Raw genomic sequence first — 45,345 nt, forward strand, 5'->3', positions numbered from 1 at the left:
GGCATCGGCGCCGGCGGCGGGGACCGAGACGGCGACCGGCGCCGGCGGCTGGACCGGCCGCGCCCCGCCCCGTCGATGCGGGCCCGGCCATGGCTCGGGCGAGGCGGTGCTCATGCCGGTTCGAACAGCCTGACGCTATTGGCCAGCAACACCGCCTGGGTGCGGCGGCGGGCGTTGATCTTGGACATGATCGCGGTGATGTGGGTCTTGACCGTGGCCTCGGCAATGGACAGCTCGTAGCTGATCTCCTTGTTGGCCTTGCCCTGGCAGATCAGCCGCAGGATCTTCATCTGCTGCGGCGTCAGGCTGGCGAAGCGGCGGGCCAGCTCGGCGCGGGCGGCATCCTCCTCTCCGGCGCTTTCGGGCTGGTAGCTGTCGGGGGTCACCCGCTCCCCCTCCCACATGCGGCGCAGGCTGTCGACCAGCGCCTCGCGGCCCAGGGACTTGCTGATATAGCCCTGCGCCCCGGCCGCCATCGCCGCCGAGATCATGGCGTTTTCCAGGTCGGCCGAGATCATGGTGATCGGCACGTCCGGGATCTGCCGGCGCAGCGTCACCAGCCCCTCGGCCCCGCGGGCATCGGGCAGGTTCAGGTCCAGGATCACCGCATCCGGCGCGCCCTGGGCACGGATCTGTTCCTGCGCAGCCGCCAGGCTGCGGGCGGTGCGGACGTTCTTCAGCCCGAAGCTGATCTTCAGCGTCAGGGCCAGCGCGTCGCACATCAGCGGATGGTCGTCCACGATCAGGATCTCGCGGACCCGGTCGGCGGAAAGCCTTGGCGATGCGGCGCGGTCTTGCGACTGCGTTTCGGCTGAGGCCATCGTTCTCCTCCCAAAGAAACGATAGGGGCCGGGGCTATGGCGCCCGCCGGCCTGTTGTTCCATCTTAAGACCGCCGCCCGTCGGCGCAAGCCTGTTGGACCGCAAACCCCGTTTCGGGTTACGACTTCCGATGTATTGGCCTGGATCGGGACCCGTGTCACTTTCAACCCGTCGAGGGGGAAGACCACCATGCAACTGAACCGGAGAATCACCCTGATGGCCGGGGCGGCCGCCCTGGCCGGGCTGGCGCTGCCCGCGCGCGCGCAATCCCCGGTCATCCGCATCGGCACGCTGGAGAACGGCACCGTCAACTGGGAGATCGAGACGATCCGCAAGCGCGGCTTCGACACCGCCAACGGCTTCGCGCTGCAGCCGCTGATCCTGGCCGGCAACCCCGCCACCCAGGTCGCCATGCAGGGGGCCGAGGTCGATACCATCGTCTCGGACTTCCTCTGGGTGGCGCAGCAGCGCGCGCGCGGCACCGGCTTCCGCTTCCTGCCCTATTCCACCGCCGTGGGCGGCGTGATGGTGCGCGGCGACAGCCCGGCGCAATCGCTGGCCGACCTGAAGGGCAAGAAGATCGGCATCGCCGGCGGGCCGGTGGACAAGAGCTGGCTGATCCTGCGCGCCTGGTCGCGCGAGACGCTGGGCGAGGACCTGGCCCAGGTGACGCAGCAGGTCTTCGGCGCACCGCCGATGATCCTGAACGCCGCCGAGACCGGCGAGGTCGATGCCGCGATCAACTTCTGGCATTTCCAGGCCAAGATGAAGGCGCGCGGCATGCGCGAGATCATGTCGGTCGCCACGGCGGCGGCCGATCTGGGCCTGGATCCCTCGACCCCGCTGCTGGGCTATGTGTTGCGCGACGACTGGATCGCGGCCAACCCGCAGCTTGCCGCCGGCCTCGCCCGCGCCTCCCGCGCCGCCAAGGACCTGCTGGCCCGCGATGATGCCGCCTGGGACGATCTGCGCCCGCTGATGGAGGCCGCCGACGAGGCCGAGTTCCAGGCACTGAAGGCCGGCTGGCGCGCCGGCATTCCCGCCCCGGGGCCGGTCGATGCGGCGAATGCGCAGAAGATGTTCGCCACCATGGCCGAGCTGGGCGGCGAGGAATTGACCGGCGGCGTCGCCACCCTGCCCGAGGGCCTGTTCTGGTGGCCGGAGTAGCCCCGACTTGACCGGAACGCCCAAGCCCCCCTCGCCCCGTCCCGGCCTGGTGCCGGGGGTGCTGTCGCTCCTGGCCATGCTGCTGTTGTGGACCCTGGCCTCGCAGCTCACCGACCGGCCGCAGACCCTGCCGGCGCCCTGGGACGTCGCGGCGCGCATCGGCCGGCTGGCCGCGACCGGCGAGCTGTGGCTCAACGCCGGCATGACGCTGTTCCGCGTCACCGCCAGCTTCGCGCTGGCCATGGCCGCGGGCATGGCGCTGGGGCTGTGGATGGGGCGCTGGCGCGGGGCGGACCAATGGCTCAATCCCGGGCTCATCATCCTGCTGAACGTGCCGGCGCTGGTGGTGATCGTGCTGTGCTATATCTGGATCGGCCTGAACGAGACCGCCGCCATCCTGGCCGTGGCGCTGAACAAGATCCCGGTGGTCACGGTGATGATCCGCGAGGGCACGCGGGCGCTGCGGCCCGATCTGGACGACATGGCCCGCGCCTTCCGCATGGCGCCGCTGGCGCGGCTGCGCCATGTCGTGCTGCCGCAACTGGCGCCGCATATCGCCGCCGCGGCCCGGGCCGGCATCTCGCTGATCTGGAAGATCGTGCTGGTGGTCGAGTTCCTCGGCCGCTCGAACGGTGTCGGCTTCAAGATCCACCTGCTGTTTTCCAGCTTCGACGTGACCGGGGTGCTGGCCTGGGCGCTGGCCTTCGTCGCCGTCATGCTGGCCATCGACCTGTTCCTGCTGCGGCCGTGGGAGGCCCGCGCCAATCGCTGGAGGCAGGATGCGGCTTGAGCTGGAAGCCAAGTCCTTCGGCGCTCGGCCGGTGCTGGGGGCTTTGTCGCTGGCAGTTTCGCGGGGCGAGCGGCTGGCGATCCTCGGCCCCTCGGGCATCGGGAAATCGACGCTGCTGCGCATCCTGGCCGGGCTGGACCGGGCCTATCGCGGCCGGCTCGACGGGGCCGACCGCCTGGCCGTGGTGTTCCAGGAGCCGGTGCTGCTGCCCTGGCGCGACGCGGTGGCGAACATCGCCATCCCGACCGGCTGCGACGCAGCCACCGCGCGGGACTGGCTGGCGCAGGTCGGGCTGGCCGGGCACGAGGCGAAGTTCCCGCGCCAGCTGTCGCTGGGCCAGCAGCGGCGGCTGGCGCTGGCCCGCGCCTTCGCCGCGGCACCCGACATCCTGCTGATGGACGAACCTTTCGCCTCGCTGGATGCCGAAACGGCGGGCCGGATGCTGGCGCTGACCGATGCGCTGCTGACTCGCTCGGGCGCCGGACTGGTGCTGGTCACCCACGACCCGCGCGAGGCCGAGGCGCTGCACGCCCGGCCGCTGCAGCTGGCCGGCCAGCCGGCCCGGCTTCAGACCCGGCTTCAGAAGGACTGATCCCAGACCCGGCCCTCGGTATCCTGCGCATGCACCGTCACCGGCCCCTCGCCCGGCGCGTGGGCAAAGCGGAACACCGGGTCCTCGGAGATCGAGATCCCGGCCTCCATGGTGAACAGCAGCGCCTCGCCCTGCTTGACCTCCAGCACCTGGACGAACTCGGCCGGGATGGTCAGCAGCGTCAGCTGGTCGCGTTGCAAGCCCGAGAAATTCGGGTGCCGGATCATCAGCGTGCCGACCTGCCGCCCGCCTTCCCCGGCCTCGCGATAGCGCATCTGGCCCATGGTGGCGCGCACCTGCTCCATGCTTTTCCCGGCCGGCGCCGCGCAGCCGCCCGAGGCCTTGACGAAGCGCCCGGCCATGACCTTGCGCCCGTCCGCCAGCGTGGCGACGGCGCGCAGGTCGGAATAGCTGTCGACCCGCACCCGCACCTCGAAATCCAGCGGCATCAGCGCCTTGCCAAAGGTGAACTCGGCCGCGACCGGGGCCGGGTTGCCGTCCACCACCAGCGCCAGCGACCGGATCGCCGGCGCGCCGGGCGGCTGGGTGATGCGCACCGGCACCAGCGCCGGGTTGTCGGCGCGCGGCGGGGCGTCCAGGTCGAAGACCGCCGGATCGACCGGCGGCTCCTCGTCGGTGCCGATCACCGCCAGCCGCATCTCGTCCCAGAGCGCCGAGGGCTGCATCGGGTTCGCCACCTCGGTCGCAAAAGCCGGCGCGGCCTGCAGGGCAAGCGCAAGCGCCGCAATCAACGCGCGTCTCATATCCGTTTCTCCTTCGCCATGCGGCGATAGACCAGCGCGGTGTCGTCGCTGGTCGCATCGGCCTCGGCCTCGGCGCGCAATCGCGCGTTCAGGTCGGACCGCGAACAGACCGGGTCGGTGGCGCGCGCGTCGCCGGCCATGGCCATGGCCTGGCAGCGGCAGCCGCCGAAATCCACCTCGCGCCGCGCGCAGGACTGACACGGTTCGGGCAGCCAGGCGGTGCCCCGAAAGGCGTTGAAGGCGTCGCCGTGATGCCAGATGCGGGCCAGCCGCACCTCGCGGATGTTGTCGAAATGCAGCTCCGTGATGGTCTGGGCGGCATGGCAGGGCAGCACCGTGCCGTCCGGCGCGATGTTGAGGCCCGTCGAGCCCCAGCCGCCCATGCAGCTTTTCGGATAGGCGGCATGGTGGTCGGCCGGCACATAGTCGATGACCATGCGCCCGCGCAGCCGCTCGCGCGCAGCCTTCACCACCTCGCGCGCCCGCGCCGCCTGGGCCACGGTCGGCATCAGCGGCCGGCGGTTCAGGTCGGCCCAGCCGTGGAACTGCACGGTCGCGACCTCGATGCGCCGGCAGCCCAGCCGCTCGGCTAGGTCGATCATCTCGGGCAGGCGGTCCAGGTTCTGGCGATGCACCACCGCGTTCAGGGTCAGCGGAAAGCCGATGGCGCCGATCCACTCCGCCACCTGCATCTTGCGGGCGAAGCTGCCGCCATAGCCGCTGATCCAGTCGGCCATCTCGGCGTCGATGCCCTGCAAGGACAGCTGGATGTGATCGACGGCGCCGTCGAGTTCGCGCAGCCGCGCCTCGGTCAGGCCGATGCCCGAGGTGATCAGGTTGACGTAAAGCCCCGCATCCCGCGCCGAGACCGCGATCTCGGCCAGGTCGCGGCGCGAGGCCGGCTCGCCGCCGGACAGATGCACCTGCAGCACGCCCAGATCGGCGGCCTGGCGGAACACCCCGTCCCATTCCGCCGCCGTCAGCTCGGCCTGCGCCCGCGTCAGCTCGACCGGGTTCGAGCAATAGGGGCAGGCCAGCGGGCAGCGATGCGTCAGCTCGGCCAGCATCGCCATGGGCAGGCCGGGGCGCACCGGGTTGCCGTCGATGTCGCGCGAGGCGGGCGCATCCCTCATGCCGCGTCCTCCCGCTTGTCGCCGCCTTCGGCGCAGGCCAGGAAGACCATGCGCCGGTCCACCAGGCTGCGGATGAAGTCGTGCACGTCGCCCTCGATCTGCTCGGCGGGGGCGGCATAGCGTTCGCACAGGGTCAGAATGACCTCGGCCAGGCTGCGTTCCCCGTCCAGCTCGGACAGGATCGCATCGCCGACCGCGTCCAGCTGCAAGGCCCGTTCCGGCGCCAGCAGCACGCGGATGCCGCGCACGCGGTCGTCATGCAGCCGCACGCCGCGCGGCAGATAGGGCACGCAGGCGCCGCTGATGCGCCCCCCGGTCATGGGACCGTGGCCGCATCGGGCGCCGGCTCGGGGATGGCCGAGTCGAGCAAGCCCTCGCCCGGCCGCCAGGCGCCGGGGGGAATCCGCCCCTCGACATAGCCGTGCCAGAGCGCGTCGAGCTGCGCCCAGAGCACATCGGTCTTGAACACCAGCGCCGCCGCCGCCGCGTCCTGCCTTTCCAGCGTGTCGGCATGGTCCAGCACATAGGTCAGGCCGAATTCGACATCCTTCGGCGCCTCGGCCAGCCGGTTGCGGAAATAGGCGAGGCTGGTCTCGTCGGCGAAGTCGTAATGCTTCAGCAGCCCCTCGATGCGCTCGGCATGGATCCTGGGCGCGAACATCTCGGTCAGGCTGGCGGCCACGGCATCGAGCAGCGGCATGTCGCGCACGAAGCGGACATAGGCATCGACGGCAAAGCGCGTCGCCGGCATCACTCCCGCGCCACTGGCGACGTAATCGGGATCGAGGCCCACGGCACGGGCCAGCGCCAGCCAGCGCCGGATGCCGCCGCCCTGATCGACACCGCCGTCGTGATCCTCGATCCGGTGGCGCCAGATGCGGCGCAGCTGCGGGTCGTCCAGCCGCGACAGGAAGGCCGCGTCCTTCATCGGGATGCGCGACTGGTAATGCCAGCGGTTGATGACCCAGGCCCGCACCTCGTCCGGCGTGCACTGCCCGCCGTGCAGGCGTTTGTGGAACGGGTGGCGGTCGTGATAGCGCTCGGCGCCGATGCGCTTCAGGCGCTCGTGGAACTCGGCGCGGGTCTGGGCGCGGTGGTCGGCAAGTTTCATGGCGCGATCTCCATACCGTCATGGCCGATCTGCCATCCCGCCGCCTGCGCCTGCGCACGCTCGGGGCTGGCGGGATCGACCAGCGGATTCGAATTGTTCAGATGCACGTAGATGCGGGCGCCCAGGGGCACCGCGCGCAGCCCATCCAGGCTGCCGCCAGGACCCGAGACCGGCACATGCCCCATGCGCCGCCCGGTCTTGGCGCCCAGTCCGGCGCGGACCATCTCGTCATCGGTCCAGAGCGTGCCGTCGAACAGCAGCACATCCGCGCCCGAGATGCGGTCGCAAAGCCAGTCCGGGACCGAGGCGCAGCCGGGAATGTAGAACACCCGCCGACCGTTGGCGGCCAGCTCGACCCCCACGGTCTGCTCGCCCATCAGCCCGGTCTCGACCCGCTCGCCCTCCAGATACAGCGGCACCTTGCCGGGCACCGCGAACAGCGTGGCGGTCAGGCCGGGGGCAAGGTCGAAGGCAAGCTCCAGCGCCACTTCGCGCCGCGGGACCAGCCCGGGGGCCAGCGCCGACAGCATCGGGTTGCCGGCCAGCACCGCATGGATGGCGGGCGTGGCGAACAGGTCGAAGCCCTGGCCTTCGCGCAGGGTCAGCAGGCCGGCGACATGGTCGATGTCGCCATTCGTCACCAGCACCGACCGGATCGGAGAGTCGCGCAGCCCCTCGGGCCGCAGCGCCGGGGTGGCGGCCAGCTGCTGGCGCAGGTCGGGCGAGGCGTTCACCAGCGCCCAGTCCCGGCCATTGGCGGATACGGCGATCCCGCTCTGGCTCATGGCGGGAATGCGCCCATTGCGCGCGGCATCGCAGTTGCGGCAGCCACAGTTCCACTGCGGCACGCCACCGCCTGCGCCGCTGCCGAGAATCACGATGCGCATGGTCAAAAGGCCCGGCAGCCCGGCCCCGGCAAGCAGGGACCGGGCCCGGACATCGCCAGAACGGTTTAGAACAGGACCGGCTCGTCCTCGGCCGGGGCATACATGTTGATTTCCATGCCGCAGGCGATTTCCTTCAGCGCGGGTTTGGTCCAGGCCATATGGTTCTCCTCCTCCAGGTTGCCGCTTGGGGTGCGGACAGGTCGATGCTAGGCCGCCGCGGCCCCCAGTCAACACGCCAAAGGTCGTAGATGGCCAGCCGCCGGAGGCTGTGCTAACCTCGGGCCCCGAAAGGAAAACGGATGTTCCATCTGGTCCTGGCCGCCTGTCTTGCCGCCCAGCCGGGCACCTGCGAATCGCGCCTGCTGCCGGCCGGCGAGGCGGCCACGCGCGAGGATTGCCAACTGCGCGCCGAGCCCATCGCCCGCGACTGGCTGGCCCGGCATCCCGACCTGGTCGATGGCGGCGGCACCCGCTGCGTCGAGACCGCGGAACTGCCCGCCCTGACCATGCAGGAGGTGGCCGAGGGCATCCATGTCCACCAGGGCGCCATGGCAGCGCTGTCGCCGCAGAACCGCGGCCGCATCGCCAACCTGTCCTTGGTCATCGGCGAGACGGTGGCGGTGATCGACGCCGGCGGCAGCCGGGCCGAGGGCGAGGCGCTCTATGCCGCGATCCGGCAGATCACCGACAGGCCGGTCAGCCATGTGATCCTGACCCATATGCATCCCGACCACATCCTGGGCGCCGAGGTCTTCTCCGAGGCCGGGGCCACCATCGTCGCCGATGCCCGCCTACCCGAAGCGGTGGCGCGACGGGCGGAAAGCTGGATGATCTCGGTCCCGCGCCAGATCGGCGCGGCGAATTTCGCCGGCACCCGCATCGCCGCCGTGGACCACGAGATCGCCGCGCCCGAGACGATCTCGCTGGGCGACCGCAACCTGCGGCTGACGCCCGTGCCGCCGGCCCATACCGACAGCGACATGACGGTGCTGGACGAGGAAACCGGCACGCTGTTCACCGGCGACCTGGTCTTCCAGGGGCTGACGCCGTCGCTGGACGGCTCGCTTTCGGGCTGGCTCGACTGGATCGGCCGGCCCCCCGATCCACCGCCGGCGCTGATCGTGCCCGGCCATGGCCCGGTCGCGGAAAGCTGGGACGAGGCGGTGACGCCCCAACACCACTACCTGACGGCATTGCGCGACGCCACGCGCGAGGCGCTGAAGCGCGGCCTGCCGCTGTCGCGGGCCATCCCGGCGATCGTGCTGGCGATGAAGCCGGTCTCGGAGGGCTGGGCGGATTTCCAGGCCGTCACCGCCCGCAATGCCGCCACGGCCTTTGCCGAGCTGGAATGGGAATAGATTGCCTGATCCCCGCCTCGGTGCCACAACTATGCCGAGCGCACAGGAAAGGGATGGTCATGGCACGTCTTGTCCGGCACGGTTTCATCGCGGCGATCCTTGGCAGCCTGCTGCTGGCGGGGGCAGCCCATGCGCAGGATACCCCCCTGCCCGAGCGGCGCCTGTCCCTGCAGGCCGATACCGACCTGCCGGGCGGCGACCTGGGCCCGATCTTCGACACCACGCTGCAAGCCTGCGTGCAGGCCTGCCTGGGCAACGATGCCTGCACGGCGCTGACCTATAACGAACGCGCCCGCGCCTGCTTCCCCAAGGGCGAGGGCACCGGCGCCGCCGCCTTTGCCGGGGCGCTGTCGGGCCATGTCGTCGCCTCCACGGCCGAGGAACGGCTGCGCGCCGAATCCCGCGCCGGCGCCGCGCCCTTCATCGCCGCGCAGGACCTGGGCGCCGCGCAATCCCTGGCCCGCAGCTTTCCGGCGCTGCACCCGCCGCTGGCCGAATATGCCCAGGGCAGCGCCCAGCAGGCCGAGCAGGCCGGCGACCTAGCGCTGGCGGCGCGCATCACCGCCGCCGAGGCGGCGCGCTACGACCGGGCGACCGACTGGACCAATCTCGCCCGGCTGACGCTCTATACCAGCGACCAGGGCGACCGCGAGGCGTCGGCGGCCATCGCCTCGATGGCGATCAACGGCTATCTGCGCGGGGCCGAGGACGCGGTGGCCGCCCGTGCGCTCTCCTGGCTCGCCATGGCGTGGGAGCGGCTGGACCGCGGCCGCGACGCGCTGGCGGCGCTGCGGCTGGCGGCGAAGCTCTCGCCCGCCGATCCCGAGATCGCCTCGGCGCTCGAGGAATCGCAGGCGCGCAACGGGCTGCGCGTCACCGACACCCAGGTCGAATCCGAAGGCCGGACGCCGCGCTTCTGCGCCATCCTGTCGCGCGAACTGTCCTCGGGCACCGATTACGCGCAATTCCTGCGCCTGCCCGCCCGCGACCTGACGGTCGAGGCGGATGGCGAGCGGCTGTGCGTGGCGGGCCTGACTCACGGGCAAGAGGTCGAACTGACCCTGCGCGCCGGCCTGCCCGCCGCCGACGGCGAGGTGCTGGCCCGCGACGTGACGGTCAAGGGCTATGTCCGCGACCGCGCGCCCTCGGTCCGCTTCCCCGGCCGCGCCTATGTGCTGCCGGCCTCGGGCGACCAGCGGCTGTCGATGGTCACGGTCAATGCCGACACCATCAACCTGCGGCTCCTGCGCATTTCCGACCGCAACCTGATCCGCGCCATGGCCGAGGACATGTTCGCAACGCCGCTGGACAGCTGGCAGGCGGATTACTTCGGCGACCGCATGGCCCGCGAGGTCTGGAAGGGCACGGCGCAGGTCGCCAAGCCCATGGGCCAGGACAGCCTGAACCAGGAGCTGACCACCAGCCTCGCCATTCCCGCCGAGGCCGGCCCGCTGGAGCCCGGCATCTATATCGTCGAGGCCGGGATCGAGAACGAGAACGTCCAGGACACGGGCCTCGCGACGCAATGGTTCGTGATCTCGGATTTCGGGATCTCCACCTTCTCGGGCGCCGACGGGCTGACCGTGGCGGTGCGCAGCCTGACCGATACCTCGGCCAAGGCCGGGGCCGAGGTGGCGCTGGTCAGCCGCTCGAACGAGGTGCTGGCCAAGGCCGTGACCGATGCCGAGGGCATCGCGCATTTCGCGCCGGGCCTGTCCATGGGCCGGGACGGCGCCGCTCCGGCGCTGGTCACGGTGACCGACTGGCAGGGCGAGGGCGCCGAGCGCGCGCCCCGCGACATGGCCTTCCTGTCGCTGTCGGACCCGGAATTCGACCTTTCCGACCGCGGGGTCGAGGGCCAGCCCCCTGCCCCGCCCATCGACCTGTTCGTGACCACCGACCGCGGCGCCTATCGCGTCGGCGAGACGGTGAACGCCACCGTGCTGGCCCGCAATGCCGAGGCCCGCGCGCTGGAGAACCTGCCGCTGACCGCGGTGATCCTGCGCCCCGACGGGGTCGAGGCGACACGTCTGCCCGCGCAGGATGCCGGCGCCGGCGGCAGCGTGGTCAACTGGCAGATCCCCGGCAATGCCCCGCGCGGCACCTGGCGGATGGAACTGCGCACCGAAGCGGACGGCCCGGCTCTGGCCACCGCGCGGATGCTGGTCGAGGATTTCCTGCCCGAGCGCATCGACTTCACCCCCAAGCTGCCCGAAGGCCCGGCCCGCGCCGGCGGCATGCTGGAGCTGTCGCTTGCCGCGCATTGGCTGTTCGGCGCCCCGGCCGCCAACCTGCCGGTCGAGGGGCAGCTGCGCCTGTCCCCGACCCGCAGCCTGGAAGGCTTCGACGGCTATGTCTTCGGGCGCGAGGATGACGACAGCGCGCCGGTGACCGACAGCCTGCCGCCGGGCACCACCGATGCGCAGGGCCATTACCAGACGCAGATCGCGCTGCCGCCCGCCGGCCAGCTTGGCCCGCGCCCGGTCGCGGCCGAGGTGGTTCTGGACATCCGCGAGGGCGCCGGCCGGCCGGTCGAGCGCAGCGAATCGCGCGTGGTCATGCCCGAGGCGCCGGTCATCGGCATCCGCCCGCTGTTCGAGGGCGACACCGTGTCCGAAAACGCCGAGGCGCGTTTCGCGCTGATCGCAGTCGACCCGGACCTGAAGCCGGCCGCCGAGCCGGTGCGCTGGGTGCTGAACCGCATCGACACCGATTACCAATGGTATTCGCTGGGCGGGCAATGGAACTGGGAGGCGATCACCACCCGCACCCGCGTCACCGAGGGCGTGGCCGAGCCGGGCGCGGCCGAGATCGCCGCCCCGGTCGAATGGGGCCAGTATGAACTGGTGGCCGAGCCGGCCTCGGGTCAGGGCGGGCAAAGCTCGACGCAATTCTATGCCGGCTGGGGCGCAGTCGCCAATTCGGGGACCGAGACGCCCGACCGGCTGCAGGTGGTGCTGGACAAGCCCGCCTATCGCAGCGGCGACACCGCCCGGGTCAAGGTCGAGGCGCTGGCCGACGGGCTGGGCCTGGTCTCGGTGCTGTCGAACCGGCTGGTCTCGATGCAGACCGTGGCGCTGAAGGCGGGCGAGAACGCCGTGGACCTGCCGGTGACCGACGACTGGGGCGCCGGGGTCTATGTCACCGTCAGCGCCATCCGTCCCCTGGGCGAGGCGCGGCCCGGAGACCGCCAGCCGGTGCGGGCCCTAGGCCTGGCCCATGCCGCCGTCGATCCCGGCGACCGCAGGCTTGCCGCCAGCGTCGAGGCCCCGGCCGAGACGCGGCCGCGCGGCACCATCCCGGTCACGCTGAAGGTCGCGGGCGCGGCGGGCGAGACGGTGCATGCCACCGTCGCCGCCGTCGATCAGGGCATCCTGAACCTGACCCGCTTCCAGCCGCCGAACCCCTCGCAGCATTATTTCGGCCAGCGCCGGCTGGGCGTGGCGCTGCGCGACCTTTACGGCCGGCTGATCCTGCCGACCGGGGCGCCGGACGGCGCGCTGCGCGAAGGCGGCGACGCCAGCCTTGCCGGCAATGCCGAGGCGCCGCCGCCGACCGAAAAGCTGATGAGCTGGTTCTCGGGTCCGCTGACCCTGGACGCGGACGGCACCGCCACCGTCGAGGTGCCGGTGGGCGATTTCAACGGCGAGGTGCGGGTGATGGCGGTGGCCTGGTCCGAAAAGGGCGTGGGCCAGGCCGATGCCTCGGTGCTGGTGCGCGATCCGGTGGTGATGACCGTGACCGCGCCGGCCTTCCTCGCGCCGGGCGACCGGGCGCAGGTCGGGCTGCGGCTGACCCATGCCTCGGGGCCGGCGGGCGCGGTCAGGCTGGCGGTCGAGCAGGTCGGCGGCGAGGCGCCGCTGACCACCAGCCTGCCCACGGACAGCGTGACCCTGGCCGAGAAGGCCGAGGCGCAGCTGCAGATGCCCGTCACCGCCGGCGATGCCGAGGGGCTGGCGAACCTGCGCCTGACCCTGACCACGCCGGGCGGCGAGGCGCTGACCAAGGACATCACCATCCCGGTGGCACTGAACGAGGCCGACATCCAGCGCCAGGACCGGCTGGTGGTGGAGCCCGGGCAAAGCATCGCCGTGCCGGCGACGCTGACTGAAGGCATGGTACCGGGCGCGCTGCTGACGGCGGCGGTCGGGCCCTATGCGCGGCTGGACGTGGCGGGGGCGCTGGCGCGGCTCTCGCGCTATCCCTATGGCTGCACCGAGCAGCTGACCTCGGGGGCGATGCCGCTGCTCTACCTGTCCGGCCTCGCGGCGCTGGAAGGCGTGGATGGCGGCGATACCGGCGAGCAGGTGCAGAAGGCGATCACCCAGATCCTGACCCGGCAGGGCAGCAATGGCGGCTTCGGCCTGTGGTCTGCCGATTCGGGCGACCTGTGGCTGGAAGCCTATGTCACCGACTTCCTGTCGCGGGCCCGGGCGGCGGGCTACCAGGTGCCCGATACCGGCTTCCGCATGGCCATCGACAACCTCAGGAACCGCGCCAATTACGCCACCGAACCCGCCGCCGCCTCGGCCGAGGAGAACGCGGCGCTGGCCTATGCGCTGGCGGTTCTGGCCCGAGAACGCGCCGCCTCGGTGGGCGACCTGCGCTATTACGCCGATACCGCCGCCGGATCGTTCTCGACGCCGATGGGCGCGGCGAACCTGGGCGCGGCGCTGGCCTCCTATGGCGACCAGGGGCGGGCGGACCGCATGTTCACCCAAGGACGCAACCTGCTGAACCTGGGCGCGCCCGAACCCCATGCCTTCCGCGCCGATTACGGCACCAGGCTGCGTGACGCCACCGCGCTGCTGGCGCTGGCGGCCGAGGCGAAAAGCCGGGCCGTGGACGAGACCGACCTGACCAGCCAGATCGCCGAGCGCATCGCCCGGACCGAGGAGGACGGCCGCAGCCTGTCCACCCAGGAATCGGTCTGGACGGTGCTGGCGGCGCAGTCGCTGTCGCGCTCGACCCCGCCGGCGACGCTGAACGGCGTGGCGCTGACCCAGCCGGTTGCCAGCCTGCCCGACGCCGGGGCAAGCCTTGCCAATACCGGCGACCGCGCGCTGGAGGTGACGCTGACCGCGACCGGCAAGCCCGCAGGCCCGGTCGCGGCCGGCGGCAAGGGCTACGCCATCGCGCGGCGCTATTACAGCATCGAGGGCGAGGCGCTGGACCCCGCCAACCTGCCGCAGGGCACGCGCATGGTGGTCGAGCTGGAAATCTCGCCGCAGGCCGAGGGCGGCGGCCGGCTGGTCATCGCCGACCCGCTGCCGGCCGGATGGGAGATCGACAACCCGAATCTCTTGCGCGCCGGCGACGTCTCGGCGCTGGACTGGCTGGAGGGCGAGACCTCGGCCGAGATGACCGAGTTCCGCGCCGACCGTTTCGCGGCGGCGCTGACCTGGACCTCGGCCGAGCGCTTCCGGCTGGTCTATATCGTCCGCGCGGTGACGCCGGGCCAATTCCGCCACCCGGCCGCCAGCGTCGAGGACATGTATCGCCCCGAGTTCCGCGCCTGGTCGGGCAGCGGCCGCGTGACCGTTACGCCCTGACCTCCCGCTTGGCGCCGGTGGCACGGTCCCGGTGGGTATTTGTGGAGCAAAGAAGGCCGGGGGCGGAAGGCGCGGCCCTGCGTTGGGGCGGGAAAGCTTTGCTTGCCGGATGAGCGCCCGCGCGCAATAATCCCGCGACCGACAGGGAAGGGAGGAGACCTTGCCCGAACGCCATGAGGATCGCGTCGCCACGGCCTCGCAATCGCCGGGGGCGGTGACGCGGCTTGCCGCGAGCTGGCGCCGCTCGATGGTCAAGCACGGGCTGGACCCGGCCCGCCCGCCGCAGCCGCGCCGCCTGACCGCACGCGAGCTGGCCGAGCGGCGCGAGCGGCTGGACGAGTTCATCGCCGTGGCCCGGCCGCAGCTGGACCAGCTGTTCCAGCTGGTCTGCCCGACCGGCTGCAGCGTGCTGCTGACCGACGCCACCGGCATCGTGCTGGAACAGCGCGCCAATGCCGCCGATGCGGCGGTGTTCCACGACTGGGGGCTATGCGCCGGCAGCGACTGGTCGGAACAGGCCGAGGGCACCAATGGCATCGGCACCTGCCTGGCCGAAGGCCGGCAGGTCACCATCCACCGCGACGAGCATTTCTATGCCAAGAACACCGGGCTTTCCTGCATGGACGCGCCGATCTGGGGCCCGGACGGGCGGCTGATCGCGGCGCTGGACGTGAGCTCGGCCCGCTCCGACCATACCGAGCGCTGGAACGCGCTGATCGCGGCGCAGGTCGCCCATAGCGCGCGGGCGATCGAGGCGGCCTTTTTCCGCGTCAGCTTTCCCGGCGCGCGCATCATCTCCGCCCAAGCCGAGGGGGCCGAGGACGCGACGCTGCTGATCGCCGTGGACAAGGACGACCTAGCCATCGGCGCCAACCGCGCCGCCCGCCGCGCCTTCGGGCTGGAAAAGGAGGGCCAGCTGCGGCCGCGTCCCGCCTCGGACCTGCTGGGCCGCGACGAGGGCGCGACCGGCTTCGAGAAGGCCGAGCGCGCCGCGGTGATTCGCGCCCTGGCGCGGGCCGAGGGCAATGTCTCGGCCGCCGCGCGCGCGCTGGGGGTCGGGCGCGCGACGCTCTATCGCCGCATGCAGCGGCTGGGGATCTCGGAAAATCCGGGCAGACTGTCTCGGGGCTGAAACACATTCCGCGCCGCGGCGTCACGGGCGCGTTGATTTGCGCCCGCACCCGTCCCAACCTTCTGGACGAACCGGCAGGAGGAGCCGGTCAGGACAGGAGGAAACCATGCCGAACGACCAGACGCATGACTTCAAGGGCGTCAACGTGATGCCTTTCGCCAAGCGCTATGACAACTATATCGGCGGCGCCTGGGTCGCGCCGAAATCCGGCAAGTATTTCACCAACACCACGCCCATCACCGGCGCCGAGATCGGCGAAATCGCCCGCTCGAATGCCGACGACATCGAACTGGCGCTGGATGCCGCCCATGCCGCCAAGGACAAATGGGGCCATACCGCCGCGGCCGAGCGGGCCAATATCCTGCTGAAGATCGCCGACCGGATGGAGGCGAACCTTGAACTGCTTGCCACCGCCGAGACCTGGGACAACGGCAAGCCGATCCGCGAGACCATGGCCGCGGACGTGCCGCTGGCCATCGACCATTTCCGCTATTTCGCCGGCGTGCTGCGGGCGCAGGAAGGCTCGATCTCGGAAATCGACTCGACCACCATCGCCTATCACTTCCACGAGCCGCTGGGCGTGGTGGGCCAGATCATCCCCTGGAACTTCCCGCTGCTGATGGCCTGCTGGAAGCTGGCCCCGGCGCTGGCCGCCGGAAACTGCGTGGTCATCAAGCCGGCCGAGCAGACCCCGGCCAGCATCATGGTCTGGATCGGCCTGATCGGCGACCTGCTGCCGCCGGGCGTGCTGAACGTGGTGAACGGCTTCGGCCTGGAGGCCGGCAAGCCGCTGGCCTCGAACCCGCGCATCGCCAAGATCGCCTTCACCGGCGAGACCACCACCGGCCGGCTGATCATGCAATACGCCGCCGAGAACCTGATCCCGGTGACGCTGGAACTGGGCGGCAAGTCCCCGAACGTCTTCTTCGCCGACGTGGCGCGCGAGGATGACGACTTCTTCGACAAGGCTCTGGAAGGCTTCGCCATGTTCGCGCTGAACCAGGGCGAGGTCTGCACCTGCCCGTCGCGGGTGCTGATCCAGGAATCGATCTACGACCGCTTCATGGAGCGCGCGGTCAAGCGGGTGCAGGCGATCACCCAGGGCGACCCGCGCGACGCCGCCACCATGATCGGCGCCCAGGCCTCGAGCGAGCAGAAGGAGAAGATCCTGAGCTATCTCGACATCGGCCGCAAGGAAGGCGCCGAGGTGCTGACCGGCGGCAAGGCGGCCGACCTGGGCGGCGAGCTGTCGGGCGGCTTCTACATCGAGCCGACGATCTTCCGCGGCAACAACAAGATGCGGATCTTCCAGGAGGAGATCTTCGGCCCCGTGGTCTCGGTCACCACCTTCAAGGACCAGGCCGAGGCGCTGGAGATCGCCAACGACACGCTCTATGGCCTGGGCGCCGGGGTGTGGTCGCGCGACGCCAACACCTGCTACCAGATGGGCCGCGGCATCAAGGCCGGGCGGGTCTGGACCAACTGCTATCACGCCTATCCTGCCCATGCGGCCTTCGGCGGCTACAAGCAGTCGGGCATCGGCCGCGAGACCCACAAGATGATGCTGGACCACTACCAGCAGACCAAGAACATGCTGGTCAGCTATTCGCCGAAGAAGCTGGGCTTCTTCTGACAGGGGAAGCGGCCCCGCAAGCGGGGCCGCTGCCTTCGGCAAGGGTATTTGGCAAACGGAAAGGCATCATGGACCGGGTCACCGCCACCCCTGCGGCGCTGGAGCTTCTGGCCGAGATCGTCGCCGATCACGGGCCGGTGCTGTTTCACCAGTCCGGCGGCTGCTGCGACGGCTCCTCGCCCATGTGCTACCCGCAGGGCGATTTCCGCGTCGGCGAGCGCGACGTGAAGCTGGGCGAGATCGGCGGCATGCCGTTCTATATCTCGGCCAGCCAGTATGAAGCCTGGAAGCACACACGGCTGACCATCGACGTGGTGCCGGGGCGGGGCGGCATGTTCAGCCTCGACAACGGCCGCGAGAAGCGGTTCCTCGTTCGGTCGGATATCTGCCGGATCTGACCGCCGGCCGGCGCGCGGCCTCCCCCAAGGCACCCGCGCGCCCGCGTTTTTCATCAGGCGCGGATCTGGCGCGCCTCATCCAGCAGCATGATCGGGATGCCGTCGCGGATCGGAAAGGCCAGCCCTGCGGCTTCCGAGATCAGCTCCTGCGCCCGGGCGTCATAGCGCAGGGTGGCATGGGTCACCGGGCAGACCAGCGCCTCGAGCATGTGGCGGTCATAGCCGCGTTCGGTCGTGTCGGTCACTGGATCGTCTCCTCGTTGTCGCCACCATGCAGGGCGTATTCCAGCAGCCCGTCCAGCAGCACCCGGCGCTCGGACAGGGTCCGCGCTTCCAGCAGGGCCTGCTTTTCCTCGGGCGCGAAGGGCAGCAGCATGGACAGCGAGTTGATCAGCGTCTCCTCCTCGGAGGCCTCGGCGGCGTCCCAGTCGGTCGAGAGGCTGCGCTGCTCCATGTAGCGGCCCAGCCGCGCCATGAAGCCGGAGCGGTCGAAACGCGGATCCTGCTCGGGCTGGGCGGCCAGGTCCGGCTCATAGCCGCGCCAGTCCACCTGGCCGCGCAGATAGGGGGTGAAGCCGGGCTGCACCTCGTTCAGCCGGAAGCGCGAGCGCGCCTTCAGCGAGATCATCAGCCGGCCATCGTCCAGCTCGGAAAAGGCCACGATGCGCCCGGCGCAGCCGACCTGGGCCAGCGCGTCCAGCCCGGCCTCGGCCGGCTGGATCATGCCGATCAGCCGCGAGGGCGTCTTCAGCACGTCCTCGACCATCTGCAGATAGCGCGGCTCGAAGATCTGCAGGGGCAGGCGGGTGCGGGGCATCAGCACCGCGCCCGGCAGCGGGAACAGCGGGACGGTCTCGGGCAGGTCGATGCCGCGGGCCATGTCAGGCGAAGATCAGCGAGGACAGCCGGCGGCGCCCCTTCTGCGCCAGCGGATCGGTGGGCTTCAGGGCATCGAAGATGGTCAGCAGCTGCGCCTTGGCGGCGCCGTCGTTCCAGTCGCGGTCGCGGCGGAAGGCTTCCAGAAGCTGGTCGATGGCCTCCTCGACCTGGCCGGCGGCGTGCAGCGCCGTGGCATAGTCGAAACGCGCCTGCTGGTCGGCCGGGTCGGCCTCGACCTTCTGGCGCAACTCGTCCAGCGGCCCGGCCTCGGCGGCCTGCCGCGCCAGTTGCAGCTGGGCGCGCGCGGCCTCGATGGGCGCGGCATGGGCGATGGCGGCGGGCACCTGGGCCAGAGCCTCCGCGGCGCGGTCGGCATGGCCGGCGGCCAGATGGGCGCGGACCAGCCCGCCCCAGGCGGCGGGATTCTCGGGCTCTTCCTCGAGGATCGCGGCAAAGGTCTCGGCCGCATCCTCGGCCGCGCCCTCGGCGATCATCGCCTCGGCCGCGTCCAGCGCCGCGGCCAGGCCGCCGTCATCGCCGCCCATCGCCGCCAGCTTCTCGACGAACTGCTTGATCTGGCTTTGCGGGATCGCGCCCTGGAAGGCGTCGACCGGCTGGCCCTGGAAGAAGGCATAGACCGTCGGAATCGACTGCACGCGCAACTGCGCGGCGATCATCTGGTTCTCGTCCACGTTGACCTTGGCCATGCGGACGCGGCCCTTTTGGCGGGCGACCTCGGCCTCGAGCTGCGGGCCGAGCGTCTTGCAGGGGCCGCACCAGGGCGCCCAGAAATCGACGATCACCGGCACCGTCATCGAGGCATCGACCACATCGGCCATGAAGGTAGCCTCGGTCACGTCCTTGATGATATCGGCGGGGGCGGCATCCTTGGGGGCAGAGCCAAGCTCGAGCATCGGGTATCCTCATGCGACAGGGTTGCCCCCTAGATGGCGCAGCAACCGGCGCGATGCAAGATTGCGCCGGCCGCGCAGGGCGCTGCGGCGAAGCGCCGCAGCGGGGGATCAGAGATCGAAGCTGGCCAGCACCGGCACATGGTCGCTGGGCTGCTGCCAACCGCGCAGCGGCCGCAGGATGCGGCTGCCATGCCCGGCATTGGCGATGTCCGGCGTGGCCCAGATGTGGTCCAGGCGCCGGCCCTTGTCGGCGGCGTCCCAGTCGCGCGCGCGATAGCTCCACCAGCTGTAAAGCAGTCCCCGGGGAATGTCCTTGCGGGTGATGTCCACCCAGCTGCCGGCATCCTGCGCCGCCCCCAGGTGCTCGACCTCGACGGGCGTGTGGCTGACGATCTTCAGCAATTGCTTGTGCGACCAGACATCGTCCTCGCGCGGGGCGATGTTCAGGTCGCCCACCATGATCGAGCGCGCAGGCTTGTCGGCGTGGAAGGCGTCGCGCATCTCAGTCAGGAAATCCAGCTTCTGGCCGAACTTCACATTCTGCTCGCGGTCGGGAATGTCGCCGCCCGCCGGCACGTAGAAGTTGTGGATGGTGACGCCGTTCTCCAGCCGGGCGGCGACATGGCGGGCATGGCCCAGCCCGGCATAGTCGCGGTCGCCCGCATCCTCGATCGGCAGCTTCGACAGGATGGCGACGCCGTTATAGCCCTTTTGCCCGCGCGCCACGACATGCCGGTAGCCCAGCGCCCGGAACGCCTCCAGCGGGATCTTCTCGACCGGGCTCTTGGTCTCCTGCAGGCACAGGATGTCCGGCGCTTCCTCGGCCAGGAAGCGGGCGACCAGCGCCTCGCGCAGGCGGATCGAATTGATGTTCCAGGTGGCGATGGTGAACATGGCAGCTCCTTTTCGGGGACGGACCCTAGGGGCGCGAAGGGGGCTTGTCCACCGCTGCCTGAAAACCGCCTGGCCGCCGCTTTCTCCATTTCACAAATCCTCTCTGGGGGTGTGGGGGGCGAAGCGCCCCCGCCGGCGGCGGCAAAGAAAACCCGGCCGCCGGGCGGACCGGGGCCGGGTCGTCATGTGGCCGCATCCTCCGACCACCGGGCTTCGCAGGCAGAACCCGCAAGCCATGCGCGGGTTCCGCCGATGAACTTTTATCAAGCAACCAGCCGATAGCCGCCGGATTCGGTGACCAGCAGCCGCGCGTTCGAGGGGTCGGGCTCGATCTTCTGGCGCAGGCGATAGATATGCGTCTCCAGCGTATGCGTGGTCACGCCGGCATTGTAGCCCCAGACCTCGTGCAGAAGCACGTCGCGCGGCACCACCCCGTCCTGGGCGCGATACAGGAATTTCAGGATGTTGGTTTCCTTCTCCGTCAGCCGGATCTTGCGGTCCTTGGCGTCGATCAGCATCTTCATCGCCGGCTTGAACGTATAGGGGCCAAGCTGGAAGATCGCGTCCTCGGACTGCTCATGCGTGCGCAGCTGGGCGCGCAGCCGCGCCAGCAGCACCGGGAACTTGAACGGCTTGGTGATGTAGTCGTTCGCGCCCGAATCCAGCCCCAGGATGGTATCGGCATCGGTGTCGTGGCCGGTCAGCATGACGATGGGGCACTTGACGCCCTGCTTGCGCAGCCGCTTGCACAGCTCGCGCCCGTCGGTGTCGGGCAGGCCCACGTCCAGCACCACCAGGTCGAAGATGGCGCCCTTGCTCTTTTCCACCGCCTCGTGGCCCGTGCCGGCCTCGAACACCTCGAAATCCTCGGTGGCGACCAATTGCTCGGCCAGGGCCTCGCGCAGGTCTTCCTCGTCATCGACCAGCAGGATCTTTTTCAGTCCGGCCATTCTTGCCTCCTTTGGCGTTATGGCGGAAAACTGTGGCGCGGCGCGGCAGGCGTCCAGCGGTTTGCAGCAATTCTCACATGGAGTTGTCGGAAATCCGCCCTATGTTTCAGATTGTTTCAACCATGCTGGCCCGATGACCCTGATCCCCACCCTGACCGAGACCCTGTCGCGCGCCCGCGCCGACCTGCGCATGGGCCTGCCCGTGGTCATCGGCGGCCAGCTGGTCGCGGCGGTCGAGACGCTGCGCGCCGACCGGCTGGAGACGATGCGCGCCCTCGGCCCCGCCGTGCTGGCGATCACCGAGCCGCGGGCCGAGACGCTGAAGGTCCGGGTCTATGACCGCGACCTGGCGCGCGTCACGGTGCCGGACGATGCCGATCTGGGCTGGCTGCGCGCCGTGGCCGATCCGGCGGGCGACCTGATGACGCCGATGAAGGGGCCGTTCCGCAGCCCGCGCGGCGGCGATGTCGATCCGCATCGCGCCGGCATCGCGCTGGCGAAATCGGCGCAGCTGCTGCCCGCGGTGTTGGTGGTGCCCCTGGCCGATCCGCCCGAGGGGCTGACGCGGCTTTCCCCCGGCCCGGCGCTGGCGCAGATGGCGACCGAGGCCGCGATGGCCCCCGTCGCCGCCGCGCGCCTGCCGCTGCTGGCGGCCGAGAACGCCAAGCTGCACATCTTCCGCCCCGACAATGGCGAGGCCGAGCATTACGCGGTCGAGATCGGCGCCCCCTCGCGCGCGGCGCCGGTGCTGGCGCGGCTGCATTCGGCCTGCTTCACCGGCGACGTGCTGGGCAGCCTGAAATGCGATTGCGGCCCGCAGCTGCATGCCGCGCTGGCCGCGATGGGCCAGGCGGGCGCGGGCGTGCTGCTTTACCTGAACCAGGAGGGGCGCGGCATCGGCCTGGCCAACAAGATGCGCGCCTATGCGCTGCAGAACCAGGGCTTCGACACGGTCGAGGCCAACCACCGCCTGGGCTTCCAGGACGACGAGCGCGATTTCCGCATCGGCGCCGGCATCCTGAAGAAGATGGGCTTCGAGGCGGTGCGGCTGATGACCAACAACCCGAAAAAGGTGGCGATGCTGGAGGGCCACGGCATCCGCGTGGCCGAGCGCGTGCCGCTGATCACCCCGCGCAACCGCCACAATACCGGCTATCTGGACGTGAAGGCCGCGAAATCGGGCCATCTGCTGTGAGGCTGCTGCTGACCCCCATGGGGCTGCGGGCGGGGTCGCAGCTCATCCCCTGTGCGGTCGGGCGCGGCGGCATCCGGGCTGACAAGGCCGAGGGCGACGGCGCGACGCCCGTCGGCCGGCACCGCATCGTCGGGCTGCTCTATCGCCCGGATCGGCTGGCGCGGCCGGCGGCCTGGGCGCGGCCGATCCTGCCGGGCGATTTGTGGTGCGACGCCTCAGACCATCCGGCCTATAACCATCCGGTGCGCGCGCCCTTCGGCCCCAGCCACGAGGCGATGCGGCGCGCCGACCCGCTTTACGACATCGTGCTGGTGACAAACTGGAACTTTCCGCAGGCCCGGCCCAACGCCGGTTCGGCGATCTTCCTGCATCAATGGCGCCGGCCGGGCTTCCCGACCGCCGGCTGCATCGCCATGGCGCGGCGCGACCTGATCCGTCTCGCCTCGGCCATCGCGCCGGGCGATGTGCTGGAGATCCCCGCCCTGCCGCGCTGGCCGGCGCGCAAGCCCGCCAGCCGGCACGGCAAGGACTAGGCGTCACAGCGCCGTATAGCCGCCGTCCACCAGGTGATAGCTGCCGGTGATGAAGCTGGCGCGGTCCGACAGCAGGAAGGCGACAAGCCCCGCCACCTCGTCGGCCCGGCCCAGCCGACCGATGGGGTGGCGGGCGACCAGCGCCTGCTTGGCCTCCGGATCCATCTGGTCGAGCAGCGGCGTGTCGATGAAAGCCGGGCCAACCGAATTCACCCGGATGCCCTTCTGCGCATATTCCAGCGCCGCGTTCCTGGTCATGCCCAGCACGGCATGCTTGGCCGAGACATAGGCGCCCGCGCCGTCGAAGCCGACCGAGCCGAGGATCGAGGCCATGTTCACGATCGCCCCGCCGCCGGCTTCCAACATGGCCGGGATGCCGTAGCGCATGCCGTAGAAGACCGCGTTCAGGTTCACGTCGATCACCTTTTGCCAGCCGTCCAGCGGGTATTCCCCGACCGGCGCGCTGGGGCCGCCGATGCCGGCATTGTTCACCAGCAGGTGCAGCCCGCCCAGCCGCTTGGCGACCTCGACCGCCTTGCGCACCTGTTCGGGGTCCGAAACATCGCCCGCCACCGCCTCGGCCCGGCCGCCTGCCGCGACGATCCGGTCGGCGGTGGCGCGGGCGGTTTCCTCGTGAAGGTCGGCGGCCACCACCGTGGCACCCGAGGCGGCAAGCTCCAGTGCGATCGCCTCGCCCAGCCCCGAGCCGGCGCCGGTCACCAGCGCGATCCTGTTGTCAAAACGAATGTCCATGCGAGCCTCCTGCGTGATTCCGGGACATGATAGCGTCCGCCGGGGCCACGTCCCTGCGGCCAATCGTATCAATGCCGCGCCGTGGACCGGGTTCCCCCGTCACAGCGGCCCCGTCACAGCGGCCCGGTCTGCCACAGCCGGATCTTCAGCCCGCCATGCGCGACATAGGGCCCCGGCTCGCGAAACGGCAGGCCGGTGGCGCGGGCCAGCGGCGCCTCGCTGGTCACCAGGCCGATGCGCCAGCCGCGGAAGCGCTCGCGCAGCACCTCGCCCAGCGCCGCGTGCAGGCCGAACAGCGGCCCCTTGTTGCCGATGCGCGCGCCATAGGGCGGGTTGACGATGACAAGGCCGGGCGGTCCCTCGGGACGCTCCAGCCCGGCGATGGCGCGGTTCTCGAAACGGGTCCAGCCGTCCAGCCCGGCGCGTTCGGCATTCTCACGACTCATGCGGATGGCGCCGGCATCGCGGTCGCTGCCGCGGTAACGAGGCTGCCCCGAGGCGGGCGGGACCGGCGCGCTGCGCATCGCCTGCCACGCCGGCGCGTCATGGCCCGGCAGATGTTCAAAGGCGAAATGCCGCATCCGGCCGGGACGCAGGCCCGCCGCGATCTCGGCCGCCTCGATGACGAAGGTGCCCGAGCCGCACATCGGGTCCAGCACCGGCTCGACCCCGTCGAAGCCGCATTGGCGCAGGAACATCGCCGCCATGGTCTCGCGCATCGGCGCCTTGCCGACCGCCTGCTTGTGGCCGCGCCGGTGCAGCGACTCGCCCGATGTGTCCAGGCTGAGGGTGCAAAGGTCATCCTCCAGCCGGACCTTCAGCGTGACCGGCGCATCCTCGGCAACGGGAACGCCGAGGCTGTCGCGGAGGGCGGCCTCGACGCGCTGGGTGATGGCGCCGGCGTGATAGATGCGCGACTTGCGGCTGCTGGCCTCGATGCGGACCGACACGTCCGGGCGCAGCCAGTCCGCCCAGGGAAAGCGGCGCGCGCGCTTGTCCAGCTGCGCCGGGTGCATGGCGCGAAAGGCGCCGATGCGAGCCAGCACCCGCGTCGCGCCGCGAATCTCCAGGTTCGCCCGCCAGACATCCGGCCAGCCGCCGGTGAAGGCGACGCCGCCGGGCTGGACCTGCGCGTCCCAGCCGAGCGCCCGGGCCTCCTCGGCCAGCGGTTCCTCGAGGCCCGGCGTGGCAACCAGGAAGATCTCCATGCGCGCCGGATCGGCGGCAAGCGGCGCGGCCTCGGGCTGCGGGCGGGGCGCGGGCATGGGCTTGGTCTTGCGGGACGGGGTTCTGGGTTTCATCGGCATCCGGCAGCGAAAGGCCCCGCATCATGCGCCGCGGCGCCGGCGAAGGCAATCATCCCCGTTCTGGCGACAGTGTTCCTCGATTGGCGCCATTTCAAGCCAATCCGGCCGCACCTATCTTGGCGGAAACAGGACAGGAAGGAGATCGTCATGGCCAGCAGCGATGCACCCATTCAGATCGGCCGGGTGGCGCTGATCGTCAAAGACCTGGAGAAGGTCGGGGATTTCTACCACTCCGCCATCGGCCTGGACCGCCTGTCGGGCAGCGGCGAGGAACTGGTGCTGGGCGCCGGCGGCCGGCCGCTGCTGGAGCTGCGCCGCGACCGCGCCGCCCGCCATCGCCCGCGCGAGGCGGGGCTGTTCCACACCGCCTTCCTGCTGCCCGACCGCAAGGCACTGGGGCGCTGGCTGCGCCATGCCGCCGACCGGCGGATCGGCCTGGACGGCGCCTCGGACCACCTGGTCAGCGAGGCGCTCTACCTGCGCGATCCCGAGGGCAACGGCATCGAGATCTATGCCGACCGGCCCCGCTCGGCCTGGCAGACCGATGGCCGCCAGGTGCGGATGGACACGGTGGCGCTGAACCTGCAAAGCCTGCTCGACGCGGCGGATGCCCCCTGGACCGGGGCGCCCGAGGGCAGCGTGATCGGCCATGTCCACCTGCAGGTCGGCAATGTCGCCGAGGCCGAGGCATTCTACATGAACCGGCTGGGCATGGATCGCAGCGCCCATATGTCCGGCGCCAGCTTCTTCGCCACCGGCGGCTATCACCATCACCTGGCAGGGAACATCTGGAACAGCCGCGGCGCGGGGCCGCGCAGCGCCGATGCGGCCGGGCTGGCCGAGGTGGTTCTGGCGGCCGATGCCGACGCGCTGGCGGCGCTGGGACAGGCGGCGTTCAGCGATCCCTGGGGCACGCGGCTGCGCGTCGAGCCGAAGGGCTGAGCCCGTGGCCGGGGGCTCTGCCCCCACGCCTCTCCGGCCCCTCGACGGGGCCCGAGAGGCGTCCCCCGGAGTATTGGGAGAACGAAGAAATCAGGCCGGGCGCCAGAGGCCGGTCCGCCGGGTGAAGCGCAGTTCCTGCGGCGGGCGGAAGCCGGGCTCGTCCATCGGCGCGACATGGCGCTCGACCACCAGGTCCGGGCCGCGGAAATCCAGCACCGCGCATTCGTTCTGCCGGTCGTCGGGCCGGGCGCACAGCGCGGTGCCCGCCTGCACCTGCAGGACCGGGCGGCCGCTTTCGCCCAGGAAGGCGCCGATCGACCACAGGTGCAGGTGGCCGCTCAGCACCAGCTGCACGCCCTCGGCCTCGAAACGGTCGAGGGCGGGGCCGGCGCCCTTCATCAGCGCCTTGTCCACCTGCGGGCGCTGCTGCATCGGGTGGTGCAGGGCGACGATGTTGACGCAGGCCGGGTCCAGTCCCGCGATCACCCGCGCCACCTGGGCCGGGGTGATGATGCCGCGCTGCCAGGCCATGGGATCGACGCTGTTCACCCCCTGCACCCGCACCCCGCCGACATGGCCGACCGGCTCGAGGGTCTGGGCGATGGCGCGGCGCCAGCGGCCATAGGGCTGCATCATCCGGTCGGAAAGCTTGTAGAGCGGGATGTCGTGATTGCCCGGCACCGCGATCAGCGGCGCCTCGATCCGGCGCAGGAAGGCCGCGGCCCGGGCGAATTGCGCCGAGCGGCCGCGATGGGTCAGGTCGCCCGTCACCACGACCAGATCGGCGCGGGCAGCGTTCACCAGGTCCAGCAGCGGCTCGACCAGCGCAGCGCGTTCATAGCCGAAATGCAGGTCCGAGAGATGCAGGATGCGCGTCATGCCGCGTCCCGTCCGCCGCTGCCGGCCGGCACGAGCACCTTCAGCGCCCCCTTGCGCACCCGGACGGAAAAGGGCGAATCCATCCAGGTCTTTTCGCCGTCATGGGCGACATATTCATGGCGCGGCACGGTCTCGATCTCGAATTCATCGGCGCAGATCAGGTCGAAATCGGCATAGCGCGCCGTCTTGCCCATGGCCAGCCGCAGGGCCGAACGCACCAGCGGCGCCGGACGCCGGGCCCGCGCCACCAGCAGCGCCAGCTGGCCCTGGCGCACGCAATCGGCGCCTTCCAGCCCGAAGGTGTCGAGCTGGTAGGCGCTTTTCGCCACGAAGGCCAGCGCCGTGGTGAAGCGCCGCTCCCGCCCCCCGGCACGCACCGTCAGCCGCAGCGGGCGGCGCAGCGTCCAGAGCGCAGCCACCGCCGACCAATAGGCCGCCACCCGCGACCGGCCCCAGCGCCTGTAGATGGTCTCGCGCCGCTTCAGGATTTCCGGATAGGCGCCGAAGCTGACATTGTTCAGAAACACCGTGCCGTTCATCTCGCCGATGTCGACGGCGCGGATCTGGGGCGCTTCGAAGATCTTCAGCGCCTCCTCGACCGTCTCGCCCGAGCCGAGGTCGCGGGCGAAATAGTTGAAGGTGCCACCCGGGATCACCGCCATGGCGCTGTCCGAGCCGGCCACGGCGCTGGCCACCGCCGCCTGGGTGCCGTCGCCGCCGGCCGCGACGATCAGGTCGAAGCCCTGCTCGACCGCCTGCCGGGCCATGGCGGGCAGGTCCGCGCCAGCCTCGGTGCCGCGGATCTCCAGCGCCGCCACCCGGTCCTGCAGCGCCTTGCGCAATTCGCCGGCGATGTCGGGACCCTGCTTGCGGCCCGAGCCCATGTTGACGATGGCGCAGACCCGCGCCCCGGCAAGGGGAAAGGCCGTGGGAGACGCCGTCCCGGCCGGCGGATCGCGCTGTTCCGTCATGCTTTGCCTCATCGCGGTTGCCTGCCGGAACACGGCCGGGACGCGACCGGTTCCCGGCGCCGCCCGCGGCGGGCTGCGGCTTTCCGCCGCCGTCGGATAATCCTGATCTTTTTACTTGCCTTTGGCAGGCAGCTTTGACAGATTGCGCGCGGGAAGCCGAGGGGCGGGGTGCGGGTCATCCGGTCCCGGCCGGCCGCGCCCTTTTCCGGGCCAGCGGCGGTTCGCCACCCGAAGCAGCAACTGCCTGAACCCAAAGCGGGAGATATTCTGCCCCGGAGACCTGACCGCAGCATGCGCCGTGACTGCGTCGCCCGCGCATATCCTGCCGCGGCCTCCTGCCTTGCTTGGGACGATATTCTTTGAAACGAGATGCATGATGAACATTCGCCTGTCCGAGGCGCCCGAGAGTTCGGCGTCACTTGTGCCTGATCCAGTTCTGTTCGGTTTCGAAGGCCCTTCGGGGCGCGTCCTTGGCCGCGGCGCCGCCCGGCGCCTGCCGCCCGGCAATGCCGCCACCCTGGCAGCGCGGGTGAGTGAGGCGCTGGCCTCGCTTCCGGCAGAGGGGATGATCGGCGGCGCCCTGCCCTTCGACCGGGCGGACGAGGACTGCCTGTGGCAATGCACCGCCCAGCCGGCCCCGGCCCCGAACGGCATCGCCCCCGCGGGCCTGCCCCTGCAGGACTGGCGGCTGACGCCCGAGCCGCAGGCCGGCGACTATGCCCGCGCCGTGGCCCGGGCGCTGGCGGTCATGTATGAGGAATCCGGCCGGCAGGACGCGCTGGAAAAGATCGTGCTGGCCCGCACCCTGCTGGTCGAATCGGCCGCCCCCATCCCGGTCGAGGCGCTGATGTCGCGGCTGCATGCCGACCGCACCGTCACCGCCTTTCGCGTCGCCCTGCCCTCGGGTCCGGCGCATCCGCAGGGCCGGATGCTGTGCGGGGCCACGCCGGAGCTGCTGGTCGAAAAGACCGGCAAGCGCATCTCATCGCATCCGCTGGCGGGATCGGCGCGCCGGCTGGCCGACCCGGTGGCCGACCGCGCCGCGGCCGAGGTGCTGTCCAATTCCGGCAAGGATCACCGCGAACATGCGCTGGTGGTGGAATCCATCCTCGACACCCTCTCGCCCTGGTGCCGCGAACTGAGCTGCCCCGAGGGCACCTGCATCACCTCGACCCGCAGCATGTGGCACCTGGGCACCCGGATCGAGGGGCGGCTGCGCGACGAGGATACACCCTCGGTGGTGCTGGCCTCGGCGCTGCATCCAACGCCGGCGGTCTGCGGCGTGCCGATGGCGCGCGCGGCCCGGCTGATCGGAGAGCTTGAACCCGTGGCGCGGGACTTCTATGCCGGGGCGGTCGGCTGGTGCGACGCCCGAGGCGACGGCGCCTGGTATGTCGCCATCCGCTGCGCCGAGATCAGCGGCCGGCAGGCACGGCTTTACGCCGGGGCGGGGATCGTTCCCGGCTCGGACCCGATGGCCGAGACTGCCGAGACCGGCGCGAAATTCGGCGCCTTCCTGGCCGCATTGGGCCTGCCGCAGGATGCGGGCCTGGCCGGGGTGGCGCGCAAGGACGGAGAGAACTGATGGCCCTGCCCGGCATCGCCCCCTATGCCCCCCCGACCGAGGCCGAGCTGCCCAAGGCGCGCGGCCCCTGGCAGCCCGACCGCGACCGGCTGGCGCTGCTGGTCCATGACATGCAGCGCTATTTCTGCCGCCCCTATCCCGAGGGCGCGCCGCTGGCGCCGGTGGTCGGCAATATCGCGCGGCTGATCCATGCTGCGCGGGCGGCGGGCGTGCCGGTGTTCTACACCGCGCAGAAGGGCGACCAGTTCCGCCCGGACCGCGGCCTGCAGGCCGACCTGTGGGGGCCGGGCATGAGCGCCGTCCCCGAGCACGAGGAGATCCTGCCCGAACTGGCACCGGCGGCAGGCGACATCGTGCTGGTGAAGCATCGCTACAGCGCCTTCCAGCGTTCCAACCTGGAGCAGCTGATGCGGGCGCGCGGGCGCGACCAGTTGATGATCTGCGGCGTCTATGCCCATATCGGCTGCCTCGCCACCGCCGTCGAGGCGTTCCAGCGCGACATCGAGGCCTTTGCCGTGGCCGATGCGCAGGCCGATTTCTCGCGCGAGAAGCAGGATATGGCCATGAGCTGGATCGCCGCCACCTGCGGCGTGGCCCTGTCCACCCGGCAGGCGCTGGTCGCGCTGCAAGCGCAAGAGGTGAAGTCATGCGCCTGACCGGATTCGAGGGCCGAACCGCCATCGTCACCGGCGCGGCCGGCGGCATCGGCCGGGCCGTGGTCGCCGCGCTGCTGGAGGCGGGGGCGAAGGTCGTCGCCACCGATACCGACGCGGCGCTGGCCACGAACCCGGTCGCGGGCGCCGAGAACCGGGCGCTGGACGTGCGCGACGGCGATGCCGTCGAGGCGCTGGTGGCCGAGGTCGAGGCCGCGCATGGTCCGCTGGCCCTGGGAGTCCATGCGGCGGGGGTGCTGGCCATCGGGCCGCTCCTGGACCTGCCGACCGAGGAATGGGAGCGGGTGATCGGCGTCAATGCCGGCGGCACATTCAACGTCACCCGCGCCTTCGGCCGCGCCATGGTGCGCAACGGCGGCGGCGCCATCGTCACGGTCAGCTCGAACGCGGCGGGGATTCCGCGCCTGAACATGGGCGCCTATGCCGCCTCGAAGGCGGCGGCGACCATGCTGGTCCGCTGCCTGGGGCTGGAACTGGCGGCACAGGGCGTGCGCTGCAACATCGTCGCGCCGGGCTCGACCCTGACGCCGATGCAGACCGGCATGTGGACCGAGGATGGCGGCGCCGGCGAGCGCGCGGTGATCGAGGGCAGTCTGGAGGCCTATCGCACCGGCATCCCGCTGAAGAAGCTGGCGACGCCCGAGGACATCGCCGGCGCGGTGATGTTCATGCTGTCGGACCAGGCCGGCCATGTCACCATGGCCGACCTGTATGTCGACGGCGGCGCGACGCTGCGCGCCTGACCCGCTTCACGGCCGGCCCGTCACGGCCGGCCGGTCATTCACAATCGCGACGAGATCAGCGCCCACCAGTTGTCCAGCGTCGGCTCGCGGGCCAGCTCCTCGAAGCTGGCCTCGATGCCCATCTGCTTCAGTTCGGACGAAAAGGTCATCACCGCGATCGAATCGAGCCCGTAAAGGACGAGGTTCTCGCCTGGCTCGATCTCGCATTCGTCCTCGATCATCGCGGCCACGCGGGCGGCCAGCCATTCGGGGCTGAGATCGGTCTTTTCGGCACTATCCATCATTCGTCCTTTCAGGCGGCGGTTTCGGCCACGAGGCTGTCGCGCAGGCGGCGCTTGTCGATCTTGCCCACCGCGGTCAGCGGCAGTTCGGGCAGGAAGCGGAAACGGTCGGGCAGCTTGTATTCGGCCACGCCCAGATCCAGCAGGTGCCGGCGCAGCGCCGGCGGCGAAAGCTTGCCCGCCCCTTCGCGCAGCACCAGGAAGGCACAGCTTTTCTCGCCCAGATGCGCATCGGGGGCCGCGACCAGCGCCGCATGGGTGATGTCGGGATGGCGGACCAGCAGGTTCTCGATCTCCTCGGCGGCGATCTTCTCGCCGCCGCGGTTGATCTGGTCCTTGATGCGGCCGACAACGCGCAGGTTGCCGCCCTGCCGCACCACCACGTCGCCCGAGTGATAGAAGCCCTCGGCATCGAAGGCTTTTTCATTGTGCTCGGGGCTGCGGTAATAGCCGCGGAAGGTATAGGGGCCGCGGGTGGCCAGCGCGCCGGGCGTGCCGTCGGGCACCGGCTGGCCGTGCTCGTCCAGGATGCGGACCTCGTCGTCGGGGCTGATCGGGCGGCCCTGGGTGGTGAAGATCACTTCCTCGGGGTCGGTCAGGCGGGTGTAGTTCACCAGCCCCTCGGCCATGCCGAAAACCTGCTGCAGGCGGCAGCCCAGCAGCTCGGGCACGCGCCGCGCGGTGGCCTCGGCAAAGCTGGCGCCGCCGACCAACATCAGCTCGAGGCTGCCGATCTGCGCCCGGCGCGCGGGCTCTTCCTCGACCGCGCGCAGCCACAGCGCCACGGCGGGCGGGACCAGCGGGGCCATGGTGACGCGTTCGCGCGCGATGATGTCGAAACAGGCCAGCGGCTCGGGGCTGGGGGCCATGACCACCGTGCCGCCGGCATGGAACACCCCCAGCGCGCCGGGCGAGCTCATGGTGAAGTTGTGCCCCGCCGGCAGCGCGCAGAGGAACCGCGTGGCCGAGGTGACGCCGCAGATCTCGACGCTGGCGCGGATGCTGTAGTCGTAATCGTTATGGGTGCGCGGAATCAGCTTGGGCGTGCCGGTGCTGCCGCCCGACAGCTGGAAGAAGGCGACCTGATCGGCGGGCGTCGGCCCGGCCCCCGCCGGCAGCTCGGCACCATCGGCCAGCCAATGGGTCAGGCTGCGTTCGGGCGCGCCCTCGCCCAGCAGCAGCACATGCCCCACCCCGCCGGCGCGCAGCTCATCGGCAAGGGCATCGTCGCGGAACAGCTCGTGCTGGCGCGAGGCGATGACCAGGCGCGGCGCGATCTGGCGCACATATTCGGTCAGCTCCAGCCGGCGATGGCTGAACAGCGCGTTGACCGGCGCCACGCCGATACGCAAAAGCGCGAAGAAGGCGATGTAGAACTCGGCCACATTGGGCAGCTGCACCACCGCCGCATCGCCATGGCCCAGCCCCTGCTGCGCCAGCCGCGCGGCCAGGTTGCGCGACAGCCGGTCCAGGTCGGCATAGCTGAAGCGCCGGTCGCCGCAGACCAGCGCCTCAGCCTCGGGATTGGCGGCAAGCTGCGCGTCCAGGATATGGGTCAGCGGCTGGTCGATCCAGTAGCCGGCCTCTCGATAGCGTTGCGCGAGATCCTGAGGCCAGGGACTGAATTCGATCATGGGGCACCTGCTTTGGGTCGGCAATTCCGTGGCAACAACCCGCGCAAGGCGCCTGCGGCACCTTGACGGGTGTCAATAGTTGAGTATTTTTATCCCGCTTTCTCTCTCGAAGCAAGCCAGCCGCGACCCCCGGGTCGCAATCAAGCCAGCACTCTCTCATTCCGACGCCAAGCTCCCTGGAGGGAGAGGGGATTTCATGACGCATCACCACGCCGAGGGGCTCTGGATGCCCCTGACCCTGGCGCAACTGGATTTCTGGGAAGAGTTCCGTTTCCATCCCGGCGAGGCCGTCTCGACCGTCGCCCATGCCGTGGAATTGCGCGGCGTCGCCGATCCCCCGGCGCTGGTCCGGGCCATCGAGGGCGCCATCGCGGAAACCGACATCATGGCGCTGCGCTTCGGCTTGGGCGCCGACGGCCAGCCGGTGCAGCGCATCGAACCCGAACGCCGGCCGATGCTGCGCCAGATCGACCTGTCGCAGTGCCCCGATGCCCGCGACCATGCCTTCGCGCTGATGCAGGCCGATGTCGATGCGGCGCTTGACCTGCTGGAGCAGCCCATCGCCGCGCAATGGCTGATCCGGCTGGCCGAGGGGCATTACCTGTGGTTCAACCGCGGCCATCACATCGCGTCAGACGGCTATGCCATGGGCCTGATCGAGCAGCGCTGCGCCCGGCTTTACGCCGCCGCGCTGGACGGTTCGGATCCCGGCCCGGCGCTGCGCCCCTTCGCCGCCTATCTGAACGAGGAACTCGACTATCGCGCCAGCCCGCGCCATGCCGCCGACGGCCGGCACTGGGCCGAGGTCCTGGCCGCCGAGCCGCGCCCCAAGGTGCTGCGCAAGGGTTCCGAGAACTACCCGGCCGAGGCTCTGACGGCGGAACACGACCTCTCCGGCCTGCGGCGCGCGCTGCTGCGCCAGGCGCAGGCGGTCGGCATGGGCTGGCCGGACCTGCTGACGGTGCTCTGCTCGGCCTGGACGGCGCTGCATCTGCAGGACGGCTCGGCCGAGCGCCGGCAGGACGGCGGCCGCGTCTCGATGCCGGTCTGGCTGCCCTACATGAGCCGCATGGGCAGCGTCGCCGTCTCGGTCCCGGCGCTGGTGGTGAACATCCTGCCGCTGGACGTGACGCTGGACGAATCCGAGCCGCTGGCCGAGACGCTGGCCCGGCTGGGCGCGCGGCTGCGCAAGCTGCGCCGCCATGGCCGCTATCGCATCGAGCAGATCGCCGAGGATTACGGCATGGAGCCGCGCAGCCGCTTCTTCTTTTCGCCGCTGATCAACGTGCTGCCCTTTGACGAGGCGCGCTTCGCCGGCTGCGACACCACGCGGCATGTGCTGTCGAACGGGCCGGGCGACGGCTTCAACCTCACCATCCGCGGCGATGGCGAAGCGCGCGGGTTGGAACTGCTGATCGAAGCCGATCCGACCCTGACCCCGCCCGGGGACTTCGCCCGGCTGGCCGGGGCGCTGCCGCGCTTTCTGGCCGCGGCGCTGGTGCCGGAAAACCTGTCGCGGCCGCTGTCGGCCCTGGCCTGACGGCTTGCCTTTGCCCCCGCCCCGCGGCCATCCTGCGTGGACCGGGAAAAGGAAAGGATCATGGACAGCGACATCCGGCCGGCCGGTGCCGGCGATCTCGCCGCGATCGCGGCGCTGGTGGATGGCGCCTATGGCCATTACGTCGCGCGCATCGGCCGCAAGCCCGGCCCGATGCTGGCCGACCATGCCGCGCGCATCGCCACCGGCCAGACGCATCTGCTGGAAGGCGGTGGCGCGGTGCTGGGGCTGATCGTGCTGGTCGCGCAGGCCGACGCCCTGCTGGTCGAGAACCTCGCCGTCGCACCGGGCGCGCAGGGCCGGGGCCTTGGCCGGCGGCTGATGGATTTCGCCGAAAAGCGCGCCCGCGCCTTGGGCCTGCCGCGATTGCGGCTCTATACCCATGTCGCGATGGTCGAGAACCAGGCCCTCTATGCCCGCCTCGGCTATGTCGAGACGCACCGCATCCGCGAGGAAGGGCTGGACCGGGTCTACATGGAAAAGCCGCTGCCCTAGTCGTGCAGGGGAAAGGTCGCCGCGGGGGCCGCGGAAGCGCCGGGACGATAGTCGCGGCGCACGCAGCCCTCGGCGTCACGGTCGCGCAGGCCGGGAGGCCGGTCCTCGGGCAGCTCGAACCCGGCGCAAAGCCGATAGCTGCGCGGCCCGGTCACCTCGTAGCGATAGGGCTCGCCGGTAAAGGGATCGGCCAGCCGCGCCTGCCAGTCGCATTCCGGCGTGGTCTCCAGCCGCGCCGGCAGCCGCCCACCGTTGTTGTCGGCCAGGCAGCGCACCAGCGTGGCAAGCGCGGAAAGATCGCCCTCGCGCTGGCGGTCGCGGCGTTCCTTGCGCGCCTGGCCGGGGCCTCCGGTCAGCGCCAGCCCCAGCACGATGGCGACGGCGGCCAGCAGGCCGATGGCGATGGTCGGCCAGCGCCTAGTCATTCAACTCGCCCCGGTAATAGGCGAAGACCAGTCCCGCCACCCCGGCCACCAGCGCGGCCTTGACAGCGAAACGCGCCGTCAGCTCGCCGTTCAGCAGCGCGTAGATGACATAGATCCCGTCGCCCAGGAACACCAGCGACGCGACCAGCAGCGTCAGCGAGGCGAACCACTTGCGCACCAGCGACCGCCGGCGGCCAGCATCGTCCCGGCTCATGCCCGCGACCTTGCGGTTGAGCAGCAGGAACAGCGGTGCAAAGGCGATCAGCGAGGCGATGGACCAGCGCGCCGAGCTGCCGTAGCGATAGGAATATCCCTCGGCCGGGTCGGGAATCAGCCGGTCGACCAGCGCCATGCCCAGGTCGCACACATGCCAGCCGATCATGCCCAGCGACAGGAACAGCAAGCCGTAAAGCAGCGCCTCCTGCGCCGAGGCATAGGGGCGCGGCCGTGGCACCGGCGGCAGGCCGGGCGATACCTCCCAGCCGTGGATCGCCTCGTCGATCTCGGGCTCGGACCAGCCGGCATGGGCCAGCGCCCGCGCGATCTGGTCGCGGCTGCCGCCCTGGGCCATGGCGTGGCGGACGAATTCAGAGAGCTGGTCGGCTGGTTTCATCGGTGTCCCCTTCGCCGGCAGGTTTCGGCATGGCGGCCGAGCGGTCAAGCCCGGCGGCATGACAGGATGGGCGGTTTCGCGCGTGACGCCGCGGCGGGCGCGAAAATTTTCCCGGCAGCGCGATTTTTCCCCTTGCACGCCCCGGCGCGCTCCCATAAATGACGCCTCACCGAAGGCCAAGCGCCATCGGATACGGAGCGCGGGCGTAGCTCAGGGGTAGAGCATTACCTTGCCAAGGTAAGGGTCGTGAGTTCGAATCTCATCGCCCGCTCCAAAATCTTCCTTCGGGAATCGGTTGTCCTTCGGGAACAGACGAAAAGCGGCCTTCGGGCCGCTTTCGGCTTTTTGCGCGCCGATTCGCCGATTCGCGCCGATGCGCTGCCCCCTCTGGTCATTTTCCGCGAATCGGGTCTAGTATCGCAGCCATGTTGCCCCGCCTGTCGTCCGGGACATCCGTCAGGAACAAGCTGCCGCGCTTCGCAACGACATCATCCGCCGATTCGCGGCCAGCCCTAGCGTGAGGTGCTCATGCCGGCTCTGGAAGCTCTGATCGAAACCAAGTTGCAGCAACTCTCGGTGCCGCTGGGGGTGCGCCTGCCCTCGGGCAAGCGGCTGGGCCCGCCCGCGGCGCCCGTCACCCTGGCCTTCGACCACATGTCGGGGCTGGCGCAGCTGGCGGCCGGGCGGCTGGGTCGGCTGGGGGACGAGATCGTCGCCGGCCGCGCCCGGGTCGAGGGCTCGATGCGCGACCTGATGCAGGTGGTCGCGGCGCTGACCCCGGCCGAGGGCCAGGCCATCCGCCCCTCGCTGTGGCAACGGCTGAAGAACCGCGTCCATTCCGCCCTGCATCACAGCCGCGAACGCGATGCCGAGCAGATCCGCTCGCATTACGATGTCTCGAACGAGTTCTATGCGCTGTGGCTCGACCCGCTGCGGGTCTATTCCTGCGCCTATTTCCGCGATCCGCAGATGTCGCTGGCCCAGGCGCAAGAGGCGAAGCTGGACCTGATCTGCCGCAAGCTCGACCTGCGCCCGGGCGAGCGTTTCGTCGATATCGGCGCCGGCTGGGGCGGGCTGCTGATGCATGCCGCCCGCCATTACGGGGTGGATGCGACCGGCATCACCCTGTCGCGCAACCAGTTCGAACATGTCAGCCGCCTGATCGAGGCCGAGGGCCTGGGCGAGCGGGTGCGCATCCGGCTGTGCGACTATCGCGACCTGCAGCCCGAGCAGCCCTTCGACAAGCTCGCCTCGGTCGGCATGTTCGAGCATGTCGGCCGCGCCAACATGCTGACCTATTGCGAGACGCTGCGCCGGCTGCTGAAGCCCGGCGGCATGGCGCTGAACCACGGCATCACCGCCGCCGGGCTGGACGACGCCATGGTCGGCGGCGGCCTGGGCGATTTCATCGAGAAGCACATCTTCCCCGGGGGCGAGCTGATCCATGTCAGCCATGCCATCCGCACCCTGTCGCAGGCCGGGCTGGAGATGGTCGATACCGAGAACCTGCGCCCGCATTACGCAAGGACGCTGTGGTGCTGGTCCGATGCGCTGGAATCGCAATTGCCGCAGGCCGAGCAGACCCTGGCCCGTTCCATGCCCCCCAGCCGCGCCGCCGAGATTCTGCGCGCCTATCGCCTTTACCTGGCCGGCTGCGCGATGGCCTTCGAGCGGGGCTGGGTGGCCCTGCACCAGATCCTGCTCATCAATCCCGATCCGGCGCGCGGCTCGGAAGACATGCCCGGTGCGCATTCCGGCTATCCGTTCCGGCGCGACTATATCTATCGCTGAACGGCCGGGGCGCGATTGTGCCCCGGCGCCGTTGACGGCAACATCCGCCCCCGATGTGCAGAACGGGGACGAGGGGCAATGACGCAGGCGAAAATCGGTGTGATCGGTCTTGGGACCATGGGTGCGGCCCGGTTGATCCAGCCTCATTGAACGGGTCTCCCTTGAAGTATGGTTTGACCATGAAGGAGGACCACGAGGGCACAGAAGCGACACAAGCCCGACGAGATCGTGACGAAGCTGCGGCCGGTTGAGGTGCTGCGCGGCCAGGGGATGGCGGTGGCGGATGCGGTCCGCCAGATCGGCGTTTCCGAGCTGACCTGTTACGGGTGGTGCCAGCAGTATGGCGGCATGAGCCGGGATCAGCTTCGCCAGGTGAAGGAACTCCAAAAGGAGAACGAGCGGCTGCGCAAGGCGGTGGCCGATCTGACGCGGCACAAGTTGATCCTGACGGAGGCGGCACGGGGAACCGCAGGTCCGCGCAGCGAAACCTCTGAGCCCCTCGCACCGCCGGGCCTGCATCGACCAGGCTCGCACAGCCCTACCGCGTATCTCGGAGCGCCGGGTATGTCGCGTGCTGGGGCAGCATCGCTCCACGCAGCGCCGCATTCCCCGCAGCCGGGGCGACGAGCGGCAACTGACCGAGGACATCGTTGCGCTGGCCCGCCGCCATGGACGCTATGGCGCCTTCAAGGCGCGCTTCATTGCCAGAGCCGTGCAGGACTGGATCGCCGCCGTCGGCGCAAAGACCGCCTACATCGCGCCCGGATCACCTTGGGAGAACGGCTATATCGAGAGCTTCAACGCCCGCCTGCGCGATGAACTGCTCGATGGCGAGATCTTCTTCACGCTCGCCGTGACAGGTCACGTCGTGGAAAGTTGGCGCCGACATTACAATATTGTGCGACCGCATAGGCCGCTCGGCTACAAGCCACCGGCCCCGGAGGTCTTCATCCCCGCGTGTCCAGCACGGATGGCTCTGCAACCCGGGCCAGCAATGCCACCCGCGCTGGAAACCCGGCCAACATTGCACCAACAATCAGAATGGATCCGCAAGCAGGGGCTGATCAGGACCATGAACCCCGGCACGGACCGAAAACAGGCTTGACGCAAACTCGCAATTAAAGGGCCGATTGAAACTCTTTGGCCGCGCAGCAACGACACGGTGACCGGCGGGGAAGGTGCCGACATCTTCATCTGGAATGGTGGTCGCGACCGGATCACCGATTTCCACCATGACGACGACGTGATCGACCTGTCCTTCTATGGCTGTTTCGACAGTTGGGCCGACATCCGCGGCGGCGCCAGCCAGGTCGGCGACGATATCGTCATCAGAGCGGGCGCCGACCGGCTGGTGATCGAGGACACGCGCCTCAACCAGCTTCGCAGCGACGATTTCGACCGGTAGAAGCCGGAAAATCGCGGCGCCGGCGTGGCAGCGCCGGCCCCGGGCTGCAAAGCCGCCATCCCGACCGGTCCGTCGCCCGGATCGTCATCGCCGCCTGTGGCGCCTGCCGCCTCACCGCAATTCGTTCCGGGGCGCCGCGCCAGGGGCGTCATGGAACCGGAAGCAGGCCATCGTTTACTCCGCTGAATCGCTTTCACAAAGCCGCATCAGCGCCTTGGCGAACGTGCTTGCGGCGGGGCCGAAGGGCTCGTCGAGGCGATGGGCGAGATAGCTTTGGGAAGTGACCTGGGCGTTGCGGCCAAGCGCGGCCGTATCCAGCCGGACCAGCCTGCCGGATCTCAGGTCTTCCGCGACCAGCCAGGACGGCAGCCTGCCCCAGCCGACGCCCGACAGGATCAGCGCATGCTTGGCGCCCTGGGTGTTGACCCGGCAGGATTGCGGCGACAGCACGCCGAAATCCCGCCCCTCCGACAAGGGCGAGGGATCGGACAGCACGATCTGGACATGGTCGGCCAGATCCGGGATGCCGATCCCGCGGCCGGCGGCCAGGGCATGGCCGGCCGCGGCCACCGCCACCTGCGAGACGGGCGACAGGGCCTCGAAGCTGATACGGGGATCGCGGAAATCCTCGCCGACCATGATGGCGAGCGTGCAGCGCCTTTCGGTCAGCGCCTGCAATGGCCCGCCAAGCGGCTGGATGGCAAGCCTGACCGCCACCGAGGGATAGGTCCTGCGCATCTCGGCCAGCGCCGTGCCGACCAGCGGAATCGGAAACAGCGTGTCGGCGGTGATGGACAGTTCCAGCTCGACACCCTCGCCGAAGCCCCGCGCCCTGGCGCGCATCGCGTCGACTCGCAGCAGGATGTCGCGCGCATCGGCAAGCAGCGTCTTGCCCTCGGCCGTCAGGACCGGGCGGTGGCCGGAGCGGTCGAACAGCTGCACGCCCAGCTGCGCCTCCAGATTGGCCACGCTTGCGCTGACGCCGGATTGCGCCCGCGACAGGCTGCCCGCTCCGGCGCGAAAGCTGCCTTTGTCGGCGACCGCGACGAAGGTGCGGATCTGGTCGAGGGTCAGGGCGTCCAGCATGATCGCTTCAGATGATCGGAACCATCTGAATTATATCACTCCTGCCGGTCATCCGTCACCCCTATCCTGGACGCGACAGGAACAGGAGAGAACCGATGACCGATGTGCTGGTGCTTTATTATTCGTCCTATGGGCATGTCGAAACCATGGCCACTGCGGTCGCTCAAGGTGCGCGCGAGGCAGGGGCGCGGGTCGTGGTCCGGCGCGTGCCGGAACTGGTGCCCGTGGCTGTCGCGGAAAGGGCGGGCTACAAGCAGGACCAGCGCGCACCCGTCGCGACGGTGGGCGAACTGGCCGATTACGACGCGATCATCATCGGCACGCCGACCCGCTTCGGCAATATGGCCTCGCAGATGAAGAATTTCCTCGACCAGGCCGGCGGGCTGTGGGCCGAGGACCGGCTGGTCGGCAAGGTCGGCAGCGTCTTCACCTCGACCGGCAGCCAGCATGGCGGGCAGGAAACGACGATCCAGTCCACCCATACGGTGCTGCTGCATCTGGGCATGATCGTTGTCGGCCTGCCCTACAGCTTCAAGGGCCAGATGCGCATGGACGAGATCACCGGCGGCTCGCCCTATGGCGCCTCGACGCTGGCCGACGACGGCGATGGCGGCGACCGCCAGCCAAGCACGAACGAGTTGGACGGGGCGCGCTTCCAGGGGTGGCATGTGGCGGAAATCGCCGCGGCGCTGGTCGCGGGACGCAAGCGCGAGGCGGCGTGATGGCGACGCGCCGGGGGGCCGTCGCGCTGATCGTGGCGGCGGGGATCGCCGCCGCCCTGCAGGTCGGCAAGGCGGCCATCGCCGCGCCGATGCTGCAGGCCGATCTGGGGCTGGGCCTGTCCGCCATAGGCTGGCTGACCGGGGTTTTCGCGCTTCTCGGGCTGGTGGGCGGCATTCCGGCCGGCGCGCTGGTGTCCGGTATCGGCGGGCGGCGCATCCTTGTCCTCGGCCTGCTGGCGACGGCGGCCGGATCGGCGCTCGGCGCATCCGCCGGCAGCTTCGCCTGGCTTCTGGTGTCGCGCATCGTCGAGGGGGCGGGCTTCTTGCTGATCACCGTCGCCGCGCCCTCCATCCTGGACCATGTGGCCCAGCGGTCGCGCCGCGACCTCGCCTTTGCGCTGTGGAGTTGCTTCATGCCCGCCGGCATGGCGATTGCGATGCTTGCCGGCCCGCTTTTCGGTGGATGGCGCGACATCTGGTGGGCAAGCGCCGGCCTGGCGCTGGCGGTCGGGATCGCGGTCCCGTGCGTGCTGCCGCCGGACAGCCAACGCAGGCGCTGGTCGTGGCAGGGCCTTGCCGTGGATGCGGCCGCCACCGTCAGGGCGGGCGGGCCGCTGGGCCTTGCCGCCGCCTTCGCGCTCTACAGCCTGATGTTCTTTGCGCTGTTCGGCTTCCTGCCGGTGCTGCTGATGGAGCGGATGCAGGTCACGCATCAGATGGCGGGCCTGCTGAGCGCGGTGGCGACGGCGGCCAATATCCTCGGCAACCTTGCCGCGGGCCTGCTGCTGTCGCGCGGCGTCGGGCGGGGGGCGCTGCTGGCGGGGACGAGCCTTGCAATGGGCGTGGCCGGGCTGGGGATATTCCTGCCGGTCTTGCCGGACGTGCCGACCTTTGGGCTGTGCGTCCTGTTCTCGGCCGTCGGCGGGCTGATCCCGGCGGTGCTTCTGTCCTCGGCACCGCTGGCGGCGCCAACGGCAGGGCTGGTTCCCGTCGTGCTTGGCCTCATGGTGCAGGGCAACAACCTGGGCCAGATCGCCGGGCCGGTCGCGGTCGGCAGCGCCATCCAGAGCCATGGCTGGACCGCAGCCGCGGCGATCGTCGGCATTGCCGCGCTGACCGGCATGGCGATTGCCGTCACGCTTGGCCGCGCGCTGCGGCCCGCCTCTTATCGGGCATGAACCTGCCTTGATGGCGTGGCCTGCTGGCTCAGCCAGATGCTGGCGACCACGACCGCCGCGCCGATCGTCTGCGATGCGGACAACGCCTGGCCAAGGATCGCCCAGCCAAGCAGGATCGCCGTCAGCGGGCTGAGAAAGCCCAGCGAGGATACCGCCGCCGGCTCCAGCCTCGCCACGCCGCGAAACCACAGGATATAGGTCAGGGCGGTGAACAGCACGAGATAACCCATGCCGGCCGCATTGGCGGCATCGAGCGGCGGCATCGGCGGGTCCAGCAGCAAGGCCAGCGGCAGAAGCAGCAATCCACCCGCCGTCAACTGCCATGCCGTCAGCACCAGGGCGGAAGCCGGCGGCCGCCATTTGCGGGTCAGCACGGTGCCGAAGGCCATCGAGAAGGCCCCGCCAAGCGCCGCCGCGATACCCGTCATGTCCGGCGCGGCACCATCTTGCAGCACCAGCAGCGCGACGCCTGCCATGCCCATGACCGCCGCCAGAACCGACAGCGCCCTGATCCGCGTGCCAAGCACCGCGCCTGCGGCAAGGACCACGATCAGCGGCTGCACCGCCCCCACCGTCGCGGCGATGCCGCCGGGCAGACGATAGGCTGCGACGAACAGCAGCGCCCAGAAGACGGTGAAGTTCAGCGCCCCCAGCATGAACGCGCGCCAGAGCCAGTCCCCCTTGGGAAGCTGCCGCACCAGAAGCAGCAGGATCAGCCCCGCAGGCAGCGCGCGGATCGCGGCGACGCTCAGCGGCGGGGCGCCGGGCAGCAGCTCGGTGGCCACGATATAGGTGCTGCCCCAGACCGCCGGGGCCAGCGCGGTCAGCAGGATGTCGGATGGTTTCGGCATGTCGGCCTCGGGCTGCTAGAGCGTCGTCAGGATCTGCGCCACCGGAAGGCGCGGCTTTTGCGGCCGGTTGCCCTCTGCGGCATGTCCGACGGCGACAAGAAGGACTGGGATCTCATCCGCGGCCAGGACGAATTCGCGCGCCAGCCGTTCCGCGTCGAAGCCCACCATCGGGCAGGAGGCGAGCCCATGGGCCTGGGCGGCGAAGATCAGGAAGGCAGCGCCCAGCGTGGCCGAGCGGATCGCCTCGTCGCGCCGCATTCCGGCATCGCCGGCATAGGTCTGCTCGACCGCCGCAACCCAGGAACCAACGGTCGAGGGCGACATGATCCCGGCATCGACGGCAGGTCGCAGCCGGTCGGCCAGCGTCCTGTGCGACGGCGCCTGGCCGCAGACGACATAGACCACCGCCGCCTCGGTCACCTTGGCCTGCCCGAAGGCGATGTCGCACAGCCGTGCCTTGGCCGCGGGCGAGCGCACCGCGATCAGGCGCCAGTTCTGCAGGTTGTAGGCGGTGGGCGCTCGGGTCGCCAGCTCCGCCAGGGCCTGGACCTGCGCGTCCGGCACCGTCCTCGCGCCCTCGAAGCGGCTTGCGGAAGCGCGGGCCCTGATGCCGGAGATGATTGCGTCGTTCATGTTGGCCTCTTGTGTACGGCGGATTGGCTGTACCTCCGATCTAATTGCTTCCTGGAAAGTCGATAATCGGCTAAATGATCTCGATACTCGCTACTGAAGGTAAATAGTGATGGACCAGATGGTCGCCCTGCACGTGTTCAGGACGGTGGTGGAACAAGGTTCCTTTGCCGCCGCCGCGCGCCGGATGCGGCTGTCGCCCGCTGCCATCAGCAAGAATATTTCCGAACTGGAAGGCCATCTGAACGTCAGGCTGCTGAACCGCACCACCCGCCGCATGAGCCTGACCGAGCCGGGCCGGCGCTATTACGAGCAGGTCGCCCGGATCCTGGACGACCTGGCCGAGGCAGACCATTCGCTTGGCCCCCTGCAAAGCCAGCCAAGCGGGCTGCTGCGCGTCAGCGCGCCGATGACCTTCACCCTGACCCGGCTTTCGACCGCGATCCCAGGTTTCCTGATGCGCCATCCCGATCTGTCGCTGGACCTTCAACTGGATGACCGCCGCGTCGATATCGTGCAGGAGGGCTTCGACCTGGCCATCCGCGGCAGCGACCGGCTTGAGGATTCAAGCCTGGTCGCCCGTCGCCTGATGACCCTGCATCACGTCGTCTGCGCCTCGCCCGATTATTTCTCGCGGCGCGGCATGCCGCGCGTGCCGCAGGACCTGCGGGCGCATGACTGCATCCAGTTCACCCTGTCGGGCCATGTCAGCGAATGGGAGTTCACCCGCAGGGGCGAGACCGTCCGGGTGCCCATCGAAGGCCGCTACAGGGTGACAAGCGGGCTGGCGATCCGCGATGCGTTGCTGGCGGGCTTTGGTCTGAACCTGATCCCCCGCCAATATGTCGCCGAGGACATCAGGGCTGGACGGCTTGTCACCGCGCTGGACGACTGGGTGCCGGTGCAGACCGCGATCCATGCCGTCTATCCCTCGCGCCGCTATCTTCTGCCCAAGGTCCGCGCCTTCGTCGAATTCCTGGTCGATGAGACGCGCGGCGAGACATAGCCGCCGGTCGCTGTCACGAACCGGGCCGCCATCTCGTCATCGCTGCAGGGGCGACCCTGGTGGAGCGGACCAGATCCACGCCTCGTCCGTTCCAAGACTGCCCCGACGCGATGCGGGCGCTGGAGCAGCCGGCGCCCGATGAACGTCTTCCCCTCGCCCGATCCAGGCCAGCCCTTCAGAAATGGACCGATCGTGAGGTTCCCGGCTGTTCCAGCGGCGGGGCGAACCGGGTGAGATCGATCCCCTCGACGGCTGCCTTGTATTCCTCGGCACTGGGCGTTCGGCCAAGGATCGCGGACAGCACGACGACCGGCGTCGAGGCAAGCAGGGATTCCCCCTTCTTCTCGGCGGTGTCTTCGACGACCCGCCCCTGGAACAGGCGCGTGGACGTGGCCAGGACCGTGTCGCCCTTTGCAGCCTTTTCCTGGTTGCCCATGCACAGGTTGCAGCCGGGCCGCTCGAGATACAGGATGTTCTCGTATTCGGTGCGCGCCTTGCTCTTGGGCAGCAGGTCATCGAACTCGAAGCCCGAATATTTCTGCAGGATCTCCCAGTCCCCCTCGGCCTTCAGCTCGTCGATGATGTTGTAGGTGGGTGCGGCGACGACCAGGGGCGCCTTGAACTCCACCTTGCCCTGCGATTTCTCGAGGTTCTTGAGCATCTGGGCGACGATCTTGATGTCGCCCTTGTGCACCATGCAGGAACCGACGAACCCCAGATCGACCTTTTTCTGGCCGCCGTAATAGGAAACCGGCCGGATCGTGTCATGGGTGTAGCGCTTGGAGACATCCGCGTTGTTCACGTCCGGGTCGGCGATCATGGGCTCGTCGATCAGATCGAGATCGACGACGACCTCCGCGAAATACTTCGCGTTCTCGTCGGGGGCGAGTGCCGGCTTCTCGCCGGAGCGGATTTCGGCGATTCGCTTGTCCGCCTTGGCGATCAGGCCATGCAGCGTCCCCGCCGCGTTGTCCATGCCCTTGTCGATCATGATCTGGATTCGGATCGCCAAGCGCGCGCCTTACACCCGCATCTTCCGGGACGGTGTGCTCTTGTCAGAGCTGCCTGACATCGTGACGCAAGAAATGCAGGGCAAAACCGCGTCTGTATCCG

The 45,345-nt window shown here is 69.9% G+C and carries 44 protein-coding genes, 1 tRNA gene and 2 pseudogenes; 23 read left to right on the forward strand and 24 right to left on the reverse strand.

What is annotated here, in order from left to right; translation table 11 throughout:
• Positions 1 to 110: 110 nt before the first annotated feature.
• Positions 111 to 821 carry a response regulator transcription factor gene (locus I9P22_RS07180; RefSeq protein WP_199258673.1) on the reverse strand — a complete coding sequence of 237 codons (711 nt, stop codon included), beginning with the start codon at positions 819 to 821 and terminating at the stop codon, positions 111 to 113.
• Between the two features lie 189 nt (positions 822 to 1,010).
• Between I9P22_RS07180 and I9P22_RS07185 the strand changes: the two genes are divergently transcribed.
• Genes I9P22_RS07185 through I9P22_RS07195 form a run of 3 tightly spaced genes read left to right on the forward strand, consistent with a single transcriptional unit; the run spans position 1,011 to position 3,370 of the window.
• Complete coding sequence (locus tag I9P22_RS07185) at positions 1,011 to 1,988, forward strand: ABC transporter substrate-binding protein (RefSeq protein WP_199258674.1); 978 nt, start codon at positions 1,011 to 1,013, stop codon at positions 1,986 to 1,988.
• 7 nt (positions 1,989 to 1,995) lie between these two features.
• Positions 1,996 to 2,778, forward strand: coding sequence for an ABC transporter permease (locus I9P22_RS07190; protein ID WP_199258675.1), 783 nt, complete (start codon positions 1,996 to 1,998; stop codon positions 2,776 to 2,778).
• Positions 2,768 to 3,370, forward strand: a complete 603-nt coding sequence (locus I9P22_RS07195) for an ATP-binding cassette domain-containing protein (protein WP_199258676.1) — start codon at positions 2,768 to 2,770, stop codon at positions 3,368 to 3,370. The genes I9P22_RS07190 and I9P22_RS07195 overlap by 11 nt, the downstream gene beginning before the upstream one ends.
• Here I9P22_RS07195 and I9P22_RS07200 read toward each other — a convergent pair.
• From I9P22_RS07200 to pqqA, 6 genes are all read right to left on the reverse strand, one after another.
• Positions 3,358 to 4,134 (reverse strand): quinoprotein dehydrogenase-associated SoxYZ-like carrier, encoded by a 777-nt coding sequence (locus I9P22_RS07200; protein WP_199258677.1) that lies wholly within the window; start codon positions 4,132 to 4,134, stop codon positions 3,358 to 3,360. The genes I9P22_RS07195 and I9P22_RS07200 overlap by 13 nt on opposite strands.
• The gene (pqqE, locus tag I9P22_RS07205; protein ID WP_199258678.1) at positions 4,131 to 5,267 is read right to left on the reverse strand and encodes a pyrroloquinoline quinone biosynthesis protein PqqE; all 1,137 of its coding nucleotides are present in this window, start codon (positions 5,265 to 5,267) and stop codon (positions 4,131 to 4,133) included. Before pqqE ends, I9P22_RS07200 begins: the two co-directional genes overlap by 4 nt.
• Positions 5,264 to 5,587, reverse strand: a complete 324-nt coding sequence (gene pqqD / locus I9P22_RS07210; RefSeq protein WP_199258679.1) for a pyrroloquinoline quinone biosynthesis peptide chaperone PqqD — start codon at positions 5,585 to 5,587, stop codon at positions 5,264 to 5,266. The genes pqqE and pqqD overlap by 4 nt, the downstream gene beginning before the upstream one ends.
• Positions 5,584 to 6,378: a pyrroloquinoline-quinone synthase PqqC gene (gene pqqC, locus I9P22_RS07215; RefSeq protein WP_199258680.1), complete on the reverse strand. Its 795-nt coding sequence runs from the start codon at positions 6,376 to 6,378 to the stop codon at positions 5,584 to 5,586. The genes pqqD and pqqC overlap by 4 nt, the downstream gene beginning before the upstream one ends.
• Entirely contained in the window at positions 6,375 to 7,265 is an 891-nt protein-coding gene (gene pqqB / locus I9P22_RS07220; RefSeq protein WP_199258681.1) for a pyrroloquinoline quinone biosynthesis protein PqqB, read from the reverse strand. The genes pqqC and pqqB overlap by 4 nt, the downstream gene beginning before the upstream one ends.
• A gap of 65 nt (positions 7,266 to 7,330) precedes the next feature.
• Entirely contained in the window at positions 7,331 to 7,423 is a 93-nt protein-coding gene (pqqA, locus tag I9P22_RS07225) for a pyrroloquinoline quinone precursor peptide PqqA (RefSeq protein WP_019353469.1), read from the reverse strand.
• A gap of 141 nt (positions 7,424 to 7,564) precedes the next feature.
• Here pqqA and I9P22_RS07230 point away from each other — a divergent pair, with 141 nt between their 5' ends.
• From I9P22_RS07230 to I9P22_RS07250, 5 genes are all read left to right on the forward strand, one after another.
• The gene (locus I9P22_RS07230) at positions 7,565 to 8,623 is read left to right on the forward strand and encodes a quinoprotein relay system zinc metallohydrolase 2 (protein ID WP_199258682.1); all 1,059 of its coding nucleotides are present in this window, start codon (positions 7,565 to 7,567) and stop codon (positions 8,621 to 8,623) included.
• A gap of 59 nt (positions 8,624 to 8,682) precedes the next feature.
• Entirely contained in the window at positions 8,683 to 14,175 is a 5,493-nt protein-coding gene (locus tag I9P22_RS07235) for an alpha-2-macroglobulin family protein (RefSeq protein ID WP_199258683.1), read from the forward strand.
• Positions 14,176 to 14,335: 160 nt separating this feature from the next.
• Positions 14,336 to 15,307: a GAF domain-containing protein gene (locus I9P22_RS07240; RefSeq protein WP_199258684.1), complete on the forward strand. Its 972-nt coding sequence runs from the start codon at positions 14,336 to 14,338 to the stop codon at positions 15,305 to 15,307.
• A gap of 106 nt (positions 15,308 to 15,413) precedes the next feature.
• Positions 15,414 to 16,940: an aldehyde dehydrogenase gene (gene adh, locus I9P22_RS07245; protein ID WP_199258685.1), complete on the forward strand. Its 1,527-nt coding sequence runs from the start codon at positions 15,414 to 15,416 to the stop codon at positions 16,938 to 16,940.
• Between the two features lie 68 nt (positions 16,941 to 17,008).
• The gene (locus I9P22_RS07250; RefSeq protein WP_199258686.1) at positions 17,009 to 17,338 is read left to right on the forward strand and encodes a DUF779 domain-containing protein; all 330 of its coding nucleotides are present in this window, start codon (positions 17,009 to 17,011) and stop codon (positions 17,336 to 17,338) included.
• 53 nt (positions 17,339 to 17,391) lie between these two features.
• On the opposite strand, the gene I9P22_RS07255 is transcribed toward I9P22_RS07250, so the two are convergent.
• The 5 genes from I9P22_RS07255 to I9P22_RS07275 all read right to left on the reverse strand — a co-directional run bounded on the left by I9P22_RS07255 (position 17,392) and on the right by I9P22_RS07275 (position 20,975).
• Positions 17,392 to 17,583, reverse strand: a complete 192-nt coding sequence (locus tag I9P22_RS07255) for a Trm112 family protein (protein ID WP_332909012.1) — start codon at positions 17,581 to 17,583, stop codon at positions 17,392 to 17,394.
• A complete protein-coding gene (locus I9P22_RS07260) occupies positions 17,580 to 18,218 on the reverse strand; it encodes an LON peptidase substrate-binding domain-containing protein (RefSeq protein WP_199258687.1) in 639 nt (212 codons plus the stop codon). Before I9P22_RS07260 ends, I9P22_RS07255 begins: the two co-directional genes overlap by 4 nt.
• A 1-nt stretch (position 18,219) precedes the next feature.
• Positions 18,220 to 19,131: a thioredoxin gene (gene trxA / locus I9P22_RS07265; RefSeq protein ID WP_199258688.1), complete on the reverse strand. Its 912-nt coding sequence runs from the start codon at positions 19,129 to 19,131 to the stop codon at positions 18,220 to 18,222.
• A gap of 108 nt (positions 19,132 to 19,239) precedes the next feature.
• Positions 19,240 to 20,025, reverse strand: a complete 786-nt coding sequence (locus I9P22_RS07270) for an exodeoxyribonuclease III (RefSeq protein ID WP_199258689.1) — start codon at positions 20,023 to 20,025, stop codon at positions 19,240 to 19,242.
• 263 nt (positions 20,026 to 20,288) lie between these two features.
• Positions 20,289 to 20,975 (reverse strand): response regulator transcription factor, encoded by a 687-nt coding sequence (locus tag I9P22_RS07275; RefSeq protein ID WP_199258690.1) that lies wholly within the window; start codon positions 20,973 to 20,975, stop codon positions 20,289 to 20,291.
• 133 nt (positions 20,976 to 21,108) lie between these two features.
• Here I9P22_RS07275 and ribA point away from each other — a divergent pair, with 133 nt between their 5' ends.
• Complete coding sequence (ribA, locus tag I9P22_RS07280; protein WP_199258691.1) at positions 21,109 to 22,170, forward strand: GTP cyclohydrolase II; 1,062 nt, start codon at positions 21,109 to 21,111, stop codon at positions 22,168 to 22,170.
• Complete coding sequence (locus I9P22_RS07285; protein ID WP_332909013.1) at positions 22,167 to 22,703, forward strand: L,D-transpeptidase family protein; 537 nt, start codon at positions 22,167 to 22,169, stop codon at positions 22,701 to 22,703. Before ribA ends, I9P22_RS07285 begins: the two co-directional genes overlap by 4 nt.
• Positions 22,704 to 22,706: 3 nt before the next feature.
• Here the strand turns inward: I9P22_RS07285 and I9P22_RS07290 are convergent, their stop codons facing one another.
• Positions 22,707 to 23,456 (reverse strand): SDR family NAD(P)-dependent oxidoreductase, encoded by a 750-nt coding sequence (locus tag I9P22_RS07290; protein WP_199258692.1) that lies wholly within the window; start codon positions 23,454 to 23,456, stop codon positions 22,707 to 22,709.
• 113 nt (positions 23,457 to 23,569) lie between these two features.
• Complete coding sequence (locus tag I9P22_RS07295; protein WP_199258722.1) at positions 23,570 to 24,721, reverse strand: THUMP domain-containing class I SAM-dependent RNA methyltransferase; 1,152 nt, start codon at positions 24,719 to 24,721, stop codon at positions 23,570 to 23,572.
• A gap of 189 nt (positions 24,722 to 24,910) precedes the next feature.
• On the opposite strand from I9P22_RS07295, the gene I9P22_RS07300 reads away from it, so the two are divergent.
• Entirely contained in the window at positions 24,911 to 25,705 is a 795-nt protein-coding gene (locus tag I9P22_RS07300; RefSeq protein ID WP_199258693.1) for a VOC family protein, read from the forward strand.
• A 90-nt stretch (positions 25,706 to 25,795) separates the two neighbouring features.
• On the opposite strand, the gene I9P22_RS07305 is transcribed toward I9P22_RS07300, so the two are convergent.
• Complete coding sequence (locus I9P22_RS07305) at positions 25,796 to 26,584, reverse strand: metallophosphoesterase family protein (RefSeq protein WP_199258694.1); 789 nt, start codon at positions 26,582 to 26,584, stop codon at positions 25,796 to 25,798.
• Positions 26,581 to 27,555 (reverse strand): diacylglycerol/lipid kinase family protein, encoded by a 975-nt coding sequence (locus tag I9P22_RS07310; protein ID WP_199258695.1) that lies wholly within the window; start codon positions 27,553 to 27,555, stop codon positions 26,581 to 26,583. The genes I9P22_RS07305 and I9P22_RS07310 overlap by 4 nt, the downstream gene beginning before the upstream one ends.
• Before the next feature lie 376 nt (positions 27,556 to 27,931).
• Between I9P22_RS07310 and I9P22_RS07315 the strand changes: the two genes are divergently transcribed.
• From I9P22_RS07315 to I9P22_RS07325, 3 genes are read left to right on the forward strand one after another with little or no spacing between them, the layout of a single operon-like run.
• Complete coding sequence (locus I9P22_RS07315; RefSeq protein ID WP_199258696.1) at positions 27,932 to 29,140, forward strand: isochorismate synthase; 1,209 nt, start codon at positions 27,932 to 27,934, stop codon at positions 29,138 to 29,140.
• Positions 29,140 to 29,796: an isochorismatase family protein gene (locus I9P22_RS07320; RefSeq protein ID WP_199258697.1), complete on the forward strand. Its 657-nt coding sequence runs from the start codon at positions 29,140 to 29,142 to the stop codon at positions 29,794 to 29,796. The genes I9P22_RS07315 and I9P22_RS07320 overlap by 1 nt, the downstream gene beginning before the upstream one ends.
• Positions 29,787 to 30,557, forward strand: coding sequence for a 2,3-dihydro-2,3-dihydroxybenzoate dehydrogenase (locus I9P22_RS07325; protein ID WP_199258698.1), 771 nt, complete (start codon positions 29,787 to 29,789; stop codon positions 30,555 to 30,557). The genes I9P22_RS07320 and I9P22_RS07325 overlap by 10 nt, the downstream gene beginning before the upstream one ends.
• A 38-nt stretch (positions 30,558 to 30,595) precedes the next feature.
• On the opposite strand, the gene I9P22_RS07330 is transcribed toward I9P22_RS07325, so the two are convergent.
• The gene (locus I9P22_RS07330; protein WP_233253269.1) at positions 30,596 to 30,838 is read right to left on the reverse strand and encodes a phosphopantetheine-binding protein; all 243 of its coding nucleotides are present in this window, start codon (positions 30,836 to 30,838) and stop codon (positions 30,596 to 30,598) included.
• An 11-nt stretch (positions 30,839 to 30,849) separates the two neighbouring features.
• Complete coding sequence (locus I9P22_RS07335) at positions 30,850 to 32,472, reverse strand: (2,3-dihydroxybenzoyl)adenylate synthase (protein WP_199258700.1); 1,623 nt, start codon at positions 32,470 to 32,472, stop codon at positions 30,850 to 30,852.
• Between the two features lie 196 nt (positions 32,473 to 32,668).
• Here I9P22_RS07335 and I9P22_RS07340 point away from each other — a divergent pair, with 196 nt between their 5' ends.
• On the forward strand, positions 32,669 to 34,012 hold the full coding sequence (locus I9P22_RS07340) for a condensation domain-containing protein (protein WP_199258701.1): 1,344 nt from the start codon (positions 32,669 to 32,671) through the stop codon (positions 34,010 to 34,012).
• Between the two features lie 60 nt (positions 34,013 to 34,072).
• Entirely contained in the window at positions 34,073 to 34,525 is a 453-nt protein-coding gene (locus I9P22_RS07345) for a GNAT family N-acetyltransferase (protein WP_199258702.1), read from the forward strand.
• Here I9P22_RS07345 and I9P22_RS07350 read toward each other — a convergent pair.
• Both I9P22_RS07350 and I9P22_RS07355 read right to left on the reverse strand, forming a co-directional pair.
• Entirely contained in the window at positions 34,522 to 34,950 is a 429-nt protein-coding gene (locus I9P22_RS07350) for a hypothetical protein (protein WP_199258703.1), read from the reverse strand. The two genes, I9P22_RS07345 and I9P22_RS07350, sit on opposite strands and share 4 nt — an antisense overlap.
• Positions 34,943 to 35,563, reverse strand: coding sequence for a DUF5671 domain-containing protein (locus I9P22_RS07355; RefSeq protein ID WP_199258704.1), 621 nt, complete (start codon positions 35,561 to 35,563; stop codon positions 34,943 to 34,945). Before I9P22_RS07355 ends, I9P22_RS07350 begins: the two co-directional genes overlap by 8 nt.
• A gap of 199 nt (positions 35,564 to 35,762) precedes the next feature.
• Here I9P22_RS07355 and I9P22_RS07360 point away from each other — a divergent pair.
• From I9P22_RS07360 to I9P22_RS07375, 4 genes and pseudogenes are all read left to right on the forward strand, one after another.
• Positions 35,763 to 35,837, forward strand: a tRNA-Gly gene (locus I9P22_RS07360).
• 254 nt (positions 35,838 to 36,091) lie between these two features.
• Positions 36,092 to 37,354 (forward strand): class I SAM-dependent methyltransferase, encoded by a 1,263-nt coding sequence (locus I9P22_RS07365; protein WP_199258705.1) that lies wholly within the window; start codon positions 36,092 to 36,094, stop codon positions 37,352 to 37,354.
• Positions 37,355 to 37,579: 225 nt separating this feature from the next.
• Positions 37,580 to 38,384 (forward strand): annotated as a pseudogene (locus tag I9P22_RS07370) (integrase core domain-containing protein); the annotation flags it as partial.
• A 132-nt stretch (positions 38,385 to 38,516) separates the two neighbouring features.
• Positions 38,517 to 38,759, forward strand: coding sequence for a hypothetical protein (locus tag I9P22_RS07375; RefSeq protein ID WP_199258706.1), 243 nt, complete (start codon positions 38,517 to 38,519; stop codon positions 38,757 to 38,759).
• Between the two features lie 174 nt (positions 38,760 to 38,933).
• On the opposite strand, the gene I9P22_RS07380 is transcribed toward I9P22_RS07375, so the two are convergent.
• Entirely contained in the window at positions 38,934 to 39,845 is a 912-nt protein-coding gene (locus tag I9P22_RS07380) for a LysR family transcriptional regulator (RefSeq protein ID WP_199258707.1), read from the reverse strand.
• 95 nt (positions 39,846 to 39,940) lie between these two features.
• Between I9P22_RS07380 and wrbA the strand changes: the two genes are divergently transcribed.
• Positions 39,941 to 40,567, forward strand: a complete 627-nt coding sequence (wrbA, locus tag I9P22_RS07385; protein ID WP_199258708.1) for an NAD(P)H:quinone oxidoreductase — start codon at positions 39,941 to 39,943, stop codon at positions 40,565 to 40,567.
• Positions 40,567 to 41,745 carry an MFS transporter gene (locus tag I9P22_RS07390; RefSeq protein ID WP_199258710.1) on the forward strand — a complete coding sequence of 393 codons (1,179 nt, stop codon included), beginning with the start codon at positions 40,567 to 40,569 and terminating at the stop codon, positions 41,743 to 41,745. Before wrbA ends, I9P22_RS07390 begins: the two co-directional genes overlap by 1 nt.
• Here the strand turns inward: I9P22_RS07390 and I9P22_RS07395 are convergent.
• On the reverse strand, positions 41,733 to 42,596 hold the full coding sequence (locus I9P22_RS07395; RefSeq protein WP_199258712.1) for an EamA family transporter: 864 nt from the start codon (positions 42,594 to 42,596) through the stop codon (positions 41,733 to 41,735). The genes I9P22_RS07390 and I9P22_RS07395 overlap by 13 nt on opposite strands.
• A 15-nt stretch (positions 42,597 to 42,611) precedes the next feature.
• Positions 42,612 to 43,229: a nitroreductase family protein gene (locus tag I9P22_RS07400; protein WP_199258714.1), complete on the reverse strand. Its 618-nt coding sequence runs from the start codon at positions 43,227 to 43,229 to the stop codon at positions 42,612 to 42,614.
• A gap of 109 nt (positions 43,230 to 43,338) precedes the next feature.
• Here I9P22_RS07400 and I9P22_RS07405 point away from each other — a divergent pair, with 109 nt between their 5' ends.
• On the forward strand, positions 43,339 to 44,232 hold the full coding sequence (locus tag I9P22_RS07405) for a LysR family transcriptional regulator (protein WP_199258716.1): 894 nt from the start codon (positions 43,339 to 43,341) through the stop codon (positions 44,230 to 44,232).
• A 175-nt stretch (positions 44,233 to 44,407) separates the two neighbouring features.
• Here the strand turns inward: I9P22_RS07405 and I9P22_RS07410 are convergent.
• Positions 44,408 to 45,235: pseudogene (locus I9P22_RS07410) on the reverse strand (aconitase family protein); the annotation flags it as partial.
• Between the last annotated feature and the right edge of the window lie 110 nt (positions 45,236 to 45,345).

It is taken from the genome of Paracoccus binzhouensis, from assembly GCF_016446475.1.
Classification (GTDB): Bacteria; Pseudomonadota; Alphaproteobacteria; order Rhodobacterales; family Rhodobacteraceae; genus Paracoccus; species Paracoccus binzhouensis.

Coding starts and splice junctions, on each gene's coding strand:
- I9P22_RS07180 (WP_199258673.1), bottom strand. CDS start 821: ATGGCCTCAGCCGAAACGCAGTCGCAAGACCGCGCCGCATCGCCAAGG.
- I9P22_RS07185 (WP_199258674.1), top strand. CDS start 1,011: ATGCAACTGAACCGGAGAATCACCCTGATGGCCGGGGCGGCCGCCCTG.
- I9P22_RS07195 (WP_199258676.1), top strand. CDS start 2,768: ATGCGGCTTGAGCTGGAAGCCAAGTCCTTCGGCGCTCGGCCGGTGCTG.
- I9P22_RS07200 (WP_199258677.1), bottom strand. CDS start 4,134: ATGAGACGCGCGTTGATTGCGGCGCTTGCGCTTGCCCTGCAGGCCGCG.
- pqqE (WP_199258678.1), bottom strand. CDS start 5,267: ATGAGGGATGCGCCCGCCTCGCGCGACATCGACGGCAACCCGGTGCGC.
- pqqD (WP_199258679.1), bottom strand. CDS start 5,587: ATGACCGGGGGGCGCATCAGCGGCGCCTGCGTGCCCTATCTGCCGCGC.
- pqqC (WP_199258680.1), bottom strand. CDS start 6,378: ATGAAACTTGCCGACCACCGCGCCCAGACCCGCGCCGAGTTCCACGAG.
- pqqB (WP_199258681.1), bottom strand. CDS start 7,265: ATGCGCATCGTGATTCTCGGCAGCGGCGCAGGCGGTGGCGTGCCGCAG.
- pqqA (WP_019353469.1), bottom strand. CDS start 7,423: ATGGCCTGGACCAAACCCGCGCTGAAGGAAATCGCCTGCGGCATGGAA.
- I9P22_RS07230 (WP_199258682.1), top strand. CDS start 7,565: ATGTTCCATCTGGTCCTGGCCGCCTGTCTTGCCGCCCAGCCGGGCACC.
- I9P22_RS07235 (WP_199258683.1), top strand. CDS start 8,683: ATGGCACGTCTTGTCCGGCACGGTTTCATCGCGGCGATCCTTGGCAGC.
- adh (WP_199258685.1), top strand. CDS start 15,414: ATGCCGAACGACCAGACGCATGACTTCAAGGGCGTCAACGTGATGCCT.
- I9P22_RS07250 (WP_199258686.1), top strand. CDS start 17,009: ATGGACCGGGTCACCGCCACCCCTGCGGCGCTGGAGCTTCTGGCCGAG.
- I9P22_RS07260 (WP_199258687.1), bottom strand. CDS start 18,218: ATGGCCCGCGGCATCGACCTGCCCGAGACCGTCCCGCTGTTCCCGCTG.
- trxA (WP_199258688.1), bottom strand. CDS start 19,131: ATGCTCGAGCTTGGCTCTGCCCCCAAGGATGCCGCCCCCGCCGATATC.
- I9P22_RS07270 (WP_199258689.1), bottom strand. CDS start 20,025: ATGTTCACCATCGCCACCTGGAACATCAATTCGATCCGCCTGCGCGAG.
- I9P22_RS07275 (WP_199258690.1), bottom strand. CDS start 20,975: ATGGCCGGACTGAAAAAGATCCTGCTGGTCGATGACGAGGAAGACCTG.
- ribA (WP_199258691.1), top strand. CDS start 21,109: ATGACCCTGATCCCCACCCTGACCGAGACCCTGTCGCGCGCCCGCGCC.
- I9P22_RS07290 (WP_199258692.1), bottom strand. CDS start 23,456: ATGGACATTCGTTTTGACAACAGGATCGCGCTGGTGACCGGCGCCGGC.
- I9P22_RS07295 (WP_199258722.1), bottom strand. CDS start 24,721: ATGCCCGCGCCCCGCCCGCAGCCCGAGGCCGCGCCGCTTGCCGCCGAT.
- I9P22_RS07300 (WP_199258693.1), top strand. CDS start 24,911: ATGGCCAGCAGCGATGCACCCATTCAGATCGGCCGGGTGGCGCTGATC.
- I9P22_RS07305 (WP_199258694.1), bottom strand. CDS start 26,584: ATGACGCGCATCCTGCATCTCTCGGACCTGCATTTCGGCTATGAACGC.
- I9P22_RS07310 (WP_199258695.1), bottom strand. CDS start 27,555: ATGACGGAACAGCGCGATCCGCCGGCCGGGACGGCGTCTCCCACGGCC.
- I9P22_RS07315 (WP_199258696.1), top strand. CDS start 27,932: ATGAACATTCGCCTGTCCGAGGCGCCCGAGAGTTCGGCGTCACTTGTG.
- I9P22_RS07320 (WP_199258697.1), top strand. CDS start 29,140: ATGGCCCTGCCCGGCATCGCCCCCTATGCCCCCCCGACCGAGGCCGAG.
- I9P22_RS07325 (WP_199258698.1), top strand. CDS start 29,787: ATGCGCCTGACCGGATTCGAGGGCCGAACCGCCATCGTCACCGGCGCG.
- I9P22_RS07330 (WP_233253269.1), bottom strand. CDS start 30,838: ATGGATAGTGCCGAAAAGACCGATCTCAGCCCCGAATGGCTGGCCGCC.
- I9P22_RS07335 (WP_199258700.1), bottom strand. CDS start 32,472: ATGATCGAATTCAGTCCCTGGCCTCAGGATCTCGCGCAACGCTATCGA.
- I9P22_RS07340 (WP_199258701.1), top strand. CDS start 32,669: ATGACGCATCACCACGCCGAGGGGCTCTGGATGCCCCTGACCCTGGCG.
- I9P22_RS07345 (WP_199258702.1), top strand. CDS start 34,073: ATGGACAGCGACATCCGGCCGGCCGGTGCCGGCGATCTCGCCGCGATC.
- I9P22_RS07350 (WP_199258703.1), bottom strand. CDS start 34,950: ATGACTAGGCGCTGGCCGACCATCGCCATCGGCCTGCTGGCCGCCGTC.
- I9P22_RS07355 (WP_199258704.1), bottom strand. CDS start 35,563: ATGAAACCAGCCGACCAGCTCTCTGAATTCGTCCGCCACGCCATGGCC.
- I9P22_RS07365 (WP_199258705.1), top strand. CDS start 36,092: ATGCCGGCTCTGGAAGCTCTGATCGAAACCAAGTTGCAGCAACTCTCG.
- I9P22_RS07380 (WP_199258707.1), bottom strand. CDS start 39,845: ATGCTGGACGCCCTGACCCTCGACCAGATCCGCACCTTCGTCGCGGTC.
- wrbA (WP_199258708.1), top strand. CDS start 39,941: ATGACCGATGTGCTGGTGCTTTATTATTCGTCCTATGGGCATGTCGAA.
- I9P22_RS07390 (WP_199258710.1), top strand. CDS start 40,567: ATGGCGACGCGCCGGGGGGCCGTCGCGCTGATCGTGGCGGCGGGGATC.
- I9P22_RS07395 (WP_199258712.1), bottom strand. CDS start 42,596: ATGCCGAAACCATCCGACATCCTGCTGACCGCGCTGGCCCCGGCGGTC.
- I9P22_RS07400 (WP_199258714.1), bottom strand. CDS start 43,229: ATGAACGACGCAATCATCTCCGGCATCAGGGCCCGCGCTTCCGCAAGC.
- I9P22_RS07405 (WP_199258716.1), top strand. CDS start 43,339: ATGGACCAGATGGTCGCCCTGCACGTGTTCAGGACGGTGGTGGAACAA.